This window comes from Burkholderia sp. BCC0405 (genome assembly GCF_902833075.1).
In the GTDB taxonomy this organism is placed as follows: Bacteria; Pseudomonadota; Gammaproteobacteria; order Burkholderiales; family Burkholderiaceae; genus Burkholderia.
The window spans coordinates 1-57671 of the sequence record NZ_CADFEO010000002.1 but is presented as its reverse complement, the minus strand read 5'-3'; the positions used below and the strand labels follow the sequence as shown (position 1 = coordinate 57671).

The 57671-nt window shown below is 61.2% G+C and carries 54 protein-coding genes and 11 pseudogenes (1 of these 65 running past the window's edge); 23 read left to right on the top strand and 42 right to left on the bottom strand.

Features of this window, described 5'->3' with window-relative positions; translation table 11 throughout:
- From HWX36_RS03360 to HWX36_RS03315, 10 genes are all read right to left on the bottom strand, one after another.
- On the bottom strand, nt 1–115 hold the 5' portion of the coding sequence (locus HWX36_RS03360; protein WP_175950874.1) for an NADH:flavin oxidoreductase. 1004 nt of this gene lie to the left of the window's left edge; 115 of the gene's 1119 nt are visible here — the first part of the coding sequence; its start codon is at nt 113–115; its stop codon lies off the left edge, out of view.
- A gap of 737 nt (nt 116–852) precedes the next feature.
- Nucleotides 853–2307, bottom strand: a complete 1455-nt coding sequence (locus HWX36_RS03355) for an aldehyde dehydrogenase family protein (RefSeq protein ID WP_208457792.1) — start codon at nt 2305–2307, stop codon at nt 853–855.
- A 204-nt stretch (nt 2308–2511) separates the two neighbouring features.
- Complete coding sequence (locus HWX36_RS03350) at nt 2512–3585, bottom strand: alkene reductase (protein ID WP_175950873.1); 1074 nt, start codon at nt 3583–3585, stop codon at nt 2512–2514.
- Nucleotides 3586–3745: 160 nt separating this feature from the next.
- The gene (locus tag HWX36_RS03345; protein ID WP_175950872.1) at nt 3746–4492 is read right to left on the bottom strand and encodes a GntR family transcriptional regulator; all 747 of its coding nucleotides are present in this window, start codon (nt 4490–4492) and stop codon (nt 3746–3748) included.
- A gap of 8 nt (nt 4493–4500) precedes the next feature.
- Nucleotides 4501–5253, bottom strand: coding sequence for an SDR family NAD(P)-dependent oxidoreductase (locus HWX36_RS03340; protein WP_175950871.1), 753 nt, complete (start codon nt 5251–5253; stop codon nt 4501–4503).
- Nucleotides 5250–5567, bottom strand: a complete 318-nt coding sequence (locus HWX36_RS03335) for an NIPSNAP family protein (protein ID WP_175950870.1) — start codon at nt 5565–5567, stop codon at nt 5250–5252. The genes HWX36_RS03340 and HWX36_RS03335 overlap by 4 nt, the downstream gene beginning before the upstream one ends.
- Nucleotides 5568–5587: 20 nt before the next feature.
- A complete protein-coding gene (locus tag HWX36_RS03330) occupies nt 5588–6643 on the bottom strand; it encodes a CDP-6-deoxy-delta-3,4-glucoseen reductase (RefSeq protein WP_175950869.1) in 1056 nt (351 codons plus the stop codon).
- 31 nt (nt 6644–6674) lie between these two features.
- Nucleotides 6675–7175, bottom strand: a complete 501-nt coding sequence (locus HWX36_RS03325) for a VOC family protein (protein WP_175950868.1) — start codon at nt 7173–7175, stop codon at nt 6675–6677.
- An 18-nt stretch (nt 7176–7193) separates the two neighbouring features.
- The gene (locus HWX36_RS03320) at nt 7194–8135 is read right to left on the bottom strand and encodes a fumarylacetoacetate hydrolase family protein (RefSeq protein ID WP_175950867.1); all 942 of its coding nucleotides are present in this window, start codon (nt 8133–8135) and stop codon (nt 7194–7196) included.
- Between the two features lie 13 nt (nt 8136–8148).
- Nucleotides 8149–8604, bottom strand: a complete 456-nt coding sequence (locus HWX36_RS03315) for an SRPBCC family protein (RefSeq protein WP_175950866.1) — start codon at nt 8602–8604, stop codon at nt 8149–8151.
- A 422-nt stretch (nt 8605–9026) separates the two neighbouring features.
- Between HWX36_RS03315 and HWX36_RS03310 the strand changes: the two genes are divergently transcribed.
- The 5 genes from HWX36_RS03310 (at nt 9027) to HWX36_RS03290 (ending at nt 12295) form a co-directional block, all read left to right on the top strand.
- Nucleotides 9027–9254 carry a hypothetical protein gene (locus HWX36_RS03310; protein WP_175950865.1) on the top strand — a complete coding sequence of 76 codons (228 nt, stop codon included), beginning with the start codon at nt 9027–9029 and terminating at the stop codon, nt 9252–9254.
- 142 nt (nt 9255–9396) lie between these two features.
- Nucleotides 9397–9714: a hypothetical protein gene (locus HWX36_RS03305; RefSeq protein WP_175950864.1), complete on the top strand. Its 318-nt coding sequence runs from the start codon at nt 9397–9399 to the stop codon at nt 9712–9714.
- 523 nt (nt 9715–10237) lie between these two features.
- Entirely contained in the window at nt 10238–11119 is an 882-nt protein-coding gene (locus tag HWX36_RS03300) for a DUF5672 family protein (protein ID WP_175950863.1), read from the top strand.
- 8 nt (nt 11120–11127) lie between these two features.
- On the top strand, nt 11128–11382 hold the full coding sequence (locus HWX36_RS03295; protein WP_175950862.1) for a hypothetical protein: 255 nt from the start codon (nt 11128–11130) through the stop codon (nt 11380–11382).
- A 214-nt stretch (nt 11383–11596) separates the two neighbouring features.
- Entirely contained in the window at nt 11597–12295 is a 699-nt protein-coding gene (locus tag HWX36_RS03290) for an NAD-dependent epimerase/dehydratase family protein (protein WP_175950861.1), read from the top strand.
- Nucleotides 12296–12560: 265 nt separating this feature from the next.
- On the opposite strand, the pseudogene HWX36_RS03285 reads toward HWX36_RS03290, so the two are convergent.
- Nucleotides 12561–12638: pseudogene (locus HWX36_RS03285) on the bottom strand (IS3 family transposase); the annotation flags it as partial.
- An 82-nt stretch (nt 12639–12720) separates the two neighbouring features.
- Here HWX36_RS03285 and HWX36_RS03280 point away from each other — a divergent pair.
- The 6 genes and pseudogenes from HWX36_RS03280 to HWX36_RS03255 all read left to right on the top strand — a co-directional run bounded on the left by HWX36_RS03280 (nt 12721) and on the right by HWX36_RS03255 (nt 15350).
- Nucleotides 12721–13122 carry a transposase gene (locus HWX36_RS03280; protein WP_175951167.1) on the top strand — a complete coding sequence of 134 codons (402 nt, stop codon included), beginning with the start codon at nt 12721–12723 and terminating at the stop codon, nt 13120–13122.
- Complete coding sequence (gene tnpB, locus HWX36_RS03275) at nt 13119–13460, top strand: IS66 family insertion sequence element accessory protein TnpB (protein ID WP_279613375.1); 342 nt, start codon at nt 13119–13121, stop codon at nt 13458–13460. Before HWX36_RS03280 ends, tnpB begins: the two co-directional genes overlap by 4 nt.
- Before the next feature lie 51 nt (nt 13461–13511).
- Nucleotides 13512–13859: pseudogene (locus HWX36_RS03270) on the top strand (transposase); the annotation flags it as partial.
- A pseudogene (locus tag HWX36_RS03265) lies at nt 13854–13958 on the top strand (AAA family ATPase); the annotation flags it as partial. The pseudogenes HWX36_RS03270 and HWX36_RS03265, both read left to right, overlap by 6 nt.
- A gap of 68 nt (nt 13959–14026) precedes the next feature.
- Nucleotides 14027–14613: pseudogene (locus HWX36_RS03260) on the top strand (ATP-binding cassette domain-containing protein); the annotation flags it as partial.
- Between the two features lie 10 nt (nt 14614–14623).
- Nucleotides 14624–15350: pseudogene (locus tag HWX36_RS03255) on the top strand (ABC transporter ATP-binding protein).
- 70 nt (nt 15351–15420) lie between these two features.
- Here HWX36_RS03255 and HWX36_RS03250 read toward each other — a convergent pair.
- The gene (locus HWX36_RS03250) at nt 15421–16398 is read right to left on the bottom strand and encodes a LysR substrate-binding domain-containing protein (RefSeq protein WP_175950860.1); all 978 of its coding nucleotides are present in this window, start codon (nt 16396–16398) and stop codon (nt 15421–15423) included.
- 292 nt (nt 16399–16690) lie between these two features.
- Here HWX36_RS03250 and HWX36_RS03245 point away from each other — a divergent pair, with 292 nt between their 5' ends.
- From HWX36_RS03245 to HWX36_RS03205, 9 genes and pseudogenes are all read left to right on the top strand, one after another.
- On the top strand, nt 16691–17527 hold the full coding sequence (locus tag HWX36_RS03245; RefSeq protein WP_208457791.1) for a transporter substrate-binding domain-containing protein: 837 nt from the start codon (nt 16691–16693) through the stop codon (nt 17525–17527).
- Between the two features lie 29 nt (nt 17528–17556).
- Nucleotides 17557–18657 carry an FAD-dependent oxidoreductase gene (locus tag HWX36_RS03240; protein WP_175950859.1) on the top strand — a complete coding sequence of 367 codons (1101 nt, stop codon included), beginning with the start codon at nt 17557–17559 and terminating at the stop codon, nt 18655–18657.
- Nucleotides 18626–18943: a (2Fe-2S)-binding protein gene (locus HWX36_RS03235; RefSeq protein WP_244136324.1), complete on the top strand. Its 318-nt coding sequence runs from the start codon at nt 18626–18628 to the stop codon at nt 18941–18943. Before HWX36_RS03240 ends, HWX36_RS03235 begins: the two co-directional genes overlap by 32 nt.
- Nucleotides 18940–20373 carry an NAD(P)/FAD-dependent oxidoreductase gene (locus HWX36_RS03230; protein WP_175950857.1) on the top strand — a complete coding sequence of 478 codons (1434 nt, stop codon included), beginning with the start codon at nt 18940–18942 and terminating at the stop codon, nt 20371–20373. The genes HWX36_RS03235 and HWX36_RS03230 overlap by 4 nt, the downstream gene beginning before the upstream one ends.
- A 38-nt stretch (nt 20374–20411) precedes the next feature.
- Nucleotides 20412–20738 carry a RidA family protein gene (locus HWX36_RS03225; protein ID WP_244136319.1) on the top strand — a complete coding sequence of 109 codons (327 nt, stop codon included), beginning with the start codon at nt 20412–20414 and terminating at the stop codon, nt 20736–20738.
- A gap of 201 nt (nt 20739–20939) precedes the next feature.
- The gene (locus HWX36_RS03220; protein ID WP_244136318.1) at nt 20940–21182 is read left to right on the top strand and encodes a transposase; all 243 of its coding nucleotides are present in this window, start codon (nt 20940–20942) and stop codon (nt 21180–21182) included.
- A gap of 240 nt (nt 21183–21422) precedes the next feature.
- Nucleotides 21423–21874, top strand: a pseudogene (locus tag HWX36_RS03215) (phage integrase family protein); the annotation flags it as partial.
- 276 nt (nt 21875–22150) lie between these two features.
- Nucleotides 22151–22537 carry a transposase gene (locus HWX36_RS37570; protein ID WP_279613374.1) on the top strand — a complete coding sequence of 129 codons (387 nt, stop codon included), beginning with the start codon at nt 22151–22153 and terminating at the stop codon, nt 22535–22537.
- Nucleotides 22515–22991: pseudogene (locus tag HWX36_RS03205) on the top strand (transposase); the annotation flags it as partial. The gene HWX36_RS37570 and the pseudogene HWX36_RS03205, both read left to right, overlap by 23 nt.
- 79 nt (nt 22992–23070) lie before the next feature.
- Here HWX36_RS03205 and HWX36_RS03200 read toward each other — a convergent pair.
- The 14 genes and pseudogenes from HWX36_RS03200 to HWX36_RS03145 all read right to left on the bottom strand — a co-directional run bounded on the left by HWX36_RS03200 (nt 23071) and on the right by HWX36_RS03145 (nt 37227).
- Nucleotides 23071–23226: a hypothetical protein gene (locus tag HWX36_RS03200; protein WP_175950855.1), complete on the bottom strand. Its 156-nt coding sequence runs from the start codon at nt 23224–23226 to the stop codon at nt 23071–23073.
- 161 nt (nt 23227–23387) lie between these two features.
- Nucleotides 23388–23654, bottom strand: a complete 267-nt coding sequence (locus HWX36_RS36810; RefSeq protein ID WP_208457790.1) for a hypothetical protein — start codon at nt 23652–23654, stop codon at nt 23388–23390.
- Nucleotides 23655–23659: 5 nt separating this feature from the next.
- Complete coding sequence (locus HWX36_RS03195; protein ID WP_175950854.1) at nt 23660–25450, bottom strand: acyl-CoA dehydrogenase family protein; 1791 nt, start codon at nt 25448–25450, stop codon at nt 23660–23662.
- A complete protein-coding gene (locus HWX36_RS03190; RefSeq protein WP_175951163.1) occupies nt 25447–27309 on the bottom strand; it encodes a feruloyl-CoA synthase in 1863 nt (620 codons plus the stop codon). Before HWX36_RS03190 ends, HWX36_RS03195 begins: the two co-directional genes overlap by 4 nt.
- 139 nt (nt 27310–27448) lie before the next feature.
- Nucleotides 27449–28900 carry an aldehyde dehydrogenase gene (locus HWX36_RS03185; protein WP_175950853.1) on the bottom strand — a complete coding sequence of 484 codons (1452 nt, stop codon included), beginning with the start codon at nt 28898–28900 and terminating at the stop codon, nt 27449–27451.
- A gap of 34 nt (nt 28901–28934) precedes the next feature.
- Entirely contained in the window at nt 28935–29762 is an 828-nt protein-coding gene (locus HWX36_RS03180; protein WP_174945151.1) for a p-hydroxycinnamoyl CoA hydratase/lyase, read from the bottom strand.
- Nucleotides 29763–30092: 330 nt separating this feature from the next.
- Nucleotides 30093–30461, bottom strand: a complete 369-nt coding sequence (locus tag HWX36_RS03175) for a BON domain-containing protein (RefSeq protein ID WP_175950852.1) — start codon at nt 30459–30461, stop codon at nt 30093–30095.
- A gap of 21 nt (nt 30462–30482) precedes the next feature.
- Nucleotides 30483–31568 (bottom strand): porin, encoded by a 1086-nt coding sequence (locus HWX36_RS03170; RefSeq protein WP_175950851.1) that lies wholly within the window; start codon nt 31566–31568, stop codon nt 30483–30485.
- Nucleotides 31569–31845: 277 nt separating this feature from the next.
- Nucleotides 31846–32058, bottom strand: coding sequence for a hypothetical protein (locus HWX36_RS03165; RefSeq protein WP_175950850.1), 213 nt, complete (start codon nt 32056–32058; stop codon nt 31846–31848).
- A 62-nt stretch (nt 32059–32120) separates the two neighbouring features.
- A pseudogene (locus HWX36_RS37000) lies at nt 32121–32479 on the bottom strand (electron transfer flavoprotein subunit beta/FixA family protein); the annotation flags it as partial.
- A gap of 57 nt (nt 32480–32536) precedes the next feature.
- Nucleotides 32537–33829 carry an MFS transporter gene (locus HWX36_RS03160; protein ID WP_175950849.1) on the bottom strand — a complete coding sequence of 431 codons (1293 nt, stop codon included), beginning with the start codon at nt 33827–33829 and terminating at the stop codon, nt 32537–32539.
- 284 nt (nt 33830–34113) lie between these two features.
- A complete protein-coding gene (locus tag HWX36_RS03155) occupies nt 34114–34884 on the bottom strand; it encodes a crotonase/enoyl-CoA hydratase family protein (RefSeq protein WP_175950848.1) in 771 nt (256 codons plus the stop codon).
- A 7-nt stretch (nt 34885–34891) separates the two neighbouring features.
- Entirely contained in the window at nt 34892–35680 is a 789-nt protein-coding gene (locus HWX36_RS03150) for an SDR family oxidoreductase (RefSeq protein WP_175950847.1), read from the bottom strand.
- Nucleotides 35677–37227: an AMP-binding protein gene (locus HWX36_RS03145; protein ID WP_244136317.1), complete on the bottom strand. Its 1551-nt coding sequence runs from the start codon at nt 37225–37227 to the stop codon at nt 35677–35679. The genes HWX36_RS03150 and HWX36_RS03145 overlap by 4 nt, the downstream gene beginning before the upstream one ends.
- Nucleotides 37228–37364: 137 nt before the next feature.
- Here HWX36_RS03145 and HWX36_RS03135 point away from each other — a divergent pair, with 137 nt between their 5' ends.
- The 3 genes from HWX36_RS03135 (at nt 37365) to HWX36_RS03125 (ending at nt 39891) form a co-directional block, all read left to right on the top strand.
- Nucleotides 37365–37793 carry an OB-fold domain-containing protein gene (locus HWX36_RS03135; protein WP_347879204.1) on the top strand — a complete coding sequence of 143 codons (429 nt, stop codon included), beginning with the start codon at nt 37365–37367 and terminating at the stop codon, nt 37791–37793.
- A 3-nt stretch (nt 37794–37796) separates the two neighbouring features.
- Nucleotides 37797–38948: a thiolase family protein gene (locus HWX36_RS03130; RefSeq protein WP_175950845.1), complete on the top strand. Its 1152-nt coding sequence runs from the start codon at nt 37797–37799 to the stop codon at nt 38946–38948.
- Nucleotides 38949–39330: 382 nt separating this feature from the next.
- Complete coding sequence (locus HWX36_RS03125) at nt 39331–39891, top strand: TetR/AcrR family transcriptional regulator (protein ID WP_244136316.1); 561 nt, start codon at nt 39331–39333, stop codon at nt 39889–39891.
- A gap of 217 nt (nt 39892–40108) precedes the next feature.
- Here the strand turns inward: HWX36_RS03125 and HWX36_RS03120 are convergent.
- From HWX36_RS03120 to HWX36_RS36985, 16 genes and pseudogenes are all read right to left on the bottom strand, one after another.
- Nucleotides 40109–40342: pseudogene (locus tag HWX36_RS03120) on the bottom strand (IS3 family transposase); the annotation flags it as partial.
- 80 nt (nt 40343–40422) lie between these two features.
- Complete coding sequence (locus tag HWX36_RS03115) at nt 40423–41973, bottom strand: SulP family inorganic anion transporter (RefSeq protein WP_175950842.1); 1551 nt, start codon at nt 41971–41973, stop codon at nt 40423–40425.
- 45 nt (nt 41974–42018) lie between these two features.
- Nucleotides 42019–42660 (bottom strand): carbonic anhydrase, encoded by a 642-nt coding sequence (locus HWX36_RS03110; protein ID WP_175950841.1) that lies wholly within the window; start codon nt 42658–42660, stop codon nt 42019–42021.
- 492 nt (nt 42661–43152) lie between these two features.
- Complete coding sequence (locus HWX36_RS03105) at nt 43153–43782, bottom strand: GTP cyclohydrolase I (protein WP_175951161.1); 630 nt, start codon at nt 43780–43782, stop codon at nt 43153–43155.
- A 345-nt stretch (nt 43783–44127) separates the two neighbouring features.
- On the bottom strand, nt 44128–44496 hold the full coding sequence (locus tag HWX36_RS03100) for a hypothetical protein (protein WP_244136315.1): 369 nt from the start codon (nt 44494–44496) through the stop codon (nt 44128–44130).
- 179 nt (nt 44497–44675) lie between these two features.
- Nucleotides 44676–44927, bottom strand: a complete 252-nt coding sequence (locus tag HWX36_RS03095; protein ID WP_175950840.1) for a hypothetical protein — start codon at nt 44925–44927, stop codon at nt 44676–44678.
- 125 nt (nt 44928–45052) lie between these two features.
- Entirely contained in the window at nt 45053–45412 is a 360-nt protein-coding gene (locus HWX36_RS03090) for a DUF6277 family protein (RefSeq protein ID WP_175950839.1), read from the bottom strand.
- A gap of 54 nt (nt 45413–45466) precedes the next feature.
- Nucleotides 45467–48952 (bottom strand): type VI secretion system membrane subunit TssM, encoded by a 3486-nt coding sequence (gene tssM, locus HWX36_RS03085; RefSeq protein WP_175950838.1) that lies wholly within the window; start codon nt 48950–48952, stop codon nt 45467–45469.
- Nucleotides 48949–50493 (bottom strand): type IVB secretion system protein IcmH/DotU, encoded by a 1545-nt coding sequence (gene icmH / locus HWX36_RS03080; RefSeq protein ID WP_175951159.1) that lies wholly within the window; start codon nt 50491–50493, stop codon nt 48949–48951. The genes tssM and icmH overlap by 4 nt, the downstream gene beginning before the upstream one ends.
- 82 nt (nt 50494–50575) lie before the next feature.
- On the bottom strand, nt 50576–51937 hold the full coding sequence (tssK, locus tag HWX36_RS03075; protein WP_175950837.1) for a type VI secretion system baseplate subunit TssK: 1362 nt from the start codon (nt 51935–51937) through the stop codon (nt 50576–50578).
- Entirely contained in the window at nt 51934–52497 is a 564-nt protein-coding gene (locus HWX36_RS03070) for a type VI secretion lipoprotein TssJ (RefSeq protein ID WP_175950836.1), read from the bottom strand. Before HWX36_RS03070 ends, tssK begins: the two co-directional genes overlap by 4 nt.
- Nucleotides 52497–52883 carry a DUF4150 domain-containing protein gene (locus HWX36_RS03065; protein ID WP_175950835.1) on the bottom strand — a complete coding sequence of 129 codons (387 nt, stop codon included), beginning with the start codon at nt 52881–52883 and terminating at the stop codon, nt 52497–52499. The genes HWX36_RS03070 and HWX36_RS03065 overlap by 1 nt, the downstream gene beginning before the upstream one ends.
- A gap of 24 nt (nt 52884–52907) precedes the next feature.
- Nucleotides 52908–53336, bottom strand: a pseudogene (locus HWX36_RS36990) (DUF3540 domain-containing protein); the annotation flags it as partial.
- A 173-nt stretch (nt 53337–53509) separates the two neighbouring features.
- Nucleotides 53510–54580, bottom strand: coding sequence for a pentapeptide repeat-containing protein (locus HWX36_RS03055; RefSeq protein WP_175950833.1), 1071 nt, complete (start codon nt 54578–54580; stop codon nt 53510–53512).
- Nucleotides 54577–56796, bottom strand: coding sequence for a pentapeptide repeat-containing protein (locus HWX36_RS03050; protein ID WP_175951158.1), 2220 nt, complete (start codon nt 56794–56796; stop codon nt 54577–54579). Before HWX36_RS03050 ends, HWX36_RS03055 begins: the two co-directional genes overlap by 4 nt.
- Nucleotides 56797–56801: 5 nt before the next feature.
- Nucleotides 56802–57671, bottom strand: a pseudogene (locus tag HWX36_RS36985) (type VI secretion system tip protein VgrG); the annotation flags it as partial.

Here is a 57671-nt window from a genome sequence, read left to right as displayed (position 1 = left end):
CGGGTACACCTTCAGGGGCAAACGCCCGTGTCATGGGGGCCATGACAATTCGATTGGGCAATTCAAGAGAACGGATACGAAACGGGCGAAAGAGAACGTCAGTTGAAGTAGGCATTTTGGGGTAGCCTTTATTGTCAATGGGTGGCGGGAAGGAACCGGATATGGACTGGAGTCAGTAGAATCGGGTGTAAAGCGCGAATTATTCCGCTTGAAAACATACGCATTACTCGATGAACTCGCCAGCAACAGTGCGATATGAAATCACTGATCGGCAAAGGGGAGGCGAAGGTACGGGTAAGCACGCGCATTCCAACCTGATGCCATCGCCCACTTGCAGGTATGCGACCGCACTATTTTGTTGCACGTCGGAGACGAAATTTTTCCTACCAATTTTATCCGGACAATGCTTTCATTAGGCATCCTCCATATATTAAGCGGGATATGGATTATTCTTACCCTGCGCGATGGGTTTCTTTTGCTACCCGCAACGCAGCCACCTCGCCCGTTGCCTTGCCAGATCGGTATGCTCGTCGCTGACAGTCTGACGATCGGCGCGCTGGAGCAAAAGAGGTAGTCCATTCAGAATCCGCAGCGCAGCCACGCTGCATTTCGCAGACAGGCAGGGAAATACACGACAATCAACATATAGTTTTCGCTACGCGACGATGGCCTTGCGGAATTCAACGATGCCGGTCGGCTATTCCGATCTGATCATCGGTCACCATTCTACTTGCAAGGAGGTGAAGCCAACGAAGCAATCCAGTGCGGCGCAAACCGTCCTGAATTGCTTCGCCCTTTGGGCTCGCAATCACGAAGAGTGGTGCCATGAGTTCCGACCAACGTGTCGTGGTATCAGATCAACGTCTGCAAAACACTCTTCGACTGCATATAGCTCTTGATTGCCTGGATACCGCGTTCGCGGCCGATGCCGCTCCGCTTGTACCCCCCCATCGGCACCTCGACCGCTTGGACGTGCCAATCGTTGATGTAGACGGTGCCCGCCTGGAGACGGCGAGCGACCCGGTGGACGCGGCTTGCATCCTGCGACCAGACTCCGGCCGCCAGCCCGAGAGGCGTATCGTTCGCGATCTCGATTGCTTCCTCTTCCGTGTCGAAGGGAATCAGAACACCAACAGGGCCAAATATCTCCTCGCGCACGATCGTCATATCGCGTGTTACGTCGCCGAAAATCGTCGGTTTGACATAGAAGCCCTCGCTCAGGCCTGGCCCGCTCGCGCGCTCTCCGCCCGTTAGCAGCCGGGCACCTTCACTCCCTGCGGCTTCGATATAACGCATGACCTTCTCAAACTGCATTTCATTGGCGATCGGCCCGAGAGTGGGCATTGGATTGTTGATGCCGATCGGAATCCTCTCGGCAGCTGCGACCAGCATTGCCGAGAATTTCTCATAGATCGAGCGTTGCACGATAACGCGCGTACCTGAGGTACATATCTGACCGGAGTTCAGGATGAAGCCCATCAGTACCTTCGGAACCGCAACCTCCAGCTTGGCGTCCTCGAAAACAATGTCCGGCGACTTGCCGCCCAGTTCAAGGGTAACCGGCACGACCCGGTCTGCCGCAACCTTGCCGATCGCCCTTCCGGTCGCAACCGAGCCAGTAAACGTTATCGCCTCGACGAGCGCGTGCTGGGTGAGCGCCGCGCCGACTTCGTGGCCATATCCTGTGACGAGGTTCATCACACCCGCCGGCAAACCCGCTTCGTTTGCCAGACGAACCATTTCCACGGTTGCCATGGACGAGAATTCACTTGGCTTCAGGACTACGCAATTGCCTGCTGCCAATGCCGGTGCGACGCATCGGGCAGCCTGATTGACGGGGACATTCCATGGAGCGATTGCCGCAACAACGCCGTAGGGTTCCCAGAGCGTGTAATTGAACCGCCCGGAGCCGACGGGGATTGTCTCTCCCTGCACCGTGGCGGCAAGACTCCCGTAGAAATCGAAATAGTCGGCCGCCCCCGAGATTGTCAGCGAGGCAAATTGCAACGGCATCCCAATATCGCGCGTTTCGAGTGCAGCGAGATGGTCACGATTGTCAGCCAGGGCCTCCCCGACCCGGCGCAAGATCTTGCCTCGTGCGTGGGGGTTCATATCAGACCATTCGCGCAAAGCACCAGCAGCATTCGTAACTGCCTCATCGACATCCGCCATTCCACCGCGGGCAATACGTGCAGTCAACAGGCCGTTGCTGGGATCGATTGAATTGAAATATTCGCCACCGGCTGGAGCACGCGATTGCCCGCCAATGAACATGTCGAAGGTGGCAATACTATCAATCTTGGACATGGCAACCTCTCCGCTTGAAGATTTGAAGGGGGGGCTTGAAACGCGTCAAATTCCGTCGGCGCACGCGGCACGGTCCATCGAGAGACCCCAAGCACACGCATGATCGTCACCGAGAAACGGATCGATCGGTTCGGCCAAGCCGCACGGGCCATAGGCCGGAAGTGACCGCGGTGATTGGCGCGCCGCAAAGTGATGATGCTCGCCTCATGCCCCCGCGGCCTCGTGCAGCGCAGGATAGTCGGTGTAGCCTCGCGCGTTGCCGCCGAAGAACGTCGCACGATCCGCGTCGTTCATCGGTGCGTCGACCTGCAAGCGCGCGATGAAATCCGGATTGGCGAGCACCATCTGGCCGTATGCTTCCAGATCGGCGAGCCCCGCTTCGACATCGGCCCCGATGTGTTCGCGCAAGCGGCCCGGGCGGTTCAGGATCAGCGTGCCCTTCCAGAGCTTGCGAATATCGGCCAGCAACGCATCGTTGCCCAGATGCATGATGTGCAGATAGGCCAGACCGAGCTTGTCCAGTTCCGCGACCAAATAGCGGTATAGGTCCGGTCCCTCGGCACCTTCGTCGATACCCCACATCGCGGTGCCCGGCGATAGGCGGATCGCCGTGCGGTCCGCGCCGATCTCGTCGGCGATTGCCGCGGCCACTTCGATCGCGAAGCGCGCGCGGTTCTCGATCGAACCGCCGTACGCATCGGTGCGCACGTTGGCGTTCGGCGCAAAGAACTGCTGGATCAGGTACGCGTTCGCGCCGTGGATCTCGACGCCATCGGCGCCGGCCTCGATCGCGCGGCGCGCCGCCACGCGGAAGTCCGCGACGGTGCCGCGCACTTCGTCGGTCGACAGCGCGCGCGGCACCGGAATGTCCTGCATGCCCTTAGCCGTAAACATGCCCGTGGCCGGCGCGATGGCCGACGGTGCAACGCCTGGGCGATGGTGCGGCGTGTTGTCCGGATGGCACATGCGGCCCGCGTGCATCAGTTGGATGAACAGATGGCCGCCCTTCGCATGTACTGAATCGGTGGCGCACTTCCAGCCGGCAACATGCGCGTCGGTGTAGATGCCCGGCGTCGTGATGTAGCCCTGCCCGTCCTCCGACGGTTGCGTGCCTTCGGTCACGATCAGACCAACGCTCGCCCGCTGAGCATAGTATTCCGAGGCCAATTCACCCGGCGTGCCGTCAAATTGCGCGCGGCTGCGGGTCATCGGCGCCATCACCAAGCGGTTCGACAGAGTGTAGCGTCCGACGCGGATCGGGCTGAACAGTTGACTCACGGTGAGAATCCTTGCTGTTGACAAAGTTGAAGTGAAACGCGACTCGTGCTACGAGATCGCGCTCGGTGCGTGTCGCCATGTACGACGTCGGGCTATATGCCCGAGTGTTTTCTGGCTGTTAGAGGATTCGGCTTCGAGGCTAGTCGGCACCGAGGGCAAGTCACCTCTTTGCGGTTGTCTGGGCTTCGCCGAGGATCTTGGCCACGTTCTCCCCGGTCTTTGCGATGTGGTGACCCAACAGGTCGACTGCGAGCTTCGTATTCCTGGCGAGAACCGCCTCCATGATGGCCTGGTGCTCCGCCGATACATCACGTTTGAGGACTCGTACACGAGTGGCAAAGCGGCGATAGCGCTCAGACTGATCGAACAGTTGATCGCAGGTTTTCAGAATCCTGGGGTAGCTGCACGCGGAGAGCAGCGCCATGTGGAACGCCTTGTGGAGGACCGTCCAAGGCTCACCGCGCTCGATCTCTCCGGCGGCAATGCGTTGCTCATGTTGGGTCAGCCGATAGTTCGCGGCAACGACGTTGGCTTCCCAGGCATCGTCCCCGCAGACCATCGAGTCCGAGAGAGCCTCCGACTCCACGAGCAAGCGCAGCCTTGTGATGTCCCGGAGATCGGACGCCGTGATCGGCGCTGTGCGGAAGCCTCGGTTCTCTTCAAACGTAACCAGTCCCTCGGTTGTCAACCTGTTCAATGCTTCTCGCACAGGCGTGCTGGACAGAGACAGGTCGCGTTGAAGAACTTCAACGCGAAGCTTTTCGCCAGGCTTCAGTTCTCCCAGCAGAATGCAGTTCCTGATGCTTGCAAATGCCTTGTCGGACTGCGCGCCACGGTCTTTGGTCGCTCCGTCGACCACGGTCGCGTCCGACGCGAACTTGGTCGGCAGTAGTTCTTGTGTACCCATACCTTTCCCTAATGCAGAATTCTGCCGCCCTCAACAGCAAGAGCGGTGCCGGTAATATACGACGACGCGTCGCTCGTCAGGAAGAGCGCCGCCTCGGCCACCTCCTCAGGCTCGGCGATCCGCTTCATCGGGTTCTGCCGGACGATGTTCGCCAGAGCTTCGTCGCTGACCGTCGCGCGCAGCATGGGTGTGTTGACTGCACCGGGACAGATGACGTTGGCCCGCAGCCTGGGGGCATGGCTGGCAGCAATGGCCTTGGTAAGCGCGATAACCCCACCCTTGCTCGCGGTGTAGGCCGGATCCCGTCCTGTCGGGCTCAGACCCATGCTCGAAGCGACCGTCACGACGGTGGGCTTCTGGCATTGGAGCAAGAGAGGTACGGCTGCCTTGAGAACGTTGAACGTTCCCGTCAGGTTGATCCGAATGACACGATCCCAATCCGCCAGGGACGTGTCCTCCAGCGGCTTTCCGATCGTGATCCCCGCCATGTTCACGATCCCGTCGAGCCCGTGCATGAGATCTGCGGACTCATGGACCGCGAGCTCCAGCTCGGCAAAATTTCCAATGTCCGCCACCAAACCTCGCTTGCCTAGTTGGGAGGCCGCTGCAGTCACGGCATGGGCGTTCCGATCCAGCAGAACCACGTCCGCACCAGCTGCGACGAAGACTTCAACCGTCTTCAGGCCGATCCCGGAGGCAGCGCCCGTCACGAGGATGCGGCGACCTTCCAATGCCGCATTGCGGTCTCGACGATCACTCATTTCTGAGTCTCCTTCCAAAATGACGAAGGCAGCAGGATGTTGCTTTGAATGTCAGTCACCAGCGACGCGATTTGCGGCATGACCTCTTGCCAGCGGGGATCGGCACGCAACGCCGCACCACGCTTCGCGCGATCCTCGAGACTCTCGTACTCCCACATCGAGACGACACGACACATCTGTCCCACATCGCTGTAGTAGTGACCCTTGCAGATCGAGTGCTCGCTGTGAGCCGGCCAGCCGAGGCGGCCATACAAGTCGAGGTACTCGAGGGTCTTGCCGGGGCGAATCGTGTACGTGCGGTGCTCGATGAACATTTGACAGTCTCCGATTGTGGCTACGAGGTGATGCCAGGACGTGTCGAGGCTAGATCAGCCTGGGTCAGGAAGGAGTCGGCAAAGAAGCTGTCGACCGGCAGTTGCCGATGTGCGACGAAGTCGCGCCTGGCCGCGTCGACCATGACAGGTGCACCGCAAGCGTAGACCTGCCAATCGGCCATGCCCCCGATGTCGGCCATGACAGCCTGATGAACGAACCCTGTCCGGCCTTTCCAGTTGTCACTCACCTGCGGTTCGGACAGAACTGGAACGAACGTGATGTTCGGGTGACGCAACGCCCACTGCTGGGCTCGCTCCAGGCGATAGAGGTCTGCCAATCGGCGCCCACCCCAATATACAAACGCCTTGCGCCGGTCGATCACACCCCGTTCGAGGGCATCCTCGATCATGGCCTCGATGGGCGCGAACCCCGTGCCACTCGCCAGGAAGAGCATCGGTCCGTCAGAGTCTTCCCGCAATACGAAGGTCCCCAAGGGGCCTTCGATACTCAGCATCGCCGACTTCTTCAGCGTGCTGAATACACGATCAGTGAAGAACCCACCCGGCAGGTGACGGATATGGATCTCGAACTCGGAGAGACCGTCCCGGTGTGGGTGGGAGGACAGAGAGTAGCTCCGGCGCTGGCCTTCCTCCAGCAAGACATCGACATACTGTCCGGCACTGAACGACAGCTTCTTGTTCATGGGCAACCGCAACCGCACGATAGCTACATCGGGCGAGGCGAATGTGATGTCGGCGACCCGCACCGGCATCTTCTGCGGCAGGATCTGCGTCTCCGGCAACTCTGCGACCTCGATCGTGCAGTCGCTCAGCGGTACCGTGCGACAAAGCAAGGCCACGCCACGAGAAATCTCAGCCTCGCTAAGTGAGTCCGGGTGAATGTCGAGACGCGACACCTCGCCCGAGGTGATTGTCGCCCGGCAATTGCGGCACAGGCCGCTCTTGCAGCTGTACGGTATCCTGACGCCAACCGAGATCGCGGTGTCAAGGATGGTTTGGCCCGGCGCCACGGTCAGGCAGTGACCGCTCGGTTCCAACTGAATGCTGAATGACATAGGGCTTGGGATAAAGTGAAGAGGGCTGGCGTCAGCCCTTCGACGATTCGAACACATCGCCGAAGTCAAACATGTCGCTGTGCTGGAAGCCGGCGGCGTAATGCTGGATCTCCCACCAGTTGTGATCCAGATCCTCGAAGTAGAACGAGTAGACCCCGTGCTGCTCCACGATGTCGGTAACTTTCCCGATCCCATAGCGCTCGCGATTCGCCAGAGCGGCCGCATGAGCGGCATCCACCTCTGCGTTGGAACCGACATCCACGCCCCAGTGGCTCAGATAGGTCACGGGATGCAGCGCGGATCCGACCTCGACGCACACAATGTGGAACTTCATCCCACACCGAACGGCCATCGAACGCGGGCCGTGCTGGACACACTCCAGACCCAGGAACTCCTCGTAGAACCGGCGAGATTCGCGAAGGCTCGTGCATTCGAGCGTGCCGTGCGAGAGCACGTACGGCTTGACGATCGACTCGCGAGCTGGCGGATCGGCGATGGCATCGTCAAGAAAGTCACGGATCTGAGTCATCATGGTTCCCTGGATAGAAGGTCAGTCGATGTGGGTTTCGAGATAGCCCAGATGCTCAATCTGAACACGGACTTTGTCGCCGGGCTGCAGGAACTCGTTGCGAGCCGTGCCCACGCCGGCCGGAGTCCCCGTGAGAATGACATCCCCGGGATGCAGCGTCACTCGACGGGAGAGGTGGGCGATCTGCTCTGCCACGGAGAAGATCATCCGGGAGGTGTTCGAGTCCTGCTTGATCACCCCGTTGACCCATAGACGGATGTCCAGCGCCTGCGGGTCCGATACGTCTTCCGCGGGTGTGATCCATGGCCCCATCGGGCAAGCGCCGTCAAACCCCTTGTGGGCCGTCCAGTCGAAGTAAAAGGGTGAGCTTGCTGCCTTGTCGGAGCGCCGAGCCAGGTCGCGTGCCGACAGATCGTTGGCCACCATGTAACCGGCAACGTGCTTCAACGCATCCTTAGCCTCGACGTCGCGTGCCGGTGTTCCGATCACAACTGCGAGCTCGGCTTCCCAGTCCAGTCTGTTCGAGTCGACGGGTCGACGAACGCGCCCCCCGGGACCTGCGACGCAACTCTTGTTCGGGCGCAGGAAATGCCATGGTGCCACGTCCTGCTCGGCCGGCGGAACGGGTTGGTTGCGCACCTTCAGCATCTCTTCGAGATGGTCTCGATAGTTCGCCCCCGCGCAGTAGATGGTGCCCGGGTACAGGATCGGCGAGTGCAGGGTTGCCGCGCCCAGGTCGATGCCGGTGACTGCGCCCTTCCGGGCGAGGTCGGCATAGCGGGCCAACGCGTCACGCGAGGCCCGCCAGTCCGACAGCAGGTCGCTGACGGACACCCCCGGCTGGACGATCGCACTCGGGCGCACGCATGGTGCGGCGTCATAGATGCGATCATCGACCAGGATACCCGCTCTTGCAGGGCTGCTGGCTACCGAGTAGCTCAGTAGCCGAAAGGACTGTTGCATTCGGGCGCCTCGCTCAAAGGGCATTGGCGACCGCGCGCCGGCGCGACTCGGCAAGGGTGGTCTCGACGGCCTGCATGTAGCTCTTGCTCATCCTGACACCCCTCTCCTGTTCGTCGCGAGACCCGGGCTCCACGTCGGGGAAAGTGACCGAGAAACAGAACGTGAGGACAAGCCCGCGAGAGGACTCACTGATGGTGTTCGTGATCCACCCAACGCTGTTCTTGCGTTCGAAGTGCACCATGACCGGCGCGGTGTACGTGATCCGCTCGATGAGGGGCTTACCCCGTAGAACCGCTTCCCGCAGGAAGCCGTCATCGAATCGCTCTACCACCTTGCAGGCTTCCATGCCAGGCACGAACGCGACGGGGTTCTCGGCCTTCATTTCCAGAGCCTTCCAAAGTTGATCATGCGAGAGGATCACTTCGGTGCCAGGCGGATTGACCTCGACTGATGCTGCGTAAGAGAACATAAGACTCCTCACAGGTTGGACGGGCGTGTCCCGCGATCCAGTCGAGACACGATGGAGTCATGCTAGTACAAAAAAACACGATTCGCAAGAATCTGCAGAAAATTTACTTATCTGCGTACCCGCTTTCACTCGCCCCAGTCTTCGATGCGTGGCGCGATCAGTACTGTGTGGGCGGATGCCTCAAGTCCGGCGCGGAGGGGGCGACAAGGTAAGCACAGTAAGCTTTCGGGTTATAAAAATCCCCCAGATCATTGCAATATGACCTGCTAACGACGGGATTTTTCTTCGGCTAACCTGACCAGCCCTCCGCGATCGGGACAACTCGCCTGGCAGCCATCGACCGCACCGCGTACCCGTGCTTTTCCCAAGGTCCTCGCCACGCGGAACCTGCAGTCCGGCTCCCCCCTACCCGAAGAACTCGAGTGGGCGCGCCGTGCGATGCGCGGGGCGAGCAACCTCGAGTCAGCCTGCTGGTGCTGCTCAGCGCTTTCCGGCTGATGCAGCATTTCGCGGCGCTCGGCACCATTCCAGCCGTTACCGTCGAGCGCATCCGGACTGTAGCGGGCGGCGCTATCAGCGCGCCGTTCGACTATGGCACACAGACCTCGCCAACGCTGTTCCAGCATTACCGGACGATCCGCGAGCACTAGACATGAAGCCATACCACGGCACCAACGCCAAGATGATTGCTACACGCGCGGCACATACCGCAGCACTGTCGATGAGCCAGCGAAACTTCGCACCCAGGACTGACAACGCATAGGCGTTGAGGTGTTGGAATCTGGCGACAGCATGCCCGCAAACGGCCGCCATTCGATAAGCCCGCGTCGTTTCCGTGACTTCATGCCGGTCGAGCCAGACGTTGATAGCCTGTTAATCATTATCGACCTCAAGTGCGCACATCGACTTCGGCGCACGGAAGATGCCGTGCGAACCGTCGACGTCATGCCGGCGTCGCGGCTTTGCGTTGGCAGGTCCGTCACCAGTAGAGCACTGGAACGGCTGCACCAGATCGTCGCGATGATGACTGAGGGCGAAACCGGCGAGCTGCCAGCGAATCCGGCCGATCACGCTGCGCTCTCACTGCACCTCTCCGAGTGCGTGCAATAACGCCCGACCGCCCTGCGTGAACCTACGCCGGCATCCCATGCGCGGACAGGGACGCGGCGTCGGGAACGGATGGTTGAAAAAAAACGTTTGGAATCCGAATACTATCGGCAATGGAATGACAACGACGTGATTGGCAGGTGTGACAAATTTTGAGAAACAGCAGTTTTTTCAAAAAACGCAGTCCCATCGATAATATAGGTTAGAGATATAGATTCATACACCTCACTATCACAAACGTCACAAATGTCACAAACGCCACTCATGAATCCGATTCGAATGCCTGTGCACCGCGCAAAATACCTCCATCCATCGTGTCCCGTTACCTTCGATGGACGTATGATATTGGTCTTGGATTGAGATTCTTTTCGTCGGCATTGCTCTCATTCGGAACGTGCTCATTTGACCGAAAGGATGAGAAGCCTTCAACTTTGCACCGTGGTCGCCGTGATAGCCATACGGCGGCTGAATCGCCCAGAAAAATCGAGAACATGAAATCCATTGGAACAGGTACAGGACAACACGAGTGAACAGCAGCTCAACCTTGGACCTCCGAAACGTGACGCTATGCGCGGCCGACTCGATTCATCCGGCGCTCGCCGCACGCGCGCTGGAAATCTCGGCAGCTCAATGCCATTTCGCTGACGCAATCCTCTTTACTCACGAGGTGGTGCCAACCTTTGCCCGCATCGTACCGATTCCCCGTCTGCAGTCAAAGGGGGATGACTCAGCCTTCATGGTCAAGCATCTCGTGAACCATGTGACCACGCCGTGGGTGCTCGTCGTCCAGTGGGACGGCTATGTACTGGACGCTGCAACGTGGAGCGATGCGTTTCTCGGCTACGACTATATCGGCGCGAGCTGGCCATTCCATCGGGATAGCATGAATGTCGGCAACGGTGGGTTTTCCTTGCGCTCAGTGAAGCTGCTACATGCGCTTGCTGATACGCGGCTTCAACTGCTTCCCGGCGCATATGAGGACGACCTGATCTGCCGCTTGTACCGACCGTTGCTCGAGACAGAGTACGGCATCCGTTTTGCGCCCGCCGACGTCGCAAACCGCTTCGCATATGAGCGCGGCTGCCCCGACAGTCCAACGTTCGGATTTCACGGCGCATTCAACCTGTGGCGGCATGTCGAAGACGATACGATGATGGATATCATCAGTGCGCTTGACATTCGCACGCTCACCTCCATCGAAATCATGCAGCTACTGATCGCATATTGCGAGCTTCGAAAATTCGGTTGCGTGAAGGTGATGTATCAACGCTACAGGCGCATCTGGAGTGCGCAGCAGTTCGCGCAGAACATGGTGGCAAGCGGCGTGCCTCGCGAAGCAGTCCTGCAGTGTGTCGAGATCTGTGAAAACGTCGTGAAAAGCAACGACCGTGCAGGGTTTTGTGGGTGACGATGCACATGGAGTTGGAACAGCAGCTTCACGCCGTGCAAGCGCATCACGCACATGACCTACACGATCTGGTGACCGTTCGCGAAATCTGTGAAACGCTAATCGCGCTAAAGCGCGAGGAGGATCTGCGCGCATGGGCGGACCGGACGCTGGCGCTCAGTCCGCACGATCCCGGATTTGTGACGATGCGCGCGGCTGCTCTGGCTCTCCTGGGTCAGCACGCCGAGGCGGTCGGCACGTGGCTGCGCGCGGCAGGCACCTGACCGCTACATATCAAGCTGGTGGCAGCGGCCATCGAGCAATAGTTAAATCAACCCAAGGGCTCACCATGAATCAAACTCTAACATCCCGACAGCCGGTAGACCGTCTTGCCATTCGCGAACTGATCGTGGCCGATATGCATTGCACGGATCATCTGAGCAAAGAGGAAACTCTTTCCAATTGGTGTGCAACGCACCCGGCCTCAGGAGCTCTGCAATGAGAGTGTTGATTACAGGCGCCACCGGGATGGTGGGACAGGGCGTGCTCCACGAATGCCTTACGGCACCAGATGTCAGCGAGGTACTAGTGCTCGGCCGGTCGAGAGTCAAACAGGCGCAACCCAAACTGCGGCAACTCGTTCGAGACGATTTATTCGACTTGACCCTGATGGAGTCTGAGTTGCGGGAGATCGATGCCTGCTTCTTCTGTTTGGGCGTGTCTTCATCCGGCATGAGCGAAGCGGCCTACCAGCACATCACCTACGACCTGACGCTGACCATTGCCTCCGTATTGCTCCGGCTCAATCCAGAGATGCGCTTCGCTTACGTTTCCGGTGCCGGCACGGACAGCACCGAGCGTGGCCGCAGTATGTGGGCGCGAGTGAAGGGGCGAACCGAGAATGCTCTAAAGGCGCTACCTTTCGCTGGCGTCTTTCTGTTCCGTCCGGCCGTCATCCAACCCTTGCATGGCATTCAATCTAAAACGCCAAGCTATCGATACCTCTACAGATTGGTGGGACCCATATTACCCCTGATGGCAAGACTATTCCCCAACCGAATAGTAACCACGGAGGAAGTCGGATTGGCAATGCTCAACGCGGCGAGGTACGAATCTGGCTGTCTCATACTGGAACCCGGGGACATCGCACGCCTGGCGAAGGAAAGACATGGTAGTCAGCCGAGTAAAATCCGCTAACAAAACATCGCGCCGTGCTCGATGAACGCTGCTGAGCACACGTGCGTTGCGGCTTCATCAAGGCCGAAGAGGCTGCCACCAAGCTCATCTGGCTGGCACTGCGCAACATCACTGCCGATTGGGGGCGCGCTGCTCATGACTGGAAGGCAGCTATGAACCAGTTCGCCATCCTCTAAGAGGATCGATTCGTTCGACCATCCGTGTGAATCTCAACCCGCCTTGAACACGGAAATCCAGACACCCCCGTTGTGTCGTGTCGCGTTCCAATGTATTCGCTAACGGCGCCCCTGGCCTGCTCACGCGTTGAGAAGCGTTGGTGATAGACCAGTTCGCCCTTGAGCGTAAGCACTCGATCAGCACCGTCTGTTCGCGAAGGAACGACGTAGGCAATCCGATTCCCATCAGATGTAATGGGAATCAGCTTGATGAAGCCAACGGCACATGGGCGGCAACTGGGGTCGAGGAATTACACGAAGGAGTTTCGAGAAGCGGTAGTTGCTGAAGCGAGCGATCCGAATCGCTCGATTGCCGAGGTAGCCCGCAGGCATGGCTTGAATGCCAATATGGTCGCCCAGTGGCGACGAAGATCGCTGGAAGCAAAACAGGCCGCACCGGCACCTTGCGTAGCACTGCTGCCCGTTGATGTGATCGAACTGCCCCCGGAAAGCACGGCGAGCACCGCCCCACCGCAAGAGCAGAAAGTGCCGGCATGCGCCGCGACGTCGCTGAATTGCGAGATCGAGATTGAGGTCGGAAAACGGCGCATTCGCATCTGCGGGATATCGCAGGAATTTGCCGAACAGTTTCTGCGAGACTGCCTGAAGTGATTCCACCGAACACCCGAATCTGGATCGCGGCGGGCGTCACGGACATGCGTTCCGGTTTCAACTCGCTGGCCGCGAAGGTACAAGACGTGCTGGAGAAAGATCCCTACAGCGGGCACGTGTTCGTGTTCCGAGGCAAACGCGGTGACTTGCTGAAGTGCTTGTGGTGGTGCGATGGCGGCCTCTGCCTGCTCTCGAAGCGTCTTGAGAAAGGACGCTTCGCATGGCCACGCGCCGACTCTGGCGTGGTCGCGCTGACAACTGCTCAGCTTGCACTGTTGCTTGAGGGCTTCGATTGGCGGCAGCCCGTCGAAGCCCTGCGTCCGCGCAGCTCGCTGTAAACCATTGTTAACTGGTGTTCGCGTGATCGTGGGCAGTCGTAAACCGTCTTCATGGAATCGACCTCGACTGCGCTGCCCGACGACATCAACGCTCTGAAAGCGTTGCTGCTTGAGCGTGATGCTCAGGTCGCCGAGCTGCGCCAGCAGCTCTCGTCGCGATCACTTGAGATCGAGCACCTGAGGCTCACGATCGCGAAACTGCGCCGCATGCAGTTCGGCCGGAAGTCGGAGAAGCTGGATCGCCAGATCGAGCAACTCGAATTGCGGCTGGAGGACCTGCAGGCCGACGAAGGCGCTGCCGATGTGGCCGCCGCTCCTGCGGCTCCGCGTGCGCAGCGCGAAAGTGTCGGTCGCAAACCGCTGCCTGATCACCTCGAACGCGAAGAGCGCGTCCATCTGCGCAACCGACCATCTTCCCTGAATCACCCGTCCGCTGAACCGGTTCGTCGGCGCCCGGGCCGTCCGCGAAGGAGCTCATCCGATCACATCGCCGGCTGATCACCGTCCGAACAGGGTGGGGAATTTTACTTCGACACTTCTGGGGAAATTACGTCCGACGTTGACATCGCGCGCTCAGGAAGCTGTCGCTCGCGATCGACGCGGGCGAGCTGCGCTGCGTGATCGGCCCGAACGGCGCCGGCAAGACCACCATGATGGACGTGATCACCGGCAAGACCCGGCCCGACTCGGGCAAGGTGTTCCTCGGCCAGACCATCGACCTCGCGCGGATGAACGAGCCCGAGATCGCGCGCATCGGCATCGGCCGCAAGTTCCAGAAGCCGACCGTGTTCGAGGCGCACCCGTGATCAAGCTCGAAGACAGCGCCTATCGGCTCGCGGGCGAACTCTCGCACGGCCAGAAGCAGCGGCTCGAGATCGGCATGCTGCTGATGCAGCAGCCGGCGCTGCTGCTGCTCGACGAGCCGGCCGCCGGCATGACCGACCACGAGACGATGGAACTCGCGCAGCTGCTCAACACGCTGCGCGGCACCTGCTCGATGATGGTGGTGGAGCACGACATGGAGTTCGTCGCGGCGCTGGCGGGCGAGACCGGCCGCGTGACCGTGATGGCCGAAGGCGCGGTGCTCGCGCAAGGCACGCTCGATCAGGTCAAGCGCGACGAGGCCGTGATCGAGTCGTACCTCGGACGCTGAAGGACACACAATGCTGAAGATCGAATCGCTGAACCAGTACTACGGCGGCAGCCACATCCTGCGCGACGTGAACCTGAGCGCCGAGGCCGGCAAGCTGACCGTGCTGCTCGGGCGCAACGGCGTGGGCAAGACCACGCTGCTGCGCTGCCTGATGGGCGTGGTGGCCGCCAGGCGCGGCACCATCGCGTGGCAGGGACGCACGCTCGACGCGCTCGCGCCGCACGCGCGTGGCGGCCGGCCTCGCCTACGTGCCGCAGGGCCGCAGGGCCGCAGGGCCGCAGGGCCGCAGGGCCGCAGGGCCGCGATATCTTTCCGCGCCTGACGGTGGAAGAAAACCTGTTGGTGGGCGCGGCCAGCCGCAAGGCGCCGTCGAAGGTGCCGGAGCGGATCTACGAGCTGTTTCCGGTGCTCAAGGACATGCGCGCGCGGCGCGGCGGCGACCTGTCGGGCGGCCAGCAGCAGCTGGCGATCGGCCGCGCGCTGATGAGCGAGCCGCAGCTGCTTATCCTCGACGAGCCGACCGAGGGCATCCAGCCGTCGATCATCCAGGACATCGGCCGCACGCTGGGCAGCTCGTTGACGAGACTGGGATGACGGTGCTGCTGGTCGAGCAGTATTACGATTTCGCCCGCTCGATCGCCGATCAGTACTGGGTGATGAGCCGCGGCGAGATCGTCACGGGCGGCGCCGGCAGCGAGATGGAGGCGAACAGCGTGCGCGAGCTGATCGCCGTGTGAGCAAGTCATAGATCTACGTCGAAAGCCGTGCTACCGGCCGGTGAACGCAATGCAGGATTTATTGACCGGTTCAGGAAGCGGGCCGAGAAGTTTGCTGCGGTCTCGGCGCACCACCACTCGGCCGCTTGGGCGCTCCGGCTTCGAACCCGGTAATTGCCGCGCTCAGTTCGTCGACGACGCGTTCGATCAAGGCATCCGTCAACGCGGATGCCTTGCTCCCCTTTTGTCGATAGATGCTGTAGTGGATCGACAGCGCCGGTTCGAAGCGCTTGATCACCACGCCATCCGCAGCGGCCGCGACAGCGGAAAGATAATCCACGACCGTGACGCCGGCGCCGGCTTGGCAAAACGCGATGGCCGTCGCGGCCAAATTGGTCTCGATGGCAACGGGAATGCGCAGATTCGCCAGTGCCGCATGCCGCTCGATCTGCGCCACGAGCGGATCGGACGCGAGCAGCGAGATCAGGGGCGCGCTTTCCAGATGCTTGAGCGTGACCACCTCGACCGCCGCCAGCGCGTGGCCCTCGGGCACTACGCAGACCACGGGCACGGCTGGCAGCGTACGCCGGACCACGGCCGGATGCTCGATGTTGCTGGTCACACCGATCGCGAGATCGAGCTGATTGCGCCCGGCCCACTCCACGAGCGTCTGGGTGGACCGGATGTTGACCGTGATCCTCACGCCGGGATGATCGGCCTGGAATCCGTGGATGATGCCGGGTATCAAACCACTGCCGAGTGCCGGCAGAATGCCGATTTTCAGGCGACCGGCACGTAGATCACCGAGATCGCGCGCCACTCTCATGATTTCCCTGGCCGAGATGAACGAACGCTCCACCTCGGCATAGAGCGCGATCGCCTCTGCCGTGGGAATCAGCCGCTGCCGCTGACGGTTGAACAGGCTGTAGCCGACCTTCGCCTCAAGGCGCGCCAGCAGCTTGCTGACGCCGGGCTGTGCGATATCGAGAAAATCCGCGGCCTTCGTCACGGTGCCGTGCTGCATCACCGCCGCGAACACCTCCAGCTCGCGCAACGTGAAGTCGTTCATCCCCCCCTCCTCGAGTTCATCGCCATTCCGGCTCGTCGATACATCGCAATCGACGCCAACGTCAGATCATAACCTTCCGCAATAAAGGCGCACGAACACGTCGCAGTGCCAGGCCGACATCTCACACAATCCGTCACAAATCCGCGCCAATTTAAGTGTAGCAGTTCATACCTTTTTGGAATGAGCGACGTATTTTGCGGCAATTGAGCCAGCGGGCCCGCCGATCGGACAATGGTTCACCGCGGCAGAAGCACCACCACGGCCACCCAATCACGACTCCACGGACCCGGAAATGATGAACAACAGGAAATTGAAACGCGCCACTTGCCTGATCGGCAGCCTCTGTGCGCTGGCCACCGTTCAACTGGCCGAAGCCAAGGACGTCGTGATCGCGTTCGAGGGAAGCTACACGCCCTGGAACACGTCGAAACCGGACGGCACGCTCGGCGGATTCGAGCCGGCGCTGGCCAAGGTACTGTGCGAACGCGCGCATCTCACTTGCAAGCAGATCGCTGCCGACTGGGACAGCATGATTCCGGCGCTGAACACGGGCAAATTCGACGTGATCATGGACGGGATGGCGATCACGGATGCGCGCAGACAAGCCATTGACTTCAGCACACCCTACGCCACAGTCACGTCGAGTTTCGTCACCGCCAAGGGGAATACCGCAGCGTTTGGGCAACTCGGCGGCGGCACGCTGACGATCGACTCCCCGGCGGCTGCGAAAGCAGCACTCGCGCCACTGCGAGCTGCGCTGAAGGGCAAGGTGATCGGCGTGCAGGCGGCCACCACCTACGTGCCCTTCCTTCGCACGAACTTTGGCGACGTCGCTCAGATCCGCGAATACCGTAGCTCCAAGGACCGCGATCTCGACCTCGGCATCGGTCGTATCGATGCGTCCGTGGAGAACACCGTCTACCTGCTCAACAACGCGGGCAGCGATCTGTCGCTGATCGGGCCGGTCATCGCGGGAAAGATTTGGGGTGAAGGCGTCGGCATGGGTCTCAGGAAATCGGATACGGCGCTGCGCGACGCGTTCGACAAGGCCATCGCATCGGTCAAGGCGGACGGCACGCTCTCGCGGCTCTCTCTGCAGTACATGAAAACCGATCTGACGCCGCGCTGATTCATGCCGGTCGACTTCGGAAATCCTGAATGAACAACACTTTTGATTTCGCCGTCGTCGGTGGCGGCCTGGTCGGCATGGCGATCGCCTACGGGCTGGCAAAACGCGGCCAGCGTGTCGTGGTGCTTGATGGCGAGGACTCGAGCTTTCGGGCCGCCCGCGGCAACTTCGGGCTGATCTGGGTTTCTGGCAAGGGCCGCAAGCAGCCCGACTACGGACGCTGGTCGCTCGAGTCGTCGCACTTGTGGCCCGCCTTCGCCGAGGAACTCGAAGCCGCTTCCGGCCTGAGCCTCGGCTATTCGAAACCCGGTGGGTTGAACATCGCTCTGACCGAGGAGTCGCTCTCGGCCAGCATCGAAAACGTCGACTATCTCTATCGCCAGGATGCCCGGCTCGGCTACGAAGTGCTCGACCACCGCCAGTTGAAGGCGCTCGTGCCCGAGATCGCCGACGACGTCGTCGGCGCCGTCTACTCCGCGAACGACGGCCATGTCAGCCCGCTCTACACGCTCCGCGCGCTGTTCGCGGCGTTCGAACGGGCGGGCGGCATCTACGTGCCGAATGCAACGGTCGCCACGATCGACGGCTCCACTGGCGGGTATCGTCTCGACACAGGGACGGCAACGTTCCGCAGCGCCAGGATCGTCCTGTGCGCCGGCCTCGGCAATCGCGACCTCGCGCCGATGGTCGGGCTCGACGCACCCGTCGTGCCCTTGCGCGGCCAGATCTTGGTGACTGAGCGAGTCCGCCCGTTCCTCCACTACCCAACGCTTTCGGTACGGCAAACCGCCGAAGGCTCCGTGCTGCTCGGTGAATCCGCAGAAGACGTGGGCATGGACGCCGGCGTAAGCGCCGACATCGTCGCGCACATCGCCCGCAAAGCCGTCAAACCATTCCCGTTGATGCACAGCGTGAACGTGGTTCGCGCTTGGGGCGCGTTGCGCGTGATGACGCCGGACAGCATGCCGATATACGAGGAATCGCCGACGTGCCCCGGCGCCTTCCTCGCCACCTGCCATAGCGGCGTCACGCTGGCCGCCGCCCATTGCGAGCGGCTGGTGCCGTGGCTGCTGGGCGGCCAGCGTCCTCCTATCCTCGATTACTTCCATGCCAGGCGGTTCCATGTTTAGCCCCCTCGAAGGCAGCACACCGAGGCTGATCCGCATCGAGATCGACGGCAGGCCAGTCGATGTGCCCGACTCGCTGACGGTCGCCGCCGCGTTGCTGCATGCCGGCGTCCAAAGCTTTCGGCGAACTCCAGTCGGCGACGCGCCGCGTGCGCCGTTCTGCATGATGGGCGTGTGCTTCGACTGTCTCGTGCGGATCGACGATCTGCCCAATCAGCAATCCTGCATGGTCAAGGTCAGGCCAGGCATGCGAGTGAGTTTCATGAACGGCGCGAGGGACATTCAATGACGATCCGAACCTTCGACCTGGTCGTGGTCGGCGCCGGCCCCGCCGGCATGGCCTGTGCATTGCGCGCCGACGCGCTCGGCCTGAGCGTGCTGGTAATCGACGAAAACCCGCTGCCGGGCGGACAGATCTATCGCAACGTCGGGCACTCACCCTTGCCCGACCCGGGGCGACTTGGTGCCGACTACACTGATGGCGCGGCGCTGGAGCAACGCTTCAGCGCGTCCTCGGTGTCGTACTGGCCCGACACGATCGTGTGGCAAGTGAGTCGGACGCTGGACATCAGCTTCACGCGCCGCGGCGGCGCGACGGCGAGCGGCCAAATCCATGCGAAAACGCTCGTCATCGCCAACGGTGCGTACGAGCGTCCCTTCCCTGTACCAGGGTGGACCTTGCCGGGGGTCATGGGCGTGGGTGCCGCGCAAACGCTCGTCAAATCGGCGGGTCTGTTTCCCGACGTGCCGACGGTGCTGGCCGGTAGCGGCCCCCTGCTTTATCTGTTCGCCTGGCAACTGATCCGAGCCGGTCGCGCGCCCACGGCAATACTGGAAACCACGCCTGCCGATGCTTTCCGCCGCGCGCTTCCGCATCTGCCTGCCGCGCTGCGCAGCCCCGACTATCTGCTGAAAGGCTTAAAGTTGCTGCGCACCATCAAGCAAGCGGGTGTCACTCATGTTCGTCATGTCGAGGAATTCGAGGTCGAGGGTAACGAACGCGCCGAGCGCATACGCTATCGATCGGCTAGCCAATCGGCCACGATCGCGGCAGGCCTCGTGCTGCTTCATCAAGGCGTGGTGCCGAACGTGCAACTGACTCGCTCGATCAACTGCGCGCACGACTGGGACGACACACAACTCTGCTGGCACCCGCGCACCGATGCCTGGGGAGAAACGTCCGTACCGAACGTCTTCACGGCAGGCGACGGTGCCGGGATCGGCGGGGCGATCGCTGCCCGAATCGACGGTGAGCGCACGGCGCTCGCTGTCGCGCATCGCCTGAGTATCCTGGACGCCGAATCGTTGCGAACCCAGGCGGAACCTCTCGACCGCCAGCGACGCCAGCACCTTCGCGTTCGCCCGTTCCTCGACACGCTCTATCGTCCGAGCGACAAGTTCCGGCGCCCGGCGGATGAGACGATCGTCTGTCGCTGTGAGGAAGTCACGGCGGGGCAGATTCGTGACATGGCTCGCCTCGGCTGCATCGGCCCCAACCAGACCAAGTCATTTTCCCGCTGCGGGATGGGGCCATGTCAGGGGCGACTCTGCGGCTTGACCGTCTCGGAACTACTCACGGAGCAAACCGGCCAACGCATGGAAGAAACCGGCTACTACAGCATCCGGCCACCGATCAAACCCGTAAGCCTGGGCGATCTGGCGGTCTCCTTCATCCCCGATGAAAATGCAGCAGAACCAACCGAATGGGTTCCGAAATGAATGACGCCTCCATCGTGAGAACACCCGGAAATGCACGCATGAGCAAGACCGTGCGCTTCGGCAAGCTACTGTTCCTGACCGGCCAAACCTCATCCGGGCAAGCTCAGGCGCGCTCGATCGAGGAGCAGTGCCACGAAGCATTCAATCGAATCGACGCGCTGCTGGAACAGGCGGGAAGCGACAAGCAACACCTGCTGTCGGTGACTATCTACCTGAAGGACATGAACGATTTCGATCGCATGAATTCCGCCTGGCAGCAGTGGGTCGATCCCGATCATCTGCCGGCGCGCTGCACTGTGCAGGCGACGCTCGGCCTGCCGGAGCTGCTGGTCGAATTCAGCGTCACCGCCGCGATAGCGGATTGAGTATCGCGCGGCGCGCCCTTCGCATCACGACAGGTTTATCGAATGATTACCCTCACACCAGGCAACATCACGCTCGCGCAACTGCGGTTGATCGGTAAGCGCGAAACCAGTACCGTCTAGGAGCGTTCGATGACCAATGCCATGATGTTCGCCGAAGGACACGAATGACCGGTCGTGTCCACGATAGGAGTTGTGGACAGAGTGACTCAGACAGTCGATATCCCGTCGAAACGGCAAACTTGCCGACATCCAACGGAATGGAAGCGGACCATCGTCGCGCTGACTTTCGAGGCCGGCGCGTCGGTCGCCCGTGTTGCTCGCGAGAACGGCATCAATGCCAATCAGGTGTGGGCGTGGCGCCGCCTCTATGCGCAAGGCTTATTAACGGATCAAGCGAAGCCAGAGGCGATGTTACCGGTTTTCGTCAGCCGTCCCACGAAGTAAAGTTGAGACATCGTGCCCCAATGAAAGCCCCGTGATTCAGTGAGCCGGCCGACTCCTGTATCGAACTTTACTTTCCGCGAAGGCGAACTAAAGATCGATCTTGTTAATGACGAGAAGTAAAACCGTGACTTTGTGAAAGTGTGGCGATCGAAAACGTCGGCGTCGACGCTGTCCTAGTCAGTACCGGACCGATAACTGATATTACCAGTCCATGTGCAAAGGCAGCCTAAACTGGCGAGTATGAAATTGCGCGAGACCGAACCCGTCCCCTTTCCTGATGACGCCGAACTTGCTGCGCTGCGCGCGTGGTATGCCGGGCTCGATGCGCACGCGGCCGTCGCGCGCCATCTGGGCGAGCGTAAGGTGCCCGGGCCTCGACGCGCGGCGTGCTCGGCCGCATCCGGCGCGCGCTGATCGCGTATGCGAGCAGCCGGCATCGAGACAACGTGGCGGACGTATTCGGCGAGCGGTCCGCAGCGTCGGTCGACACCATCGCGTGCACGATCGAGATGTTGCACAACCTGTCGGCGCCGGAACCGCATGTCGCCGACGCCATCCATCCATAGTTGCCGCCGCGCGTAGTGGCGGCCCTGCAGGCGCACGGCATCCGCACGCTGGCCGATCTGACCGTGCCCATTCCGCGCCGGCGCCGCTGGTGGACAACGATTGCCGGACTCGGTGCCGCTGGTGCATCGCACGCGCTCGCGCGCGGGGCCGAGCTGATCATGGTGCGCAGACAATCTGCGGCACGCGTCGATTTCGACCACATCGACGTATCTGCATGGTGACGAGGTCAAACGGACCCGTCAGTTCGATCAGGTGTTCGGTGAGCGTGAGCTTTCCTGATCGAAACGTACCCGGGAAAGGTCCAACTTTACTTCGCAGTAAGCGACTCGGCCCGACCGTTTCCCGATGCTGATTTTGCTGGCGCACGATAGTCGCGTTTAGATTGACGGAGACGGTCAGCTATGCCGAATGCAGCGCGCCCGGCCCATCGCACGTATGCGCGGGAATTCAAACAGCAAGTGATCAGGGAAACGTTGGAACCAGGCATGTCGGTGTCGATCGTCGCGCGGCGGCACGACATCAACGCCAACGTCGTGTTCGGGTGGCGCAAGCAATATCGGGAAGGCAAGCTGGAACTGCCGGGACTCGAAGCTGCGCCGTCGGCCATGACAGGCACGGAGTTGCTGAGCGTTGACGTGATCGATTCGGTGTTGATGCTGCCAGCGCCGCAGCCTACGGGAAACGCGACGTCGAAGGCGACAAGCAGCGTACCGATTGTCGACGCCCGTGTGCGAGATCGAGGTGGAGATCGGCAAGCGGCGCGTGAAGATTCGCGGCCTGTCTGCTGAGCTGCCCGATGAACGACAGCGCGTGCGGCGTGAGAAAAGCAAGCCGCTGCTGGACGCCTTCGAAGCGAGAATCCGGGCCAAGCTCGCGACGCTGTCGCGCAAGTCGGAGCTGGCCGGCGCGATCCAGTACTCGCTGAATCACTGGACTGCGCTGACGCTGTTCTGCGAGGATGGGCAAGCCGAGATCAGCAACGCGTTGGCAGAAAACGCCCTGCGTTGCGTGAGCCTCGGGAGAAAGAACTTCCTGTTCGCTGGTTCCGACAGCGGGGGCGGGCGAGCTGCCGCGATGTACAGCTTGATTGGGACGTGCAAACTCAATGGCATCAACCCGCGCGCCTATCTGGAATACGTCCTGACCCACATCGCTGATCACGTCATCACCCGCGTCGACGAACTGCTGCCTTGGAATGTGGTCGACAAGCTGACGTCGGTCAGCTCGCATGGCACTGCCTGACTGCTTCATAGATCCAGATAGATCGTGGGCACGATCTCACGTGATCCTCACGGAACTCCCCAAGCTCTCACATCATGCCTCATGCGCGCGCGAACATGGAACTGGTCGCGCCGAGCCGCTTACCCTTGAGCGCTCCCCACAGCGATTCAATCGGCGCGTGATCGTAGCAGTTGCCGCGCCGGCTCATCGAGGCCGTCATGCCGAACTGGCTGACGAGCGATTGATGGGCCAGCACGCAACATTACGACCTGCGATCGATATGATGGGTCAGGTCATACCCGCACGGGTCGCCGGTTGATCTTGCGGAACTGGCTTCAATCATCGTCAGGACGCTATTGACAAAGTCACGGCCCTCGACCATCGATAAGTAGCCACATTCGCTTTCCAGTCGCGCGGTCATGGGATAGCGGCGTCACCCGACTGTTTGCGCTTTTTCGATACGCATCGCGCGTCTGCCACCGCCTTGGCCTCCCGTATCGCACAATCAAAGGTGGTTTCTCTCGCCACGCGCACGCGGTCGACGCTCACGTGCCAATTGCCGAATTGGAAACGCCAGCGAATGCGGCGCTCCTCCAATAGGCACGAGAACCATCGCCAGACAGACGCGTCATCAGCATTTGCGATGATGGCAGCCTCCAGGCGCATCCTTTGCATCGTGTCCATAAGTCCTAACTGGCGATGTGCGGCAATCGCGCCGACCATCCCGCTTCTACGAGAGCACGGCGATAAGCAAACGCAGCAAGTGGATAGTCAAAGAAGAAATGTGCCGTCTCGCACTTCTCCGCATAAAAGGGATCGCCGCTATCAACACTCGTCGAAATGCGAAGCGTGCGCGCCCATGCAAAGGAGAGCAACATCCAGCCGAGCATCGCCAGATAATCATCGGCGACGCGATATGCGGCTTCCGGATCGGCTGCCTGATGCTCCTTGATGGCGTATGTCGCACGCTCGACGTCATCGACCAGCTCCGTCAGTCGCTGACCGACAGCGCGCACCTGTACCTCTCCGGCATCGCATAGCTGAGCCTCTGCCCGAATATGCCGAAGCAAGACACCGAGGCCCGCCGAGATATCGGGCAACACTTTCCGCACCAGCAAATCGATTGCCTGGATTTCGTTGGTTCCCTCATAAATCATCGCGACACGACTGTCGCGCAGCGTCTGTTCGATGCCGTATTCATGTATGTAACCGTAACCGCCGAATACCTGAAGCGCGTTCGAAGCCGCCGCAAAACCGTTTGCCGTGAAGAACGCCTTCGCCACTGGCGTGAGCAGTGACGCGAGTTGCCCCGCCTCCTCCCGAGCGAGAGAGTCGGAATGGCGCGCCGCGACATCAAGCCAATGCGCGGTCCAATAGCCAATCGCTCGTTCGCCCTCGGCGATGGCGCGCAGCTCCATGAGCGCGCGACGTATTGCAGGATGCCAGGCAATGGGCGCCGCACGGCCGGGTTCGTCCGGTACGTCGGGTGGCATACTCACTGCCCGCATCTGTACGCGTTCTAGCGCATAGGTATGAGCGCGTTGCCATGCGGTATGCGCATGCCCCAACCCCTGCATCGCCACCTGCAGACGCGCAGCGTTCATCATCACGAAGAGGCATGCCAGCCCTCGGCCAGGTTCGCCGACAAGCCAACCAAGCGCGCGCTCAAAACGCATCGAACAAGTCGGACTACCTTTTAGTCCCAATTTTTTCTCGATGCCTTCGCAGTACACCCCATTGCGCTCGCGCTCACCTCTCTCGCTCTCCAGCCACGCAGGAACGACAAAGAGCGACAGCCCTTTCGTCCCCGGGGCAGCGTCAGGCAAACGGGCAAGTATGAGGTGAACGATATTTTCCGTGAGATCGTGCGCGCCACCGCTGATGAAAATCTTGCTGCCATCTACGAAGTAGCCGTCGTCCTGCGGCGCAGGTGTTGCACGCGTCCGGATCAGGGCGAGATCGCTTCCTGCCTGAGGCTCGGTGATACACATCGTGGTCAGCCAAGCTCCGCTCGCCACCTGCGGCAGCAGTTCGCGCTTGATACGCTCACTGCCGTGCGCCTGAAGACAGGCCACTGCCCCATGCGTGAGCCCCGGCGACATTAACCACGCATGATTGGCGCCTGCGAGCATTTCCTGCAAAGCAACGTCCAGAAGTTGAGGCAGCCCCTGCCCACCGCATTCCGTGTCGAGCGAGAGCGTGGGCCAACCGGCTTCCACGTAGGCGGCATACGATTCCCGAAAGCCTGCAGGCATACTGACCTTGCCCGCTTCGAACCGGCACCCCTCTAGATCCGCCAACGCATTCAATGGCGCGATGCGCTCCTCGACGAAGCGCGCTGACTCCTCGAGCACCTGTTGCGCAGCGGCTTGGTCAAGGTCTGCCCAATCGGGAACCTCCAGCCACCACGATGCTGCGTCGATCCACTCGTCAATCACAAAGCGCATATCGCGAAGCGGAGCCTGGTACATCAAAGTCATTTCAGTTGATCCTTTCTCGATTCCCGCTGCGCTCGGATTACGCCGATGTCGCTTGCGCCCGCCGCGTACATGGCTTCAACGATTTCCACACGATGCCGCAGCACCGCGCGCTGGTTGATGGAACCCTTGTCGGTCACTTCACCTAGATCGAGTGACGGCGGTACCGCGAGGAGACACAAGCGCGCGATGAAGGACGCACTGCCCGTCGCCGTTTCATTAAGGCGTGCGACGAGGCCCTCGAAGAAGGCATGCACGGCCGGAGCACTCAACACCGCTTGCGCACTCGCCCCTGGGGGCAACGCAGCAAGCATCCGGCAAGCATCCGGCTGCGGGAATATCATGACGCCCACTTCGTCGCGATTCATGCCGGCGATTACGACGTCCTGCACGTAAGGCGCCCCCTCGGTGATGATGCGAGCGCGCATGGGTCCGACGCTGACGAAGGTTCCAGAGGCAAGTTTGAAGTCTTCGGCTATACGGCCATCAAAGACAAGCCCGAGTCCCGGTTGCTCAGGATCGACGAACCGAACGGCGTCTCCTGTACGGTAGTAGCCCTCCTCATCGAAAACATTGGCCGCGGCGGCGGCCGTTGCTCGCCAGTAGCCTTGCATGACGTGCGGACCCCGAAACCGCACTTCGAGCTTGCCGTCCACGGGCACCAGCTTGGCCAGGCATCCGGGTGCGGGCAACCCAATGTACCCGGCGCCCGATACTGGCCCCGTCGTGAACAAACACGACGGCGCGGTCTCCGTCATGCCGAGCCCCGCCATGATGCGTATTCGTTCTCCGCAGTGTTCTTGCGTCACTTTCTCGAGGCGCTCCCACGCTGCCTGAGAAAGTCCCGCCCCCGCGAAGAAATACACTTTCACACGCGAAAAGAAGCGTTCCCGTAACGCGGCATCGGCTTCGAGTGCGACAGTCAGCTCTTCCCATCCTTTTGGAACATTGAAGTAAATCGTCGGTGCGACCTCGCGCAGGTTACGCAAGGTCTCATCGAATTTTCCTGCAACGGGCTTGCCATCGTCGATATAGAGCGTTCCCCCGTTATACAGTGCGATTCCGACGTTGTGACTCCCGCCGAAGGTGTGATTCCATGGCAGCCAATCGACAAGCACCGGTGGCTCGTTACCGAACTCAGGGAACGTTTCAAGGAGCATCTGCTGATTGGCGCTCAACATGCGATGTGTCGTAGGCACCGCCTTCGGCAGATTCGTGGAGCCGGAAGTGAATAGAAATTTGGCAATGGTGTCGCCATTCACGCGAGACCGTACGGCATCGACGTTGCGCGGCGCGGTGTCCAGCAGCATTGGCAACAGCGTGACACGCTGGCCGGCCACGGGCACGGCGCTTACACGCTCGACACCCGCAGGCAGGACTGCATCGAGCGCGGATGTGTAGGCAGAAATATCGTCGGCAAAGACAAGCCCCGGCGTAAGCAGGTCCAGCACATGGCGCAGCTTCCCGTAGTCGCTGGAACTGAGCGAATAGGCCGGGGAGACGGGCGCGTAGGGAATACCTGCCCACATCGCACCCAGCGCCATCTGGATGTGCTCGATACTGTTTCCGGACAGGACGACCAACGGTCGCTCCGCGCTGAGCCCACGATCGAGCAAAGCCTGACCGACGGCCCGCGCCTGCTCGGCCATCTGTTCATACGTAATCGCCCGCCAGGCACCGCTCGCCTCGCGTCGCACTATTAACCAGCGGTCAGGATATTCACGCGCACCGCTTTCGAGGCGGTCCGTGATCCGCTCGGGGTACCTGCCGAGCGGTTCCCGTGCTTCGATGTACCAGCATTCCCCGCGCTGCTCGATACGCGGTGTGACGGAGCCGATAGTAACGTGCCTGAAACCCGGCATGCCGTCCTTAGGTTGGCTTTGGTGCAATTCCAAAACCTGTCTCCTTGTCGAGCCGCTGCCCCGCCTCACGCGTGGAATAGCGGCGTGATTTCCCCACGCTTCCGCTCGACCGTGATGGGCGTGCGGCACGCAGCCGATGTCAGATTGGATAGTGTGCGGGCGCAGTATTCACCGTAATCCAGCGCAAATCGGTAAATTCGGCAATCGACGCCTTGCTTCCGAAACGACCATATCCGCTCGACTTGACACCTCCAAACGGCATCTGTGCCTCGTCATGTACGGTGGGTCCATTAATGTGGCATATGCCCGACTCGATACGTTTAGCCACGTTCAACGCACGTGCGATGTCGCGGCTGAACACAGCGGCCGACAGCCCAAACTCGCTGTCGTTTGCTACTGCCACGGCCTCTTCGTCACCGTCCACGCGCTGCACTGTCACGACGGGACCGAACGATTCGTCGGCATAGAGCTTCATGTCGCGACAGACGTTCTCCACGATGACCGGTTGCATGATTGCGCCGTTCACCTCGCAGCCCAGCGGCAGCCTCGCGCCCTTCTCGCGGGCATCTTCCACAAGCGCCTGAATGCGCCGTGCAGATACTTCGCTTTCCAATGTCCCGAGAACCGATCCCGGCTGCGTCGGATTGCCCGCCTTCAGCGTGCGCGCCTTCGCGATGAGCTTTTCGATGAATTCATCAGCCACTTTTCGATCGACGATCACGCGCTCCGTCGACATACAGATCTGTCCCTGATTGAAGAACGCGCCGAACGCGATGCCTGCCACCGCGGCATCGAGATCTGCGTCGTCGAGCACGAGCACGGGGGCCTTGCCGCCCAGTTCCAACAACGCTGGTGTGAGGTGCCGCGCCGAGATTTCCGCCACGATACGACCCACGCGCGTCGAGCCTGTGAAGTTCACACGCCTGACGAGCGGGTTCGCAATGAGTCGCTCGACAATGGCGGGCGCATCCTCGGGGGCATGGGTCAGAACGTTGACGACACCCTCACCTAGACCCGCATCGTCGAGCACTTTGCCAATCAACGCGTGCACACCTGGACATCCTTCAGATGCCTTCAGCACGACCGTATTGCCGCACGCGAGCGGCATCGCGAGCGCGCGCGTCGCGAGAATTACCGGAGCATTCCATGGCGCCATGCCGAGGACTACGCCGCACGGTTGGCGCACGGCCATCGCAAGCTTGCCCGGAACGTCCGACGGAATCACGGCGCCATCGATTTGAGTCGTCATCGCCGCTGCCTCGCGCAGCATGTCGGCCGCGAGCATGACGTTAAAGCCGTACCAGTTCGCCATCGCGCCTGTTTCCGCCGCACCGATGGCGATGAAATCGGCCGTCCGGGCATCCATGCAATCGGCTGCCGCGAGCAGGCGCATGCGGCGCTCGGTGGGTCCCAACGCAGCCCATGCGGGAAATGCGCGCGCCGCGGCGGCGACTGCTTCATCCGCGTCCTCGATTGTGGCAGCTGCCGCACGCGTCGCCACGGCACTCGTTGCCGGATTGATGCGCTCGAATATTTTGCCGTTTGACGCCGCTCGCGCCACGCCGTCGATCAACAGGCTGACTTCATGCACACCCGACTCCTCCAAAGAAATTGCGACTCGAAGCTCAGCGCTTGTAGGCCTGCAGGCCCGGCTTGATGCTTTTTTCGTCGAGAAACTGCTTGAGGCCCTTTTCCCGGCCCCCTTCGCGATCGCGGTGGGTCGCCTGATCGAGCTTCGCATAGAGGTAGTCTTCGTTCTGCTCCCACGTGAGTTCCCGGCACCGCTTGAAGCCATGCTTGGCATTGCGCAGCACGACGGGGTTCTTGTCGAGCAGTTTCGCAGCCAGCGCCTGCGTTTCCTCACGCAGTTGCGCACGCGGCACGCTCTTGTTGACGAGCCCCATCTTCGCGGCCTGCTGCCCCGTGAACGTATCGCCAGTCATGATGTAGTAGAGCGCCTCACGGTGCCCTACCGTATCAGCCATGGCCTTGCTGACGAGGTTGCCTGGGGGAATGCCCCAGTTGATCTCCGAAAGACCGAACACGGCTTCGTCTGCCGTGATAGCGAGATCGCACGCAACGAGCGGCGAAAAGCCGCCGCCGAAGCACCAGCCGTTGACCATCGCGATGGTCGGTTTCGAATACATGCGCAACAACTGCCACTGCCAGCGGCTCGCGTCACGACGAATACGTTCTTGAACCACGTCCGGGCTCGAGTCCACTTCACGAAAGTACTCCTTCAGATCCATGCCCGCCGTCCACGCTTCGCCTTCACCGGTCAACACGAGAACTTGTGCTTCCTGATCGAGCTCGATTGTCTCGAGGACATCGATCATCTCCTTGTTGAGTGTCGGGCTCATCGCGTTACGTTTCTCGGGGCGATTGAATGCAACCCACGCGATGCCACCTTGGACTGTAACTTTGACCGTTTTCCAGCGACCTTCGTAACTCATATTTACTCTCCGTAAATGCTTTCGTTGTTACCAACCAGCTTCAATTTAATGTCAGGTCGCCTGATAAATCAAGCGAAAACTTGTCCCTCTCGGTGTTAACCACAAATATTTAAAGGATAACTACACGAATTTCATAACGCTAACATCATACCTTAAGCATTTCGAACAAATTTACTTCGATTACATCGCGTTTCCGTGGCGGCAAAGCCCCTTCCATTTGCCAATGTGATGGGCGGCAGGGTCAGAATTGACCGACAATATCCGCTGCAGACTGGTGTGCAGCGGAATGTCGACATGCCTCGCTCTGAGGTCGTGTCTATCACGAATCACTCAATCGCCGATACTCCGAACCACGAGCGCATTCTTTACCGACACGACGCCATCGACCTGCCCCACCACTTTCTCGGCAAGGTCGATCTCCCGCTGGAATGGCACCGTACCGGCAAGCGTAACTACACCGTCATGACAAATGGTTGCGACGTTCTGCAAATCGAGGCGCCGCTCCTTGACGAGTTGCTTCCGAACTGCTCGGCAAAGCTCGCGATTCGCGGCGCGCGTCACACCCGGGCTCGGAGCAATCGACGACGAAGTCGAGGCCGGATTCGTCGCCGCGCCGCTGCCGACTTGCGCCAGGACCGGCGTGTTTGCGGCAATCAGCAACACGCTTGCGACACCACAGATAATCCTGAAAATGTTCATAGTCATAGTCCTGTTATGCTTTTAGAATGAATGCCGTATGCCGATGTCGGCGCCAAATGTATTGCCGGCCGGCAGGAACAGCGCACCGTTGATCGCGAGCCCAGTATTCATGGCTCCATGATTGTTCACGAAGCCCACCTGCGCGTAGAGCGAAGTCCGCCGCGAGATCAGATATTGGGCACCAAGAGAAGCCAGCAGCGAGTGGTTCTTCTTGTCGTTCCTGTCACTTGTATATTGGACGCCCGCGTTCAGCGTAACGTCCGAAGCAGCGAAATACGCGAGACCACCTCCGTAAACATTGCTGTTGAATCCTCCAGCAACCTTGTAGTTCGCGAACGATGCCTTGACCGTCACTGGGCCAAGGTGATACCCAAGGCCAAAGACCCGGCCCTCAAATTGCATGGTTGACGGAATCGGCGTATTCAGTTGACTCCCCCCGTTGCTGTCGAAGATCGCCATATCCGTAGTCAAACTGCCGATCTCGTAATCAAGGCTACCGGAATAAGCACGTCCTGCCTGGAACGAACCGGGTACATTGCCGAACGAGTACAGCGCGCGCACCTTGAGACCGTCGATCCGCGGGCTCGTATAGACGATCGAGTTCGGCGTCGCGATACCGGTCGCCAGTACGTTGTCGCCGTAGTTGATTATGTTGCTGCCGAATTCCGACATACCACGGGGATCAAGATGGTCCACCGCAATGAAGAATGGCGAGTATTGCAGACCCGCCGTCACTGTACCGTAAGGACTATCAATGCCAACCCATGCCAACCGACCGAACAAATTGCCATTCGAGTTATTAAAGCCGCCGTTCGTCACACTGATGCCGCTTTCGAGCTTGAAGATCGCACGCATGCCACCGCCGAGATCTTCCGTCCCTGTCAGGCCGAATCGTGAACCGGACCACCCGCCGTCCTGCAAAGAAAACTGTTTTCCTCCATTTCCGCCAGTCGTGACATTCAACGTTTTGCTCGTATACAACATATTCGCATCGAGCACGCCATACAGGGTCACGCTACTCTGCGCACGTGCCGAAGCGGCGAGCCCGAATCCTGCTACCGACAGTGCGGCCGTTAAACCCACTGCCTTCCAAAGTTTCTCATTCATTGATCGTCTCCAATTTTCATGTATTTTTTATATCCATAACAACTGAAAAATATGAATCTGAAACTTCAATACATGGATCGATTAACGTTAATTCACGATCTCTTATTAAATTTGTAGTACAATTTAATATGAAAACACCACATTAATGAAAGCGAAACCTGGATACACGGCCGGCAACTTATTCGGATGGTCTACGCAGATCGACCTAGTGTCAGATCGCGTAACGACAGCATTGAGAAATGGATTCAAATATTCGCTTTGACCGTCGTGCGGACATTCACGAAGCAAGAATGTGGAGGTGGCTCTTCGTGATCGTCAACACCGTCGCTTCGATGTTTTCGACAATGCCTTCGGCCAGTTTCAGCGCGTCGGCAACCAACATCCTCGAAGGAGCAGCATCGGCCACTTCACCGGTGTTGAGCCCGGCAATCAGCACGTGAATGTCCACTTCCGTAAGAGTCACCAACATGGCGGCGACCGTGTTGTACATAGCGGCCTTGACGGCCGTGTGTCGTGTTTCACGATTTCCAGAATTTTCATCTCATCCCTCCGTTACAGCACCTTGGCATCCGGCACGTTCATACCGGACGCCCGGTTCAATGGCTCGACAACCTTCACGTCTTCAGCCGCAGCACGACGGCGACGCGGAGATCTTCCGGCTTCACCGTCGCCAACGGCGTTTTCTTCGCCCCTCGTGATGTTCCGCACCGTTACATAGCTAGGCTCGTTCAGCCGTAAATCAATCGCTACTAAGGCTGGGGGTTTCAGCGAATGTGTTGCACCCCGCCGTCGACTTCACGGACCATTTCCGCCTTGCTGTCAACAATCTCCGCCGCAGCGACGAACGTCGCTTGTGGAAGGCAGACCAACGCCGCCAGCATTTTCCTGGTCTGGTTCGAATTGCCATCGATTTCATATCGTAAGGAATGCTAATATAGTATTGCATGCGTCTCAGTGCTTGCCATCGCTCACCTCTGTCCGGTCATCATCAACTTCGAGAAAGGTTTGTGGCGCGGCATGCCTTCGCCGCGTGGACGCCAGAGATTGGCGAACGCAATGCCGAGCGCCGCAAGCAATGCCAGCATCGCTGCAGCCAGAAACAGGCGACCGAGCGACCAGTTCTGCGCGAGCAGGACGCCGCCGACCACGGGCCCGATGCTCGACCCGGTACGCCCGATGGCCGCCGTCCAGCCAACACCTACAGTACGCACGCCGGCGGGATAGAGGCAACTAGCAATGGCCGGAAAGGTCAACTGACCGCCGACAATGCACGCACCCATCACGAACAGCAAACCAAACGCCGCGTTGCCCGCGCCGATCACCCGGCCGAGCGTGAAGACCATCGCGGCGCCGGCAACAAACGCCACGGCTACGGCAACAAACGGCGCGCCTCGCCTCACGATCAGCGAAATCAGCAATGCTCCCGTGATCGCACCCACATTGAACACGACCACGCCTAATGCGGCCCGATCGGGGGCTACTCCGTTCAGGTTGAGGATAGTAGGTATGAAACTCGCCAGGAAGCTCGACAGGATCATGCTGGCAAGCACGCCGAACCAGAGCGCAATTGTCGCCGCGAAGCGCCCCTCGGCAAACAGGTCACCGACGAACCGAGCCATCATGTCGCTCATGAAACCATTGCTTGCCTGCATGACCGAGTTGGTCGTTGCCTCGCCCGGAATGACCAGCAGCACCGGAATGATTGCCGCGAGTGCGCACGCTCCGCCCATGAGGAACACGAACGGCCAACCGAATTTCATCATCAACGCCGCCGTGATCGCGCCGCCTACGACCGCACCAAGCGGGTAGCCTATGAACATAAGGATGACGAGCGACGAGCGTCGTTCCGACGAAGCGCTTTCGGCTGTGATTGCTGCGATAGGTGGAATCGCGCCGCCCATGCCGAGGCCGCCGAGAAACCTCAACGCTGCGAGTGTGCCTGCTGAATTCGCGAATGCGCAGGCCATCGTGAAGCCTCCTGTCACGATCAATGCCAATACCAGCATCTTCCTGCGACCGAAACGATCGGCAAGCGGCCCAATGATCAGCGAACCCAGCACAGTGCCGACAAATCCCGCACCAAACACCCGTCCGAGCGATGCATGGTCGATCTCCAGCGATTTCGCCAGCAGCGGCGCAACGAACGACAGCACGAGGTTGTCGAATCCATCGATCATGGACACGGCGAAACAGACAAGTGTGATGCTAATGACCGAGCGTCCAGCGCCGCCTCCATGGTGCGCAGCTTCAAGATGATTCATGGTGTAACGTCTCCGTGTGCAGGCTTTCTAATTTGATCGGCATGTCCGCCATCGAATTAGTCAAGTTGTTGAGGATTGGGAAATCGTGAACACAATGTATTCGTATTCCTTATTTACTCAAAAATTCGAACCTGCATTGAATTGCCAGTTACGGCCTCCTACGCGTCGAAGGACTGATCTGTCGAGGACCGCGCCATGCTGGCCCACCGCGCGCCACAGCCAGAAAATTGGCGCCGCATTTCCGATAACTTGTCAACAACGTGACGCCACCATGACCGGGAGCGCTACCGACCTCGCCAGACCGGTTTGCGTTTTTCGGCAAATGCCCGCAGGCCTTCCTGGCGGTCCTCTGACTGGAATGCCTTGGCAACCAGGGCCCCCTGACCTTCCCACATCCCCGCCTCGTTTTGTTCGTTCGCAGCCTGCACGACGGCCTTGCTCGCAGCCAAGGCCAATGGCGAGTTCTCCACCAAGCGCTGTGCCAGCGCCAAGGCGTCCTGCAGTGCGCACCCCGGAGAGGACAGTTGGTTGACCACCCCCTGCTGGTGAAAATACACAGCCTCGCGGATATCACCGGTCAACGCCAACTCCATCGCCAGATGGTGCGGCATGCGACGCGGCAGGCGAAACAGGCCGCCGCCAATGGCGACGGAACCATTACGCACCTCCGGAAGACCCAGCTTCGCACTGGATGCCGCAACGATGAGGTCGCAGCTCAGGCACAGCTCCAGCCCGCCGCCGACGGCATACCCCTCCACAGCCGCGATCAGTGGCTTGATGGACGGCCTGCGGAACATGCCGAAACCACCTCGCTCCGGCGTGGCCGGCCGCTCGCCCCGCGCCAGCGCCTTCAGGTCGGCACCCGCGCAGAAGGTATCGCTCGCGCCAGTGATGATCCCCACGAACAGGTTGTCGTCCGCATCCAGCATGTCCATGGCGACCTGCATCTGATGCGCCGTGGCCAGATCGAACGCGTTCCGCGCCTCGGGACGGTCGATCGTGATGATCAAGATGCCACCTTCGCGCCGAGTCTTGATATTCTGCGTTTCGCTCATGGCTGACTCACATCGAGAACGAGAAACCGCCGTTGACCGGATAGGTCTGGCCGGTGATCCAATCGCTGGCGCCAGACGCCAGAAACAGCACCATGTTAGCCACGTCGGTAGGCCTACCAGGGCGGCGGATGACATAGTGCGACATCATCTTCTTGAGCCGTTCGGGGTCATCCTTCAGGCGCGCTTCGATCGGCGGCGTGAGCGTGGCCGCGATTGCCACACAGTTGGCCGTAACCTGGTAACGCCCCATGGAACGAGCCACTGCACGCATGAGGCCGGCGGCGCCGGCCTTGGCCGCGGAATACACTTCAAGATCGGATTGGCCAACGCGACCGGCGTCGGAGATGATAGTGATCAGGCGACCGCTCTTGCGCTCGATCATGTCCGGAATCACGGCGCTCGTGCAGTTGATGACACCATACAGATTCACATCCACGGCACCGCGCCAGACTTCCGGCCCAACCTCCCAGAACGGCTTGCGACCATCAGGTGAGGGATTGGCGCCCAGGTTGCCTGCATTGTTGACCAGCACGTCGACCGGGCCGGCCAGATCGCGCACCTGGGCGACCATGGCCTTGACATTGGCGTAGTCCGTCACGTCGGCCTGCACGGCATGGGCCTTACCGCCAGCATCGCAGATGTCCTTGGCGACTGCCTGCGCGCGCTCCAGGAAGTAATCGTTGACGATTACGGTTGCGCCGTGGGCTGCCAGGTGTTCGGCCACTTGCTTGCCGACACCTTGGCCGGCGCCCGTCACCAGCGCCACGCGCCCTGTCACTTCAAGAATGTCGCTCATACTCGTCGTTCCTTTCCAGTCCAGTAGGGATCTCTTAGTTCTCGCTTCAGGACCTTGCCCATCGTATTACGGGGCAGGTCTTGGACGAATTCGATGCGGCGCGGCCGCTTGTATGACGCCAGGTGCTGCTCACAATGCGCCAGCAAGTCGGCCTCGTTCGCTGCATGGCCGGGCTTGAGCTGGCAGAACGCCAGAACCTGCTCGCCGAAGTCCTCGTCAGGGATGCCGATAACCGCGACGTCCTCGACCGCGGCATGCCGCAGGAGTGCTGCCTCGATCTCGGCCGGATAGACGTTCACGCCACCGGTGATAATCATGTCCTTGACTCGGTCGGTAATGTACAGATAGCCATCCTCATCCAGAAAGCCAACATCTCCGGTGCGGAAGAAGCCGCGCACATCCAGCACGTCCTCGCCGAGCGCAGGTTCGTTGAGGTAATGCTTGATCGTGACGGGCGTCTTGACCCACAACTCGCCAATCTGGCCCACTGGCTGCAGGTGATCGAGGTGGGCAGCGCGAACCTCGACCGACACATGACGGAAAGGCAAGCCGCTTGAACCTGGCTTTCGCTCCTGCATGTCGGGCAGCATCGTGCAGATCATGCCGGTCTCGGTGGAACCGTAGGTCTCCTGCAAAGTGTCGCGGCCGAAGTAAGACAGCATCCACTGCTTGAGCGAATAGGGAACCGGCGCCGCCCCTACCGAGACGCGGCGGATGGAGGACACGTCGTACCGTGCCAATACTTCGGGCGGCAGCGCCGCCAAGCGCTTGAACATGGTAGGCACGCCCGCCCAGTGATGGACGCCGTGCTTCTGGATCAGCTCAAGTACGCCCTCGGCGTTGAACCGGCGTTGCAGCACTAGCGTGCGCCCCTTCCGAATTGCGCTCCACGTCTGGTTGGGACCGGAACCGTGATGCATGGGCATGTTGACGAGTTGCACCCGCGCGCCCTCGACGAAGCCTGCCGCGTCAAGGCTTTCGTAGTATTCGCGCATCGTGGCCAGGTCGGTCGTTGGCCTGCCCAGGGCCACCCCTTTCGGCCGGCCCGTGGTACCCGAGGTATAGATCAGCAGGCTGGCCTCTGACAGTGATTGGCGCACCACTTCGGGCGCCTCCAGCAGTTCCGGCCAATGCAGAAAGCCTTCCCCCGGCGTTTCAATGCTCACGGCCAATGGCACCCGCGCGGCCTTGACCGCCCGCGCAGCTACGGCCAGATCTTGCGCGTCGGTGATGAACACCCGTGCGCCGCTGTTGGTCAGCAGGAAGGAGGCCTCTTCGTCGGTCAGCCTCCAGTTCACGCCCAGGATCGAGCAGCCCAACTTCGCAAGGGCACCTGCTATCACCAGCCATTCCAGGCGCACCTCCATGCTGAGCGCCACGATGTCGCCGCGCTCCACACCGGCCTGATGCAACGCTTGCGCGACCCGGTTGGCTCGCTCGTTCAGGCCCCGCCAGGTTAGGCTGCGCTCTCCTTCAACGCAGGCCAGCACATCAGGGGTTTGGGCAGCCCAGTATTCAATGCTGCCTGGTCGAATCTCGTCGGTCACGTTTCTTCCTACTGGCAAGACATGGTGACTAAAATGTAGAATACTTGCGGTACGGCAAGCAAGTATCGCTTTCCCTAGAGCGCTCACTTAAGTGGGCTTCCAAGATCACGCAACCTTCCTAACGCACACGTCGAACCATGACACCCTCCCTACTCAAACCCACGCTATACCAAGCAGAACCAGCACCCAGCCCACCTTCGCTCCGAGGCATGAATTGCAGCATCTGCGGCCATGTGTTCTTTCCGCCCCAGAACCTGGGCTGCGAGCGATGCGGCGCCGTCGGCAACGTATTGCAACCCCGCCAACTTTCCGGCAGCGGCTCGCTGATGGCGCGTGTCACGGTGCACGTTCACGCCAAGCCGGAGCGCCCCGCCCCCTTTGTCATCGGCACCGTACGTCTGGACGACGGCCCGATAGTGCGCGCGCTGCTGGATGCCTCGCCCGACGCCCTCCCCCCGATCGGCAGCCGTATGGTCGCAGTGCTGTCTCCAGTGGCATCCGCGGAAAACGCTGTCGCGCACGACTTGCGCTTCTCGCTCGCGCAACCAAACCCGTCCCAGGAGTAAGCCATGCCCGCCACCCTAGCTTCTCTGCGCCCCGTCTACGTTGTGGGTGTGGGACTGCATCCCTATCAGCCGCTGAGTGATACGCCCTACGTGCAACTCGGCCTCACCGCAGCTCGCGACGCCTTGGCCGATGCGCGCATACAGTGGGAACTCGTGGAGTCAGCCTACGTCGCCAAGGCCCTGCTTCCCATGGCCGTCGGCCGACCGATGCTGAGGCACCTCGGCGCCACCGGGCTGCCCATCACTCACGTCGAGAACGCATCAGCCTCCGGCTCCGCCGCTTTCCGCCAAGCCTGCATGGAAGTCGCCTGTGGAATGAGCGACATCTCCTTCGCCATTGGCGTGGACAAGCCGACCACGATGGGGCCGCGCGCGGAAATGCTGACCGGCATCCCTAGCCTGGCTGACGATGCGATCGTCCCGTTTACGCAGTTCGCATTGCTGGCTGATGCCTACGCGCACCGAACCGGCTGTTCGTTCGAAGATATTGCGCGCGTCGCGGTCAAAAACCTGCGCAATGCCAGCCTGAACCCGTTTGCTCAGCGCCAGCAGGCCAAGACGCTGGACGAAATCCTGGGCGGCAGGAAGATCTCCGGCCAGTTCACAAGCCTGCAATGCACCCCCGTGGGCGAAGGCGCAGCCGCTGTGGTCGTTGCTTCGGAGGAAGGTCTACGTCGCGCCGGCCTGGGATTGGAGCGCGCCGTGCGCGTGACCGCTTCGGCAGCTCACAGCCAGCGCGTCTATGCCGACCCCACGCGCTACGACGAAATGCTGACCCAGGAAACCGTCGAAGCCGCGTTGACGCAGGCAGGCGTTTGTGCCAGCGACCTCGACGTGATCGAACTGCACGACGCCTTCACGGTCGAGGAGCTTGAATATCTCGAAGCCATCGGCGTATGCGGTCACGACCAAGCAGCGGGCCTTCTGAAGGAAGGCGCCTTCGACATTGGAGGGCGGTGCGCCGTGAGTCCCTCGGGAGGCTTGATCGGCATGGGGCATCCGATCGGCCCTACGGGCATCGGGCAGATCGCGGAGGTCACCAAGCAATTGCGAGGCGAAGCGGGCGCGCGGCAACACCATGGTGCACGGATCGGGCTGGCGCATATGGTCGGGCTCGGCGCGGTATGTTTTGCCCACGTCCTGCAGAGCCTCTAAGAGGAATCGTGTTCTGACTCCGTTATTCAGCGACGAATTCGGATGTCTCGGCACTTGGTGAACCTCGAGGCCGTTAACACCCATGAGAGGGTAACCATGACATCGGCGCTCCGATCCTGGGGCGGGCGCAGACGGGGATTGCAGCGTTTTGAACGCTTACGTTGCTTGCTGCAATTCCTAGCCCGCTCACATTCTTCCGATCAAACGTAGGGTTTATGTCCATCGCTATTTTCTTGTGAGCCGTAGCACAAATAAATAAAATACCTATATGTCAAGCACCAACCCATTGCCTTCCGAGGCTCCGAGCCCCGGCATCACTACAGACACCCCTCGTGTGCGCCGTACACAGGCCGAACGTGTCGCCGAATCGGACCGCCGCCTGATGGAAGCCGCCATCCGGCTCATCGCCCGAGTCGGCTATACCCGTACCACGCTCGAATCCATCGGCATCGAAGCTGGCTATAGCCGCGGCTTGGTCCAGCACCGCTACGGCAGCAAGGACCAGATGCTGGAAGAACTGGTCAACAAGATCGCCACGGACCAACGAGAGACGCTGCTGGCGCGACTGCAAGGTCTGCGTGGCATGGACGCGCTGCTCTGCGAGATCGACTGCTATCTCGAAGGCATGGACACGCCGTCCGAACGCTCCCGCGCGTTCTACATGTTGATGCAGGAATCGCTGGGACCCGCTCCACACATCCGCAGCGCGTTTGCAGCCATCGGCGCACGCTGGCAACGGGCGCTGGCTCGTCAGATTGAGGTCGGGCAGCAAGCGGGCCAGATCCGCTCCGATGTCGACCCCGCCTGCGAGGCACGACTATTGATCGCCACACTTCGCGGCCTGCGCATGCAGTCCATGCTCGATCCGCACACCAGCAATATCGCGAAGTCCATCGACTCGCTCAAAGACGGTCTCCGCGCCAGACTGCTGCAGACCCCATAGACGGCTCAGGTCCTTCCGATCAAACGTAGCATTTATGCCCGATCGTTATTTACGTGTGATCTATATCGCAAATAAATAAGATGACGATATGTCAAGCACTCACCTATTGCCTTCCGAAGTTCCGAGCCCCGGTGCGAACACCAAATAGACACTAAAGCGCGGATGTGGCGAAGCGGCACTTGGCGAGCACCCGGCTCATGAATTCCGGGCCTTGCTATGTGCCCAACACTTTGGGATAGCGACGGAAGGAAGCGGCACGATCCAATGCCCGAGCGAGCTACAAACCTGAGATGCCGTAGGCTACGGCAATGTCCACAGCCTCTATCCTGAAATATTCGACGATGGTCGAGCACTTCAGGCGCCGGCCGTTGGCACGCGCATCCATCACGAAATCGATTGACCATGCCTCGCTAGGCCCTCCCCGCAACGCCAGTTGCTCACGTTCGATAAGACGCCGCGGCGCCGACGCATCACTGAAACGCCCCGTTCGGCTCTTGGCCGCAGGGGGCGCTTTTTTCATACTGCGCTCGCTTACTCCGCAGCGCTCGTGCGGAATTGCCAGCGCCGCGCATTGGCACGGGGTGACGGGCTCTGCCGGCGGAACTCGACCGCGATTCCGCGTTGCGGCGCATCGGCGACGAACGCGTCGAGCAGTTCGAGCACGTCGTGATCGATGTAGTCGGCGCGTGTCGCGTCGATAATTACCACGGCCTGATCGGGAATATGCCGCAGATGGCGCTTCACCTGGACCTTGCCGAGAAACGATACGTCCTTGCGGAACGACAGCAGGAAGTGATCGTCATGCTGCGCAAGCGTGACCGGGCTCTTCAGGTTCGCGACAGCGACGGTAAGGATGCTGCACGCAAGGCCGAGCGCGATGCCGAACAGCAGGTCGACCGCGAGCACGCCGGCGATTGTCGCGACAAACGGCGTAAGCGCGGCTGCCCCCTGTTTCGCGACCGAGCGGAACAGCTCCGGCTTGGCCAGCTTGAAGCCGGTGTGGATCAGGATGGCCGCAAGACTCGCGAGCGGGATCAGGTTGATGAGGTCAGTGAGCGCGAACACGCTGACGAGCAGCAGCACGCCGTGCACGACGGCCGACAACCGGCTTTGCGCACCCGCCTCGACGTTGACCGAGCTGCGCACGATCACCGACGTGATCGGCAACCCGCCCATCACGCCCGCGACGAGATTGCCGACACCTTGCGCCTTCAGTTCGCGGTTCGGCTGGGTCGGCCGGCGCTTGGGGTCGATCTGCTCGACCGCTTCGAGGCTTAGCAGCGTTTCAAGGCTGGCGACGATGGCGAGCGTGATCGCGACTTGCCAGACTCCCGGATTCAGAAGTTGCGCAAAATTGGGGCCAAGCTCCGCGTGCTTGAGCGACGAGACAAACGCGGCAAACGACGCGAGTTCGGGCAGCGCGACCCGGTGCGCGGCTCCGGGCGCGAACGCGGGCGCCAGCGCGCCGAGCGCGAGCGTCGCGCCTATGCCTAGCGCAACGACTACGAGCGGAGCCGGCACTGTTCGCACGATCGCGAAACGGCGCAGCGCGGGCGACTCCCAGGCGGCCAGCAACCCGAGCGACGCGAGCGCGAGCGCGGCCGCGATCCACGCGGCCGGCAGGCCAGGAAGTGCGGCGAGCGGTTGCGCGGCACTGCCGCCGATACCGAGCGCGAACGGGATCTGCTTGACGATCAGCAGCAGCCCGATCGCGGCGAGCATGCCTTTGATGACGGGTGACGGCACGTACGCCGCGAAGCGGCCGGCACGCAACATGCCGAAGCCAAATTGCAGGATGCCGGACAGCAGCACGGCGAGCAGGAACGCGGGGAAACTGCCGAGTTGGGCAATGCCTTCGACGACAATCACAACGAGGCCGGCTGCGGGGCCGCTGACGGACAGCGACGAGCCGCTCAGGAGCGCGACGACGAGTCCGCCGACGATGCCGGACACAAGCCCGGCGAACGGCTCGACGCCGGAGGCATTGGCGATACCGAGACACAGCGGCAGCGCGACGAGGAAGACGACGAGGCCGGCGACAATGTCGCGTGGCAGGGAGGACAGACGCTCGTTCAGGTTCATGATGGGAATGGGGTTCCGTTGGGGCATTGCGGAGGCGCGGCGCGATCAGCCGAGCGCCGGCGCGAGGTCGTTGGGTACGGCAGAGGCGTCGACCGGCAGCGTCGCGTAGCCGGAATCTAGCTCCTTGAGGCGGCCGTCGGCGAGCGAAAAGATCCAGCCGTGCACGAGCGGCGGGCGTTCGCGATTGCGCACGATCGGCGACGCGCGCAACTGCCGGACCTGCTCGAGCACGTTCAACTCACTGAGGCGGTCGGCGGCGGCCGTGTCGTCGAGCCCGGCGAGCACGTCGCGGTGGCGGCGCGCGAGTGCGCACAGCGGCGCGATGCGGCGCACCACGTGCGGCAGGTCGGACGGCGGCGGCAGCAGCGACGCACGCACGCCGCCGCAACCGTAGTGCCCACAAACGATTACGTGGTCGACCTCGAGCACGCGCACCGCGTACTCGAGCACGCTGGCACTGTTGTCGTCGTCGGGGTGGAACAGGTTAGCGATGTTGCGGTGGACGAACAGGTCGCCGGGCGCGCTATGCGTAATGGCCTCGGCCGGCACGCGGCTGTCCGAGCAGCCAATCCACAGCACGCGCGGATTCTGGCCACGCGCGAGCGCGTCGAAGAAGCCGGCCGTGCGTTCGCGCGTTTCGCGGGCCCAAGCGATGTTGGCGGCCAGCATGCTCTTGGGGTGATTCATATGGATTCCTTTTTATCAAGGACAAACTCAAAATTAAATACTCGTTAATTGATCACCGGGTTCCCCGACAACCAGATCCTCGGCGCCGCTGCACTCGACCGGCAACGTTATGACGCCGGCGGCTCGCCCTCGAGAGCGACAATTACCACACCCCGGAATCGATACCCGATCCATCCAAGAATATCGTTACCGGCAACGGAAAATTATGAATTTAAATTCCCGCATCAATCACACAACCAACTCTGCACCTCCAATTTACGGATCATAGAAATTTACCCAACATCATTAAAACACCATCCATGAAAACCATACTTCGCATCAGCACCATACCAACCATTAATTTTATTTTTAACGTGATACTCACCTTTTAATCGGTCACAAAATTCCATCTCGGATCAATTTTATAAAAACTGATGCCATGCCCGGAAACCATTCCGACCATATCTTTGCACCCACCGCAATTGACTCACCTCTTCTCCCAGAGAATTTCCATCAATTGATAGCACGAAGAAACTCATTGCGAGCCTGGGTGTTATGATCAAATTCACCGACGTAGCATTGAGTAATAACACGCTCGTCGCCGCGGCGGTTTTCGCCCATGAGCAAGCACAGTTGTTCTGCTTCGATCAGGCACGCGGCTCCCCGTGCTTTACCGTACGTAACAAGGGCTGTTGCGATCTCATTAGTGATCCACTCTTGGTATGTGAACCGATGGCTGATCGCATCGATCATCCGGGCGATGCGTCCAAAGCCATGCAGACGCCCTCCGGGCAGATAGGCCACGTGTGCTACACCGCGAAATGGCAACAAGTGATGCGGACAAACACCATGGACAGCGATGCTGCGAATGATCACCATATCTTCCTTTCGATCATCGAAGCCCAAACCCAACGCCTCGGCAGGATCAACGTCGTAGCCGTCAAGTAAACGCTTTTGCCAAAGTTCCCGCACGCGTTGCGCCGTGCGGCCTGTATGTGCGACGTCTATTTCGATACCACTTGCTTTGAGCAAGCTACTTACCGCCATTTCAAATGCGGCGGGATCGAATTGACGAATGCGCCGAATTTCCGCAGGCGCTTGGCCGTGCACATCGCATGCGCTATTTTCCTTGCCGCCAAACATGCAATCATTCTCCATAAAATATCCTCGACAACCTCACAAAATATTGCCATCTTTTATTATTTACATAAATTGACATGCGAGATGCCTTCTTGAGTAACTCAACAATAATTTGACAATCACGCCTTCCCGATAACGTAGATGCAGATTTAATGTTTAACCAATTACACAAAACAATTCTGCGACGGCGATGCAAATTACGAAGCCAAATACAATATGGCAGATCTACGAGGCAACCATCAAAAATCGCGCACGCTTTACTTGCCGCACTACCATGGAAGAAAAATCAATATATTTGAATAGATATCAATCAAGACTCCTTGCCCACTTCAATTGGGGATGGGGCATTCAAATCCCAGCCAGCACAACGTTCAGGTATCTCACCCGCTTCGAATTAGTCCTGTCGACGATGACCCTCACGCGCTCCCCCGCCCGCGGCATGTTCCCAAGATCGACGAATTGCCGGATCGCGATTTCTCTGGGCCTGTCGTTGACGTAGAAGGACAGGACTATGCGCATCTGCGGTACCTGGTTGAGCGTGACTCCCGTCTGCGCGATCTCGACGACATCGGCGACGACCGGATATCCGTCCGTGATCGTCGTGTCGTCCCGAGTTGTCGAGATGATCCGGGGCAACACGACCGACATTGAAATACTCACTGCAATGAGTGCGATCGAGACGGTTACACCCACCACCGACATCATCGAAAACACCATCACACCGGCTCCCCGTTCAACGTTCCGATACACATTTTTCAAGTACAACCGAATAGTGCTCATCCGCACAATTGCGCGACCAATCACTTGAACTATCCATCGCGATTCCCCGTTTGTTGATGCACACTGGCGCAGGCCGCTCGGGGCGGCGCTCGCACCGGCGCCACCCTTGGTTCACGTCACTGCGACTTCACGCCCTGACCTTCCTTGGGTGCGCTGCTGTCAGACGAGTGCACCGAGTCGACCAGCTTACGCGTATGAGTCGTCGCCGAGTCAACCGCGTCATTCGTCGCAGAGCGCACGCTCTGACTGACCTGCGTCTGCGCAGCGCTGGTCACCTGATCCTTGACCGACTGGAGAATCTGGCCGAATTGCGCAAATGCGCTCACGGACAGAGAACCGAGAAGGAATCCGAACAAAATCTTCTTCATAATTTCATGATCCTTTCTAATGATGTGGCCCGGCGATCATTTTCGCCGGCCGCGTCTGGAAGGCCTTGAGCGGAGTGGCTACCCCATCGGCTCCCAGGAGCCGTGGGGGTTCCGCTCGAGGCCAGTTACTTAGCGGTCTTGAACGGCGCGAAGAAATTGGACGGCATTTCCTGCGGAAAGCCAGCCGCGCTGGTAGGCCGCAGGTCGTTCATGTTGACGTTGAAGTCGTAGGACTTCTGTCTTTGCTGCGCATCCTGGTGCGCGGCAACCTGCTGGTCGACCGATGCCTTGATGTTGGCCATGTGCCCCAGCATCTGGCTACCGATCTGCTGAACGCCGCCGATCACGTTGCTCGCGTTCTGGGACGACGCCACCGACATATCCGGGACCCCGCTCATGAACGGCTGTGCCATCGAACTGCTGGCGTTCTGTCCAACTTCATGTGCACTGATGCACGCGGACAGGATTTCCGTCGGATCAATCATCTACTGCTCCTTTTCAAGTTCGCGCCGGCTGGCGCATTCGATACAAGGCGTGCGTCACGACGGACATCTGAACGACTGAAGGATGCCCGACCAGATCGGCGATGGCGTCGTCAACGCTTGCCATTCCAGACGGACTCTCCCGATGCTCGTCTGATACACCCTTTCGCGGCGGTCGGCCGTTCCGCCTGCCGCCTGCCCCGCGTCGAAGAAGCGGAACAGCGCCCACGGTCCGTCGAACTGAAGCGTATTCAAACGACCGTCGACGGATTTCAACTGCAACTGGACCGCAAGCTTGGAGTTCTGCCCGCTCCAGTCGATTCGCTGCGGAGAAGCCATCCCGTGCGCATAGCGCAGCGTCTGTCCGCCAATGACCAATTGCGCTTCCGATATCTGGGAATCCATGTCGAGGAAGCGCAGGACGGCGGATACGCGTAGATGCCCGGACTCGTCGAGCGTCACACCACGGATGCGATCCGCCATCTCATACGACGCCAGCACGCTCGGGCTTACCAGGCCGAGATCCCCACCGTTCGAGCGCAACGCCTTCCACGGCGTGCTCGACGTGTCAACGTACGGCGAAAGGTGATCGCGGAAATACGTCGCCATCAACCCTTGGGCGCTGAACAGGCGCTCAAAATCCTCCACACCCGCGTCCACCCGCGCGCCGCGGCGGAACGGGTAGCTGCTCGTGAATCCGGTGCTGCACACGGTCGATGTCGCTCCCGCCGCACCGCGATTGAGCAGCACGCCCGACTCGCTGGTCGTCATCGTGCTGCCGTTTCCGATCAGGTCGAGCATGATTCCCCGCACCGGCTCAGGCTGACGCGCGGCGGTTTCCTTTAGCCGCGAGAAGGCGTCGTATTGCGCGGGCAGGACCTGCCCCGCCTGCAACGCGCCGTTGACGAGCCCCAATTGCCGGTACAGCGGCTCGAACAGCCTGGCGAGCGGGTTGCTCGTCTCCCCGCCGGGATTGTTGAGCTGCGCGGCCAGTTGCCGGATGGCCTGGAAGTGATCCTCGACGACATACTCCGGCAGCAACATGGTGCGATAGTGCTGGCCACTCAACTCGCCCACGATCTGGCGCCGCCCCTTTTCGAGACGATATTTCTGACGATCGATCCAACTGTCGATATTGCCTTCATCGCTCGCGCCGGTAAGCGTCGTCTCGCGCGCCGCGAAACGCAGCAGGCTTGCGAGCGGCGACTGCGAATCCATGATCGCCGCGGCCACCTGTGACGCGTCGTCAAGACCTGTGACGCTGCGCACCGTCACGTCGTTGAGGAAGTTCTGCCAACCGGCGATATAGTCCTGCAGGAACTGAGCACGAGTGGAATCCGCGAGCTTCTGCACCAGCCCGTCGATCTGGAAACTGTTGCCACGCAGCGACTCGTCGCGCAGCACCCAACTCTCCTCCTCGAGCATCGCGCGAGCGCTCTTCTCCAGGCGAGGCAGGAATACGTCCGTGTAGCCGGCACGCGTGAACCAGCCAGACACCGCGACGTCGGTCGCCGGGATGCCGCTTCGCATCCGCAGGCTCATCGCCGATTCGAAGCCGGCCGCACGCGACAGCGAGATGTCGTTGACCTGGGCCGGCAGCCCCTGCGCGTGAATGTCCTGCAGCACACGTGTCACGATCGGAATCTGGGCGGCCCGCGCGCGCGCCGAGCGCACCAGGTTCGCGTCCTCTGGCGTGCCTGGCAGCTTCGGCAACTCGATCAGCGCGCGCACGTGCGCCAGCAGCGCGCGGCGGTCGTCGTCACCATACTGCCCGCCCGAAAGGCTGTCCCAGCGGCTGGTCAGCCAGCGCTCGACATCGATCGCGTTGCGCCGATCGGGCCGACATAGCATCAAGTAAACCTTGAGCGTCTGATACACGTCGCCGGGAGCGCCGTCCGCCTGCGCGACCAGCACGCGCCGGACCTCGTTGTACAGCTCCGGCATCAACATCTTCTGCAACTGGCGTTGGTAGGTATCTCGCGCCGCGTCGGCAACGAGTCCATGCTCGAAGTACGGTGTCGCGATCTGCCGCCCGGCGTCTTCCGCCTGCGCTTGCGCGTAGTTCATCTGGCTCGCGACGTCGAGGAGCGGCGAGCCGCCGTCAGGGCCATACGACACTTGGGCCTGCGCAACACGCTTCGCTTCGCTGAACTGCGCCCACACGTTGTCGAGATAGTTGCGCTCGGCGAAATAGCTCCAGCCGAACCAGAGCAGCAGGCAGATCGCCAGCACCGGTAGCACCGTCCAGCGTAGCGCGCGGCCGGCTCGGCCGCGCCACGATTGCGCGCTACTCGGCCCCACGGCGTCGCGCTCGAGCGCGACCTGCCGGAAAAGAGGCGTCCACAGCTCGTCCATCGACCGGGTTTGCGCCGGTAGCCCAGCCGTCGCGCCGCCCAACTGCGCGACGGCCAACTCCGCCATCGATCCCATCCACACGCCGCGCAGCCGCGCGGCCGCATGGAGCTCGCCGGGCACGATCGCGATCTGCAGCCAGACGAGCAGCGCCTTGTGCAGCTCGCTGAGCGTCTCCACGAAGCGCAATTGCGCGTAATTCGCCGCGACCTCGGTCGCCGCGGGTGCAGAGAACAGCACCTGCTGCTGGACGCGCTGCTGCAGGTGCTGCAACGCACCTTGCCAGCTCGCGCCGACCACCGCCGCGCCTTCGTCGCGTGCCTGCTCGGGAAGACAAAAACCCACGCCGGTCGCCCAGCGGCTGGCGTCCAGCAATGACAGCATGGAGACCGCGCCATCGAGCCGGTCAATCCCGTTCAACGCCACATAGACATGCGCTTGCTGCCCGAATACCTCGCGCATTTCCGTGAGCCGGCGATACACCACGTCGGCGAGACGCTTGCGGACATCCGGCGGCGCATCGACCATCGACTCGCTGTCGATGCACAGCACCACGCCGCTGACCGGCGCGCCGCCGCGCAGGCGCCGTAGTCCGTTCAGCAGCTTTTTCCACGCGTCGAGCGACGCGTCGTCGATGCCATCGCGCAAGTTCCAGCGGCCACCGATATCAAACCACACCGCGTCGCTGGTGATGCGGAAATTGAAATCGTCTCCGCGGTTTTCGAGCGGCTCGACCACGAGACTCCGCTCCACGTCGGAGCCGGTCGCATTCACCGCCCTCGCCACCAGACTCGTCTTACCGCTCCCTTCCGCGCCCAGGACGAGGTACCACGGCAGCGTTGCCCGATGCTGCCGGTTCAGCACACCAACCCAGTGCTTCCAGCGGCTGCGCGGCTCGCGCTGCCAGCGGGCCTTCAACTGGCGGTCCAGGTCACGCAGCCGCTCGTCGATGAAATCGGCCCGCATCGCCGGCTGCGATGTACGCACTCGGCGCGGACTCATCGCAAGCCGCGCCCAGATCCCTGCAAGTGCCGGCCAAAGCCCCCAGATCAGCACGGCTGCGACCAGAATTTCACGCACCCAGACCGGCGCGAACGGACGGTAGATTCCCAGTGCGAACAACGGCCCCACCCACCAAATCAGGACCGCTATCAGAACCGCAATAAAGACCCGCAGACTGTTTCGGATCATCGCTTTTTGTCCTCGGTTGCATACGGCGACTGGCCGTCGGGCGCCATCACCATGCCGTCCGGCATCGCGGGCCGCGCGGCCGGGTCGACGCCCGGCGAGTCGGGAGCACCCTGCGTGCGCCTGCCGCCAGCCGGGATCACCTTCCAAAGCACGTCCACCCGCCGGTTTCGCTCATAGGCAGCTGGTGTCTGCGCCGGATCGATCGGCTGTGTGTCGCCGCGCCCCGAATATTCAATGTTGCGCTGCACGGCGTTCTCGGGCGCCTGCGCGCCGCCCGGCAACGCGGTTTTGCGCAGTTCCTCGGCGACGGTGCGCGCTCGCGCTTCCGACAGCATCAGATTGTTTGCGAACTCGCCCGTACGGATCGGCTGTCGGTCGGTGTGGCCGATCACCTCGAGATCCCCTGGCCACGGCGCGAACGCCAATCCGAGCCGCTCGATATTGCGTTCGAAATCGGCGCGCACCTGCGCCTTGCCTACATCGAACGCGCCGTCGCTACGGAACACGAGTAGCCAGCCCTGCGGATGCTTGTACGCCGTGAGCCAGCCCTCGGACAACAGTTGTGGCAACGGCGGCGGCAGCGTTTCCGCGAGATTGATCGTGCGGGTCGGCGGCATCCATGCGGCAAGCGCGTTGCGTATCGGTCGCCCCTGCGAGTCGAGCACCATGCTCGCGATGCCGTAGGTCAGCAACACGACACCCAGCGCGACCACGCCCGCCCGCGTCGGCGTCCACCAGCGGCGACGCGGACGCGTTGGCGTGATCAACCCGGTGCCGAGCGGCTCAGGTGGCACGTGACGCCAGATGAGCGCGTGCAACTGCGAGCGCAGGTCCTGCAGCAGCACGTCACCGCGATCCAGCACACGATAGCGGCCCTGCCAGCCTAGCGACAGGATCAACTCGTAGAATGCCAGCAAGCCGACGGGCGGATCGTCCGCCTTCATCCAGCGCCCGAGATCGGCGAATGCGTCTTCGCCGCCCCACGCGTCATCGTGGAACTCCACCAGCAGACTGCGCTCGCCGTCGTAAGGCACCTGCGACGCGGCACGCGCAGCGTCGCTGACGTTCTCGTCCAGATACGTGCACAGCAGGTACGACGCCTCGCGAATCTGCTCCCATTCACAACGAGAACTGGCGAGCCGTTCCCGGTAGAGCCTCACTTCGAGGCCGAGCTGCGTGCGCACCGCCGACTGGTTGAGCGGCCCGTCCGCGAGATACCGTCGCAACTGCAGGACCGCGGGCAACGCATGCGACACGAACGGATTGCTCCAGCTTGCAGACTGCTGGCCAGCCGTCAGGATCGCGACCTGTTCGCCATTCTGGCTGTAGACCACTGGCGAAAAATCCGCGCCGTCGCGCGGCGCGCGAGCGTTGTCCTCTAGCGCCGGGAACTGCAACACCGCGGGGTTCCGCGCCGGCGGCACCAAAGGATTGGCTTCACCCTGCGGGGCAGCGTTGGCAGACGACGCCGCATTGGTCCGCGAAGACAGCGTCGGCATTCGGATCGCCAGATCGAGATTCGCCATCGCACGGTCGAGCAGCTCGGAGCTCGATGACGCGCGCCGGATAGCAGAGGAAACATTTCTGAGCAGGTTCATAATGGATAGCGGTTCATGCCGTGGCTTACGCCACCTTGCCGTCTCTCAACCCCCATGCTTCGAAGCGCAAGTCCGGAAAATCGCCGACGATGCGCAACGCCATCGCTGACCCGGCCAGCGTTTGCGTCCAGAATGGATCGGTCGACTCGACCTCAAAGTAGGTGCTTTGGGCGTAATAGGGAATCTGGCGCGGCGGGTTGGGCAATGGGATCAGGCGCGCTCCCGGCAACTGCAGATCCACCAGCTTCTGGATCTGCTCCACTGCGCCGAGCTTGGTCTGCTGGGGCAGCAACTGGCGTAGCTTGTCGGCTGGCATCGCGGCCGAGATTGCGAATACGAGCTTCTTGAGGTTCCACTGCTTGTCGACCACGCAGATAAAAACCTGGTCGCCGCGATCCTCGAAGCGAAGCGGCAACACCGGTGTCTCGATCACCCGCGCGAGCGCATGTCGCAACGTTGCCGCGAGCGGCTCGAAGCTGCTTTGCAGATCATCGTGGCGATAGCCGAAGTCGCGGTCGGCCAACTCCTCGTCAACGCCGGGCAGCACGCTCAGGCGCCCGAGCAGGCCGATCAGCTCACGATACAACAGCACGGGCGGCAGCGGATCGAACGCATCAAGATTCGCCAGTCGCATTCGGTACTCGGCAGTCGCCTGCCGCAGCAACAGCTCGATCAGATCCGCGATGCCGCCGCCCGTTGACAGCACCCGCTGCCCGGACGTATTCGCAAGACGCACCCGCAACGTGCTTTGCAGTTCGTCGATCAGTGAATTCAGCACCACGTGCGCCCTCGTGTCGAGCAGCGGTGGAATGAAGCGTGGGTCAAGCAGCACTGCGCGGCTCGCACTACGCCCCGACACGCGCGCGATCGGCAGTGCGACCTCGTCCGAGCGCAGCTGCGATTTCCAGCACAGCCGTGTCACCAATCGGCCAGTCTCGATCGTCAGGTTGCGTGGCGTGCCAGGTGCATCAAGGCCAACGGCCAGGTCCGGGACGTCGGTGGCCGTGACGCGATAGCGCGATGCGGATGCGACCTCGCCGAACGCCATCTCAGGGCCTCCGCTTCGAGCCGCCTGGATCGCGAAGCACGCGACGTCACCCGCCTGCGCCTGCTCGGTCTCGAGCGCCGCGGGCAGTGGGTCATGGGACGGCACCGAGAATGCAGTACCGTCCTGGAACACGCCGCGTGCGCCACGCAGCCCGAGCCGACCGAGCCCGAGCCCGTCCTGATCGACGTCCAAAAGCGTGAAACCCCACCCATGATTCACGGTCTGCCCAAGCCGCGATGCGACCTGGTGCGAAAGATGACGCTCCAGTTGCTGAAAATGCTGCGTCTCGATCAGCATGCCGTCGCTCCACGCGACGGGCCCAACCGGCAAACTGCTCATTGCTTGATTCTCCTTGCTCCCAATTCACTGCGCCGGGCGGGTTTTCCTGCCGCGCCCTCAACGCTTGCGTCGGACGTGTTGAGCTCGACGGGCCCGGGAAGCGACGCGTTGTAGATGCCGCTGCGATCGAGCCACACCGCGAGATGAATCTCCCCACTGCCTTCGATGCGTACGCGCAGCGGCGCATACTGTGCCGAACGCTGCGCGTAGTCGGCGTCCGCAACAAGCCAGATCTCGCCGCTGCGCGGCACGTCGATCCAGAACTGCAGAACCTGGTGCGGCGCGATCACGTGGCGCGACACCGTGACCACCGTTCCGTCCTGGTCCCGGCCGGCGCACAACGAATCGCCGCTCGCCATCGGCACCCAGTCGGCTGCACGCACGATGTACAAGCACGTCTGGACCGGACGCGGCTCGCCGCTCGCGCTGACGTTCAGGCGACTGCCACCTACCAACGTGACGTGCAGCTGACGTGGCTCGATGTTCTTCGAGCCAAACAGCGAGCAACCCGACAGTGCTCCCAGCGCAAACCAGGCAATCAGCGTTCGAACAAATGTCATCAGCTCAGCGTCATCGTGATGGTTTGGGAGGGTGCGATGGTCTGCCCGGCCGTGTTCTGGTTGTTGGGCAAATTGGTATCGGTCAGCCTGGTCTGCGGCGCGCCCTGGATCATCACCTTGCCGGAGCCCGTTACGTGTCGCGACTGGCCGGACACCGTACCCGACGCAGCGCCTCCCATCGAACCTGCCTCGTCGCCATGCGTGATCGGGATGATGGTGTTCAAGTTGTGAACCGGCCCGCCACAATAGATGATGGTCGGAACGTTCGGCACGGCCTCCGGCTTGTTCGCAATGTTCGGATACGAAATCGGGATCGCGAGTGGCGGCGTCTTGCAGACATCCGCGCCCGACATCGCCATACCGCCAGCAGAGCAATTGGCAAACATGAAAACCTCCTCCTTTAAACAGATTCAACCCATGTGGATCTGACCGGCATCCATCTTCAGCAGTGCGTCCGCCGTCACGACCGCGCTTTGCGCGTGTACACCCAAGTGACATTCCGTATGAATGAACGTATTCCCGGCGTGCGTGGCGTCGGTACCGCTGACGTGCGCGAGACGTTCCGCCGCCGCCTGTGTCACCACCTCCGCCCGGCTTGCGATATGGGCCGCCTCGAGATCCAGCCGGTCGTGCGCCCGCACGCGTACATCGTGCGCCTTCAGCAACACGCTGGCCTTGCCGAAATCAAGCGAGACGGATGCCGCGTCTCCACGTCGCTCGAGGATCGCGAGCACCCAGCAATCGCCCGTCGCCAAGTACAACTGGACAAGGTCGTCCGGCTGCGGCTTGACAAGGCAACTGACCGCCGTACGCGCCAGCCGCGGCGCACCGCCTGGCTCCGTCGCAACCCACCACGCGCCGTCCAGCGCCGTCTCACTGACTCGACCGATCGTCATGTGTCCGACCGGACCCGCGGCAACCTGCCGCTTAAGCGATGTCGACACCGGTTCCTGCAACCCGCTGTCGCGGGCCCTTGTCTCGCTCACATCAGGTGATTGAAGAATCGTCATCGTCATACTCCTCTTGCTCCCGGTTGAGTACGGTGCCGCCATGGACCATCATCCTCTTCACTCGCTTCGACGAAAGTCGCTTGACGCGTGTCCGCAGCCCGCCACGCGAGCCGCGGTTGTCCGATCAGGAGACCATTGCGACAATCACAACCGTGCAATCCAACGTGGTCCAGTGTCGCGCCGCGAGCGTCCAGCCCGCGCAGTTGCGCTCCCTCCAACTGAACGCGCAAGAGGCGCGCACCGCGAATCGCGATACGAGGCGCGCACAATCCCTGCATATCGCTGTCAATGACGCTCGCGTGATCGAAAATCGATTGCGATAAGTCAGCATTCCGTATTGAAAGATTGATCAATGTCGCGTTGTCGAAGCTCGCGAGACGCAAGCGACTCGAGCTAATCTGACCGTCTTCCCAGGTACAGTGCGACCAGGCAGCCTGTGTGAGTTCGCAGTCGGTCACGGTCATCCGCTTGATTTTCGAGCCGATCCAGCGCACGTTGATACCTCGGCAAGCATCGAGCGTGCATTGGTTGCACCCGCTCTGCCCGACGATGAAATTCTCAAGCTCCACGGAGCGCACGGTCATGCCGCCAATTTGCGTGCCGATGCACGACGCGTCCGACCAGCGTCCGCCACTCAGCAGGACGCCGTCAAGCTCGCTCAAGATAACCGACACGTGTGCCGCACGCACGCTGTCGAATCTCCAGTCGGATGCGTTCGCTTTCGAAATCATCGTGTCCTGGATCAGGCCACCAACCCACATCGCGTCACGGATCTCGCCTCCGATGAACGACAGGTCTCGAAGCTCACATTCCACCCATTTCAATGTGGCTAGGCTGCAGTCCTCGTAGACCAGGTCCGTCAGCTCACAGCGGTCGAACCGGTTCGCGTCGAAACGACAGTTTACGAAACGCAGGTTGGTCAGGTTGCATTCGGACCACGTCAGGTGGTCGAAATGGCAATCCTGATATATCGCATCGGCCAGCCGGAGCTCGCGATGCGACGATGTATAGTGGCGCCCCTGAATCACCTGCGGCAGTGCGGGGGCAGGCGCCGGGTATTCGATTCCGCTCACTTGGTCCTCCTCGGGACATTGATCCTTCCAGCGTTCAAGTTCCCCTGCCACGCGCCTATCCCGGGCAAATACGCCCACGACGTGCGAGCGCGGATCAGATTGCAATCGCGCATTCGAGTCTCACGCATGTCTGCGCCGTACAGAATCGCTTCTTTCAATGAGCATCGATCGAACGATGCGCCGACTAGACAAGCGTGCATCGCATTCGCACCGTCGAGCACGGTGGATGTCCAGCTTGAGCGCTCCGCTTTCAGATGCTGTGCATTGAGCTGCACGAACGTGCAGTGATCGACCTGCAGTGCTTCCGCACGCAGTTCCTGGACGCTGCACGACTGAAACACACAATCACCGAGGCGCGCACGATCGATCGATGTGCCGTGCGACAGGACCGTTAGCGAAAGCGTGTTCTGTTGCCAAGTGCTTTCCGACAGATTGCTTAGCAGAACGCTCGACTTCATGAGCGTGCATTGCGTGATGGTCAGATTCGCCAGCTTGCATTCGATCAGGTTGAGGTTGTCGGCCCGTACACGGCTCCAGGTCCAGTTGCGCGCGTCGACCTCGTTCCACGACACGCCATCCCACGCAATATCCTGCACGACGCCGCGTGCGCCCCCGCGCCCCCGTACCAACACCATCGACCATGTTCCGCCCGTTATCGTGATGTCGTCGAGCGCGCATTCCTCGACGCTGATTTGCTGGAGTACGACGTTGCGCCATGTACTGCTTTGCAATTGGCTGCGGGCGAGCGAGCCGCCACTCCACGTGACATCGTCGAGCGTGGTATTGACGAATGAACATTCGACCGCGTGCACATGGCTCAGCTGGCAGTTCGTCCATGCGCTGCGATCGAATCGGCAACGCTCGAAACGCACCATTTCCATTCGCCAGCCATCGAATCGCAGCCCGGACAGATCCACATCGCGAATCGTTGCCTCCAGCAGTTCAGTATCGCCAGCCTCGCTGAAATATTTCTGCCAGTCTCGTCCGTCGGTTGGCGCAACCGGCAACGCCGTCTCCTTCACGGTGTCCCGAAACGCGCGCAAGCGAGCTTGGCTATCCCGCGCTTCCTCCAAACTCAACCGGTAACGCTCCAGACGGGCGCCGATTTCGGCACGATTGCGCGGCGGCGGCGAGAACCGAGGATGGTCGTCGGTATCGAGGATCAGTTCCCACACCCAGCCTCGGTCGACGGACGGCATCAGCGCGTGGTCCGCGTGCCGGGTCGGATCGGTGCAGGTCAGGTCGGTGCGCCGCGCGGCAAACGCCATAAGTGCGCCGGCGTCGATCCGCTCCTCTGCATCCTTGACGGCCGTGACGAGCATTGCCGGCGCGTCGTCAAGCACGTAGTCGGTGGGGATCGAGCCGTTCCACCACAGCACGCCAATATCATGGTCGGGCAGCAGCCAGACCGTCTGCTGCAAGAGCGACACCTGCTCCATACCCGGCCGGTCCGTGCGCGTCGCGAGCGCAACTGCCGTGAGCCGCGGCAGTGTTCCCGCGAAGCCTTCGCCGCGCACGCCGAACCCGCTGAGCTCGAAGCGGGCGCCCGGCGTCCAGCTTTCACGACGCGACCATTGATCCGGCGCGGCCTGCTGGAAGTAGCGCAGATCCATGCTCTCCGGCCAGCCCATGTGCGTGCCGTCGCGCGCCATCGCTTCAGGCGTACTCGGGCGGTTCGGCATCCATTGTCGGCGCTCGGGCCAGTCGCTCGCGAGCGCGCCCATCGCGGCCAAAGGTTCGGGTCCGACGCCGAGCGCGCCCACGCGCTGCAGCGGTGCGGCGCCCGACGCGATGCCGAGCGGGTTCTCGCGCAGGCCGCCGGCGACCGCCTGGGTATGATCGATTGCGAGCCGCACGCTCGCTTCGCGCTCCGCCTGCTCGTCGGCCTTTGCGCGGCATGACACAGTCTTGCGCACGCCGTCCAACTCGACCCAGGCGGCCCAATCGACCGTACGTCCGCGCGCACCGGTCGGAGCGTGATGGACCGAATGGCCTGCGAGCAGCCATTCCGCGCAGCGTTTTGGCATCGCGGCCTCGGTCAGCGGCACCGACGGTGCCGCCGCCTTCATCGCTATCCAGACAGCCGTTTCGTGGACGAGGATTGCCGGATCGCTGAGCCGGAAGCCGACGCCGATGCTAATTCCGAGCATGGGGGTCGGGCCCATCTGCGTGCGCGTCGTCGCGACAAGCGCGGCCTGCGGTTTGACATGACGTATCGGCATTAGTAATTCATCCCGAAGCCGAGCTTTTCGAGGTCAATCGATTGTTCGGAGCTTTCAATTAAATTGTATGAAAGCGAAAATTCCCTTCTTGAGGACCTGATCGCTGTCATTGAGAACCTTGAGCCCGTCACGCTTATGTCAGTACCGGTCGTCGACATTCTTGATCCGGTCACGCTCGTCGACGCCCCCGTGGTCGACATAGACACGCCCGTAACGCTCGTCGAAGTACCGGTATTCGAAATCGACGTACCGGTCATACTCTTCGACGTACCCGTCACCGACGCGCTCGCACCCGTGAAGCTCGTCGACGTGCCCGTGCACGACAGCGAGACGCCCGTCACGCCTGACGACTGCCCGGTCACCGAAGTGCTGACGCCCGTCATCGACGACGCAATGCCCGTCATGCTGTTCGAAACGCCCGTCACCGAATTGCTCAATCCCGTGATGCCGGTCGACATCCCCGTGAACGACGTCGACACACCGGTGAAGCCCGTGCTCACGCCCGTGAACGACGTGCTGACGCCCGTGAAACCGGTCGACACGCCGGTAAATGAGGTCGATACGCCCGTGAAGCTCGTATTGACACCGGTGAACGATGTGCTCAGCCCCGTGAACGACGCCGACACCCCGGTAAAGCCCACTGACAACCCCCTGTACGACACCGAGATGCCCGTATAGCTGACCGAGATGCCCGTCACCGACGTCGACGTGCCATGCACGGATAGATTCATGTCCTGACCGACCGACGTCGAGCTGTTGCGCTCGACGGTCTGCTGCATGTCGCGCTCGGCATGCAGCATCAGGCGCTCCGCGCCATACTGGTCGTCGAACGTCAGTTGGCTCCCGTTCTGCGCCTGCCCCGCCTGTTT

Excerpts from the sequence above, each read along its gene's own strand:
- HWX36_RS03150 (WP_175950847.1), bottom strand. The coding sequence starts at position 35,680 with ATGAGCGACATTCTTGAAGTGACAGGGCGCGTGGCGCTGGTGACGGGC.
- HWX36_RS03065 (WP_175950835.1), bottom strand. The coding sequence starts at position 52,883 with ATGTTTGCCAATTGCTCTGCTGGCGGTATGGCGATGTCGGGCGCGGAT.
- HWX36_RS03130 (WP_175950845.1), top strand. The coding sequence starts at position 37,797 with ATGCCCGCCACCCTAGCTTCTCTGCGCCCCGTCTACGTTGTGGGTGTG.
- HWX36_RS03190 (WP_175951163.1), bottom strand. The coding sequence starts at position 27,309 with ATGCCGGGTTTCAGGCACGTTACTATCGGCTCCGTCACACCGCGTATC.
- HWX36_RS03100 (WP_244136315.1), bottom strand. The coding sequence starts at position 44,496 with ATGGTGTTTTCGATGATGTCGGTGGTGGGTGTAACCGTCTCGATCGCA.
- HWX36_RS03280 (WP_175951167.1), top strand. The coding sequence starts at position 12,721 with ATGAAGCCAACGGCACATGGGCGGCAACTGGGGTCGAGGAATTACACG.
- HWX36_RS03095 (WP_175950840.1), bottom strand. The coding sequence starts at position 44,927 with ATGAAGAAGATTTTGTTCGGATTCCTTCTCGGTTCTCTGTCCGTGAGC.
- HWX36_RS03175 (WP_175950852.1), bottom strand. The coding sequence starts at position 30,461 with ATGAACATTTTCAGGATTATCTGTGGTGTCGCAAGCGTGTTGCTGATT.
- tssK (WP_175950837.1), bottom strand. The coding sequence starts at position 51,937 with ATGAGCAGTTTGCCGGTTGGGCCCGTCGCGTGGAGCGACGGCATGCTG.
- HWX36_RS03230 (WP_175950857.1), top strand. The coding sequence starts at position 18,940 with ATGACGATCCGAACCTTCGACCTGGTCGTGGTCGGCGCCGGCCCCGCC.
- HWX36_RS03180 (WP_174945151.1), bottom strand. The coding sequence starts at position 29,762 with ATGAGTTACGAAGGTCGCTGGAAAACGGTCAAAGTTACAGTCCAAGGT.
- HWX36_RS03105 (WP_175951161.1), bottom strand. The coding sequence starts at position 43,782 with ATGTTTGGCGGCAAGGAAAATAGCGCATGCGATGTGCACGGCCAAGCG.
- HWX36_RS03160 (WP_175950849.1), bottom strand. The coding sequence starts at position 33,829 with ATGAATCATCTTGAAGCTGCGCACCATGGAGGCGGCGCTGGACGCTCG.
- HWX36_RS03195 (WP_175950854.1), bottom strand. The coding sequence starts at position 25,450 with ATGACTTTGATGTACCAGGCTCCGCTTCGCGATATGCGCTTTGTGATT.
- HWX36_RS03090 (WP_175950839.1), bottom strand. The coding sequence starts at position 45,412 with ATGATTGATCCGACGGAAATCCTGTCCGCGTGCATCAGTGCACATGAA.
- HWX36_RS03355 (WP_208457792.1), bottom strand. The coding sequence starts at position 2,307 with ATGTCCAAGATTGATAGTATTGCCACCTTCGACATGTTCATTGGCGGG.
- HWX36_RS03165 (WP_175950850.1), bottom strand. The coding sequence starts at position 32,058 with ATGTACAACACGGTCGCCGCCATGTTGGTGACTCTTACGGAAGTGGAC.
- HWX36_RS03110 (WP_175950841.1), bottom strand. The coding sequence starts at position 42,660 with ATGAATCACCCCAAGAGCATGCTGGCCGCCAACATCGCTTGGGCCCGC.
- HWX36_RS03320 (WP_175950867.1), bottom strand. The coding sequence starts at position 8,135 with ATGCAACAGTCCTTTCGGCTACTGAGCTACTCGGTAGCCAGCAGCCCT.
- HWX36_RS03115 (WP_175950842.1), bottom strand. The coding sequence starts at position 41,973 with ATGAACCTGAACGAGCGTCTGTCCTCCCTGCCACGCGACATTGTCGCC.
- HWX36_RS03295 (WP_175950862.1), top strand. The coding sequence starts at position 11,128 with ATGGAGTTGGAACAGCAGCTTCACGCCGTGCAAGCGCATCACGCACAT.
- HWX36_RS03330 (WP_175950869.1), bottom strand. The coding sequence starts at position 6,643 with ATGTCATTCAGCATTCAGTTGGAACCGAGCGGTCACTGCCTGACCGTG.
- HWX36_RS03290 (WP_175950861.1), top strand. The coding sequence starts at position 11,597 with ATGAGAGTGTTGATTACAGGCGCCACCGGGATGGTGGGACAGGGCGTG.
- HWX36_RS03135 (WP_347879204.1), top strand. The coding sequence starts at position 37,365 with ATGACACCCTCCCTACTCAAACCCACGCTATACCAAGCAGAACCAGCA.
- HWX36_RS03225 (WP_244136319.1), top strand. The coding sequence starts at position 20,412 with ATGAGCAAGACCGTGCGCTTCGGCAAGCTACTGTTCCTGACCGGCCAA.
- HWX36_RS03315 (WP_175950866.1), bottom strand. The coding sequence starts at position 8,604 with ATGTTCTCTTACGCAGCATCAGTCGAGGTCAATCCGCCTGGCACCGAA.
- HWX36_RS03125 (WP_244136316.1), top strand. The coding sequence starts at position 39,331 with ATGGAAGCCGCCATCCGGCTCATCGCCCGAGTCGGCTATACCCGTACC.
- HWX36_RS03340 (WP_175950871.1), bottom strand. The coding sequence starts at position 5,253 with ATGAGTGATCGTCGAGACCGCAATGCGGCATTGGAAGGTCGCCGCATC.
- HWX36_RS03305 (WP_175950864.1), top strand. The coding sequence starts at position 9,397 with ATGCCCGCAAACGGCCGCCATTCGATAAGCCCGCGTCGTTTCCGTGAC.
- HWX36_RS03240 (WP_175950859.1), top strand. The coding sequence starts at position 17,557 with ATGAACAACACTTTTGATTTCGCCGTCGTCGGTGGCGGCCTGGTCGGC.
- HWX36_RS03345 (WP_175950872.1), bottom strand. The coding sequence starts at position 4,492 with ATGGGTACACAAGAACTACTGCCGACCAAGTTCGCGTCGGACGCGACC.
- HWX36_RS03070 (WP_175950836.1), bottom strand. The coding sequence starts at position 52,497 with ATGACATTTGTTCGAACGCTGATTGCCTGGTTTGCGCTGGGAGCACTG.
- HWX36_RS03335 (WP_175950870.1), bottom strand. The coding sequence starts at position 5,567 with ATGTTCATCGAGCACCGCACGTACACGATTCGCCCCGGCAAGACCCTC.
- HWX36_RS36810 (WP_208457790.1), bottom strand. The coding sequence starts at position 23,654 with ATGGACACGATGCAAAGGATGCGCCTGGAGGCTGCCATCATCGCAAAT.
- HWX36_RS03170 (WP_175950851.1), bottom strand. The coding sequence starts at position 31,568 with ATGAATGAGAAACTTTGGAAGGCAGTGGGTTTAACGGCCGCACTGTCG.
- HWX36_RS03155 (WP_175950848.1), bottom strand. The coding sequence starts at position 34,884 with ATGAGCGAAACGCAGAATATCAAGACTCGGCGCGAAGGTGGCATCTTG.
- HWX36_RS03250 (WP_175950860.1), bottom strand. The coding sequence starts at position 16,398 with ATGAACGACTTCACGTTGCGCGAGCTGGAGGTGTTCGCGGCGGTGATG.
- HWX36_RS37570 (WP_279613374.1), top strand. The coding sequence starts at position 22,151 with ATGCCGAATGCAGCGCGCCCGGCCCATCGCACGTATGCGCGGGAATTC.
- tssM (WP_175950838.1), bottom strand. The coding sequence starts at position 48,952 with ATGATCCGAAACAGTCTGCGGGTCTTTATTGCGGTTCTGATAGCGGTC.
- HWX36_RS03245 (WP_208457791.1), top strand. The coding sequence starts at position 16,691 with ATGATGAACAACAGGAAATTGAAACGCGCCACTTGCCTGATCGGCAGC.
- HWX36_RS03325 (WP_175950868.1), bottom strand. The coding sequence starts at position 7,175 with ATGATGACTCAGATCCGTGACTTTCTTGACGATGCCATCGCCGATCCG.